Source organism: Streptococcus sp. oral taxon 431, assembly GCF_001553685.1.
Lineage (GTDB): Bacteria > Bacillota > Bacilli > Lactobacillales > Streptococcaceae > Streptococcus.
Genome location: NZ_CP014264.1, coordinates 2062672 through 2119562, shown reverse-complemented (window position 1 = coordinate 2119562; position 56891 = coordinate 2062672). Strand labels below are relative to the sequence as shown.

Here is a 56891-nt window from a genome sequence, read left to right as displayed (position 1 = left end):
AGCTGTTGCGATTGCTGGTAAGAAAAAATAATATAGGAGGTAAAAGTCTTGGCTAAACCAACACGTAAACGTCGTGTGAAAAAGAATATCGAATCTGGTATTGCTCATATTCACGCTACATTTAATAACACTATTGTTATGATTACTGATGTGCATGGTAATGCAATTGCTTGGTCATCAGCTGGTGCTCTTGGTTTCAAAGGTTCTCGTAAATCTACACCATTTGCTGCTCAAATGGCTTCTGAAGCTGCTGCTAAATCTGCACAAGAACACGGTCTTAAGTCAGTTGAAGTTACTGTTAAAGGTCCAGGTTCTGGTCGTGAGTCAGCTATTCGTGCTCTTGCTGCCGCTGGTCTTGAAGTAACAGCAATTCGTGATGTGACTCCAGTGCCACACAATGGTGCTCGTCCTCCAAAACGTCGCCGTGTATAATCATAACCTTACACTGCTTTTCGTTTAAGAGGGAGTAACTAAATGATCGAGTTTGAAAAACCAAATATAACAAAAATTGATGAAAATAAAGATTATGGCAAGTTTGTAATCGAACCGCTTGAACGTGGTTACGGTACAACACTTGGTAACTCTCTTCGTCGTGTACTTCTAGCTTCTCTTCCAGGGGCTGCTGTAACATCTATCAATATCGAAGGTGTATTGCATGAATTTGATACAGTTCCGGGTGTTCGCGAAGACGTGATGCAAATCATTCTGAACATCAAAGGTATTGCAGTAAAATCTTACGTTAAAGACGAAAAGATCATTGAACTAGATGTGCAAGGTCCTGCTGAAATTACAGCTGGAGATATCTTGACAGATAGCGACATTGAAATTGTAAATCCAGATCATTATCTCTTTACAATCGGTGAAGGTTCTTCTCTAAAAGCGACAATGACTGTTAACAGTGGTCGTGGATATGTACCTGCTGATGAAAATAAAAAAGATAATGCACCAGTTGGAACACTTGCTGTAGATTCTATTTATACACCAGTTACAAAAGTCAACTATCAAGTTGAACCTGCTCGTGTAGGTAGCAATGATGGTTTCGACAAATTAACCCTTGAAATCTTGACTAATGGAACAATTATTCCAGAAGATGCTTTAGGGCTTTCAGCACGTATCTTGACAGAGCACCTTGATTTGTTTACAAATCTTACAGAGATTGCTAAGTCAGCAGAAGTGATGAAAGAAGCTGATACTGAATCGGACGACCGTATCTTGGAACGTACGATTGAGGAACTTGACTTGTCTGTGCGTTCATACAACTGTTTGAAACGTGCCGGTATCAACACTGTGCATGATTTGACAGAAAAATCTGAAGCAGAGATGATGAAAGTAAGAAATCTTGGACGCAAGAGTTTGGAAGAAGTGAAAGTCAAACTCATTGATTTGGGTCTTGGATTAAAAGATAAATAAAGGAGGAATAAATGGCTTACCGTAAACTAGGACGCACTAGCTCACAACGTAAAGCAATGCTTCGCGATTTGACAACTGACCTTTTGATCAACGAATCAATCGTGACAACTGAAGCTCGTGCTAAAGAAATCCGTAAAACTGTTGAAAAAATGATTACTCTAGGTAAACGTGGTGATTTGCATGCACGTCGTCAAGCAGCTGCTTTCGTACGTAATGAAATCGCATCTGAAAACTATGATGAAGCAACTGATAAGTACACTTCTACTACAGCACTTCAAAAATTGTTCTCAGAAATCGCACCTCGTTATGCTGAGCGTAACGGTGGATACACTCGTATCCTTAAAACTGAACCACGTCGTGGTGATGCAGCGCCAATGGCAATCATCGAATTAGTATAAAATCATCAATTTTGTTGAGTGTTATGATGATGGAGTCTTGTGCTCTTAGTCTAGCTCTGGTCTACCGCTAGGACTTATGTCCTAGCGGGAACACTCATCATAAGATGATAAGGTAGACGCTTGTTTACGAAATTGTTTTTTACTAAAGAACAATTTCGTAAGCAGGCGTTTTTGAGTATTTTATTAAGAAATATGCTATACTATTTAAAACGAAAATCAACAATGTTCATTTTTTCAAAAATATTCTATAAAAAGGTTATGAGCTAATATACTATCAGTTTCAAGTTCTAAACTAGCGACTTGGTAAAAAATACTAGCCTGGTACAAGATCAACTAAGAGATTTTTTTAGGGTTTCAACTTGGATAATTGTTCACTATTAAGTGATTTAGTTACTCTATCCCTCTTTTTTATTTTGTTTTTGGCCGAAATGGATATCGTTCTGTGTTAGAAACGGAGTTTAATCATGAAAGCTATTATTACTGTTGTTGGTAAAGATAAATCTGGAATTGTTGCAGGTGTTGCGACAAAAATTGCTGAATTAGGCTTAAATATTGATGATATCTCACAAACAGTCCTGGATGAATTCTTTACAATGATGGCTGTGGTATCTAGTGATGAAAAACAAGATTTTACTCATCTTAGAAACGAATTTGAGGTTTTTGGTCAGACTTTGAATGTCAAAATCAATATTCAAAGTGCGGCTATTTTTGATGCTATGTACAATATCTAGGAGGTATTTATGGATATTAGACAAGTTACCGAAACAATCGCTATGATTGAGGAGCAAAACTTTGACATTAGAACCATTACCATGGGGATTTCCCTTTTGGACTGTATCGATCCAGATATCAATCGTGCTGCGGATAAAATATATGAAAAGATTACTACAAAAGCAGCTAATTTAGTGGCTGTTGGGGATGAAATTGCGGCTGAGCTGGGAATTCCCATCGTAAATAAACGGGTATCAGTTACTCCAATTTCCTTGATTGGTGCTGCTACCTATGCGACGGATTATGTAGTCTTAGCTAAAGCACTGGATAAAGCTGCGAAAGAAATTGGTGTTGACTTCATTGGTGGTTTTTCAGCCTTGGTACAAAAGGGTTATCAAAAAGGTGATGAAATCCTCATCAACTCTATTCCTCGTGCCTTAGCAGAAACAGATAAGGTTTGTTCATCAGTAAATATCGGTTCTACCAAATCGGGCATCAATATGACTGCAGTAGCGGATATGGGACGCATTATCAAGGAAACAGCTTCTTTATCTGATATGGGTGCGGCTAAATTGGTTGTATTTGCCAACGCGGTAGAGGACAATCCTTTTATGGCAGGCGCTTTTCATGGTGTAGGTGAAGCAGATGTCATCATCAATGTAGGTGTTTCAGGACCGGGTGTTGTCAAACGTGCCTTGGAAAAAGTTCGAGGTCAGAGCTTTGATGTTGTTGCTGAAACTGTTAAAAAAACAGCTTTCAAGATTACTCGTATTGGTCAATTGGTTGGTCAAATGGCTAGTGAGCGCCTCGGAGTTGATTTTGGGATTGTCGATTTGAGTTTAGCTCCAACTCCAGCAGTGGGTGATTCTGTAGCTCGTGTTCTTGAAGAAATGGGGTTAGAGACAGTTGGGACTCATGGAACGACTGCTGCCTTGGCTCTCTTGAACGACCAAGTTAAAAAAGGTGGAGTTATGGCTTGCAACCAAGTTGGTGGTTTGTCAGGTGCTTTTATTCCAGTTTCTGAAGACGAGGGGATGATTGCTGCAGTGCAAAACGGATCCCTTAATTTGGAAAAATTAGAAGCTATGACAGCTATCTGTTCAGTTGGTTTGGATATGATTGCCATTCCTGAGGATACACCTGCAGAAACGATTGCGGCAATGATTGCGGATGAAGCTGCTATCGGAGTCATCAACATGAAAACAACTGCTGTACGTATTATTCCAAAAGGAAAAGAAGGCGACATGATTGAGTTTGGTGGCCTTTTAGGAACAGCTCCAGTCATGAAAGTCAACGGTGCATCGTCTGTTGATTTCATTGCACGTGGAGGACAAATCCCAGCTCCAATCCATAGTTTTAAAAATTAAAAAGAAATTGAATCTGTTTAAGTTGGGTTTAAGGATAGACCTGTATACTACTATTATTAAATAAAGACCTCCTAACTTTATTTAATTAAAATCCTAACTTTTTCATAATAATCTCCTACAAAAGTCACTCCAAAGGGTGACTTTTGTTTTATCTCAAGAGAAAGTAGCATGTTCAAATTTGTAAATTTGTCAAAAAATAATATGATTTAAAGGATAAAACTAGTTTTTTCATTCTGTAAAATGGGCTAAAACCTTGCTATGATTGGCTTTTTGAAAAATTATGGTATAATAGTAGTAGTTTTAATAGATGGAGTTGAATTTTGAAAAAACGCTTTCGTGTAAAAAAAGAGAAAGATTTTAGTGCAATATTTAAAAAAGGGGAGAGTTTTGCTAATCGTAAATTTGTTATTTATCGATTAGAAAATAATGAGCAGCATTTTCGAGTTGGTCTGTCTGTCAGCAAAAAATTGGGAAACGCTGTCATGAGAAATCAGATCAAAAGAAGAATTCGACATATTCTGATTGAACATAAAAATCAGCTGGTTGAAAACGTAGATTTTGTTGTGATTGCTCGAAAAGGTGTTGAAATCTTGGACTACGCGGAAATGGGAAAAAATCTACTTCACGTATTAAAGTTATCAAAGATTTACCAGGAAGGAAATGGGAGTGAAAAAGAAATTACAGTTGACTAGCTTAATGGTGTTTGCTTTATTTGTGATGAGCGCCTGCACGGCTAGTGGTACGACGAGTGAGATTACAGCTGAATCAACAGGTTTTTGGAGTAAATTTGTTTATTTTTTTGCTGAAACTATTCGCTTTTTATCATTTGATACAAGTATTGGTCTGGGGATTATTTTATTTACCCTTTTAATCAGAACCATTCTTTTACCAGTCTTTCAGATACAGATGGTGGCATCTAGAAAGATGCAAGAAGTACAACCACTGGTTAAGGAGTTGCGAGAACGTTATCCGGGACGGGATATGGAGAGCCGTACCAAGCTGGATCAAGAAATGCGTCAGTTGTTCAAGCAACATGGTGTGAAGCAATCAGCTTCTCTTTGGCCAATCTTAATCCAAATGCCAGTCTTGTTGGCCTTGTTCCAAGCTTTGAGTAGGGTAGAATTTCTAAAAACGGGTCATTTCTTATGGATTAACCTTGGTGATGTTGATACGACTTTTGTTTTGCCTATTCTGGCAGCTATCTTTACTTTCCTTAGCACCTGGTTATCCAATAAGGCCATGGTTGAGAAAAATGGTGCTATGACAGGAATGATGTATGCAATGCCAGTCATGATTTTCTTCTTTGCCATGTATTCACCAAGTGGGGTTGCCTTATACTGGGCGGTATCCAATGCTTATCAGGTGCTCCAAACCTATCTGCTCAACAATCCATTTAAGATTATTGCAGAGCGTGAGGCGGGAGTACAGGCTAAGAAGGATTTAGAAATCAAGAAGAGAAAAGCTCTCAAGAAAGCACAGAAAAAGAAAAAGTAAGGAGGAATCTTGTAATGGTATTATTTACAGGTTCAACTGTTGAGGAAGCGATCCAAACGGGATTGAAGGAATTGGAGATTCCTAGAATGAAGGCGCATATCAAGGTTGTCTCAAGGGAGAAAAAAGGTTTCTTTGGCCTTTTTGGGAAGAAACCAGCGCAAGTTGATATCGAAGCAATTAGTGAGACAACTGTTGTGAAGGCAAATCAGCAAGCAGTTAAGGGAGTTCCAAAGGAAGTTAATGCTAAGAACGAACCCGTTAAGACTGTTAGTGAAGCAACAGTAGACTTAGGCCATGTTGTTGAAGCAATCAAAAAAATCGAGGAAGAAGGACAAGGCATCTCTGAAGAAGTTAAGGCCGAAATTCTTAAAAATGAGAAAGAAGCTAGTACAATTTTAGAGGAGACTGGTCATATTGCCATTCTAAAAGATTTACTGCCAGAAGAATCTAAAGAGCAGGAAGAAGTCGAGCAGAATGATGATTTAGAAAACCTAGGCTTGAAGATTGAGCCGACCTACGATATTGACCAGGTTGTTGAAGAAGTGACCAACTATGTTCAAGGTATTATTGATGATATGGATGTTGAGGGAGCAATCTCAAGCACTTCAAATCGCCGTTCTATCAATATGCAAATTGATACTAATGAACCAGGTCGTATTATCGGTTACCACGGGAAGGTCTTGAAATCTCTTCAGCTCTTAGCACAAAATTATCTTTATAACCGCTATTCAAGAACCTTCTATATTACTATCAATGTTAATGACTATGTAGAGCACCGTGCAGAAGTCTTGCAAAGCTATGCACAGAAGTTAGCTACACGTGTCCTAGAAGAGGGGCGAAGCCAGGTGACTGATCCAATGTCTAGTAGCGAACGTAAAATTATCCATCGTATCATCTCACGTATGGAAGGTGTCACTAGTTATTCAGAAGGTGATGAGCCAAATCGTTACGTTGTCGTGGATACAGAATAGTCAAAGCAAAATCAGGGTATCCCTGATTTTTTGCTAGCTAAGGGAGATTGAGCCTATGTTGAATACAATGAGAGACTACCTTGCATACTCTGGCTTACAGTATCAAAAACCAGAGAAGGCAGGACAAGATGCTGAGAAAATGCTATATTTGAGGAGTAAGGGACAGGAAGCTAGAAAGGCTTTTACAGAACTGGCTAAAGCTTTTCAAGCAAGGCATCCAGAATGGATACTGCAAAGATCGAGTCAGTGGATGAATCAAGCCCAACGTTTGCGACCACATTTCTGGGCTTATTTACAGCGTGAAGGGGAAGTGACGGAGCCTATGTTGGCCCTTCGTTTGTATGGAAGCCCTTCTGATTTTGGAGTTTCACTTGAAGTGAGTTTTATCGAACGTAAGAAGGATGAGCGAACATTAGACAAACAAGCCAAGGTCCTAGAAGTTCCAGTGGTAGAAGGGATTTACTATCTAGTCTACTCAGATGGAGAAAGTCAAAAGATGGAGGTTACTGAGGAAAATCGCCAAATTTTAAGAGAAAAACTATTCCATCAGGAAGTCCGAAAGGTTTTAGTGAAGGTAGATGTTCCAGTGACTGCAAATTCATCTGAAGAAGAAATCGTAAAAGCTCTACTGAAATCTTATGACAAAATTCTTCCATTTTATCTAGCTACAAGAAAATAAGATAATCATTAAAATATCATAAATCATACAGTCCAAGAGTGAACAGTCCGCTGTGTAATTCTTGGTCTTTTTGTTTCCGTTTTCACATTATATAATAAACTTACAAAAACAATTCAAAAGGAGAACAATTATGGAAGTCATTTCAAGTGTTCTAAATTGGTTTTCTAGCAATATTTTGCAGAATCCCGCATTTTTCGTAGGTTTATTGGTGCTAATAGGATACGCACTGTTGAAAAAACCTGCTCATGACGTTTTCTCAGGTTTCGTTAAAGCAACAGTAGGATATATGTTGCTCAACGTGGGTGCTGGTGGTTTGGTTACAACCTTCCGTCCAATCTTGGCAGCCCTTAACTATAAATTCCAAATCGGTGCGGCGGTTATCGACCCTTACTTTGGACTTGCTGCAGCAAACAACAAAATTGCAGCAGAGTTTCCAGATTTCGTTGGAACTGCAACTACAGCTCTATTGATCGGTTTTGGAGTAAATATCTTGCTTGTAGCTCTACGCAAGATTACGAAAGTAAGAACCCTCTTTATTACTGGTCACATCATGGTACAACAAGCTGCGACTGTATCTCTTATGGTTCTATTCTTAGTCCCACAATTGCGCAATGCTTATGGTACAGCAGCTATCGGTATCATCTGTGGCCTTTACTGGGCAGTTAGTTCAAATATGACTGTTGAGGCAACTCAACGCTTGACTGGTGGTGGCGGATTTGCGATTGGTCACCAACAACAATTTGCAATCTGGTTTGTAGATAAAGTGGCAGGACGCTTTGGTAAGAAGGAAGAAAGTCTAGACAATCTTAAATTGCCTAAATTCCTCTCTATCTTCCACGATACAGTTGTTGCATCTGCTACCTTGATGCTCGTATTCTTCGGAGCCATTCTTTTAATCTTGGGTCCAGACATTATGTCTAATAAAGAAGTCATCACTTCAGGAACTCTATTCAATCCTGCAAAACAAGATTTCTTTATGTATATTATCCAAACAGCCTTCACCTTCTCAGTTTACTTGTTCGTTTTGATGCAAGGTGTCCGCATGTTCGTATCTGAGTTGACAAATGCCTTCCAAGGTATTTCAAACAAATTGTTGCCAGGTTCATTCCCAGCGGTTGACGTTGCAGCTTCTTATGGATTTGGTTCTCCAAACGCGGTCTTGTCAGGATTTGCCTTTGGTTTGATTGGTCAATTGATCACAATTGTCTTGCTCATCGTCTTTAAAAACCCTGTTCTTATTATTACAGGATTTGTACCAGTGTTCTTTGATAATGCAGCAATTGCAGTCTATGCTGATAAGCGTGGTGGATGGAAAGCAGCCGTTATCCTATCCTTCATTTCAGGTGTCCTACAAGTTGCTCTAGGAGCTCTCTGTGTAGCCCTTCTCGACTTAGCATCTTACGGTGGTTACCATGGAAATATCGACTTTGAATTCCCATGGCTTGGATTTGGCTATATCTTCAAATACCTTGGTATTGTTGGTTATGTACTTGTATGTCTCTTCTTGCTCGTTATTCCTCAACTTCAATTTGCCAAAGCAAAAGATAAAGAGAAATATTACAACGGTGAAGTTCAAGAAGAAGCTTAGTGTCTAGAAAAGGAGAAATAAAATGGTTAAAGTATTAGCAGCGTGCGGAAATGGAATGGGTTCATCTATGGTTATCAAGATGAAGGTTGAAAATGCCCTCCGTAAGCTTAATCAAACAGACTTTACAGTCAATTCATGCAGTGTCGGTGAAGCAAAAGGTTTAGCAGCAGGCTATGACATCGTAATCGCTTCTCTTCATTTGATTCAAGAATTGGAAGGTCGGACTAATGGGAAGTTAATCGGGCTTGACAACTTGATGGATGATAAAGAAATCACTGAAAAACTCAGTCAAGCACTACAGTAAAAGGTTGGAGGGGGCTGGACAGAAACTGAGAGTTATCGTTTCTGTCCTTCTCCCTCTTTAAATAAAGGAGGCAGATATGAATTTAAAACAAGCTTTAATTGAAAATGACTCAATCCGACTAGGTCTAGAAGCTAAAGACTGGAAGGAAGCAGTCAAGGTAGCAGTAGATCCCTTGATTGAAAGTGGGGCGATTGTGCCAGAGTATTACGATGCTATCATCGAATCGACAGAAGAGTATGGTCCTTACTATATCTTGATGCCAGGTATGGCTATGCCCCATGCTAGACCTGAAGCTGGAGTGCAAAGAGATGCCTTTTCATTGATTACCTTGCAAAATCCTGTTGTATTTTCAGATGGGAAAGAGGTCTCTGTTTTGTTGGCACTAGCTGCAACAAGCTCAAAAATTCACACAAGTGTAGCCATTCCACAAATCATTGCCTTATTTGAATTAGAAGATTCTATTGCACGTTTACAGGCTTGCCAGACTAAAGAAGATGTCTTGGCCATGATTGAAGAATCTAAGGATAGCCCTTATCTCGAGGGATTGGATTTGGAAAGTTAGAAAGAGGAATAAAGAGATGACAAAAAGAATACCTAATTTACAAGTTGCATTAGACCATTCAGACTTGCAAGGAGCGATTAAAGCAGCTGTTTCTGTTGGTCATGAAGTAGATATTATTGAAGCTGGAACTGTTTGTTTGCTTCAAGTTGGAAGTGAGCTGGTTGAAGTCTTGCGAAGTCTTTTCCCAGATAAGATTATTGTGGCAGACACAAAATGTGCCGATGCTGGTGGAACAGTTGCCAAAAATAATGCCGTTCGTGGAGCAGATTGGATGACTTGTATCTGTTGTGCAACCATCCCTACTATGGAAGCAGCTCTAAAGGCTATCAAGGCTGAACGTGGAGAGCGAGGCGAAATCCAGATTGAACTTTATGGTGATTGGACTTTTGAACAAGCTCAGCTTTGGCTAGATGCTGGGATCTCACAAGCTATCTATCACCAATCTCGTGATGCCCTTCTTGCTGGTGAAACTTGGGGTGAAAAAGACCTTAATAAGGTTAAAAAACTCATTGACATGGGCTTCCGTGTTTCTGTAACAGGTGGTCTAGATGTAGATACTCTCAAACTTTTTGAAGGCGTTGATGTTTTTACCTTTATCGCAGGCCGTGGAATTACGGAGGCTGCGGGTCCAGCAGGAGCAGCGCGTGCCTTCAAGGATGAAATAAAACGAATTTGGGGGTAAACCATGGCACGTCCAATTGGAATTTATGAAAAGGCAACCCCGACACACTTTACTTGGCTAGAACGTTTAAATTTTGCTAAGGAGTTAGGCTTTGATTTTGTAGAGATGTCTATTGATGAACGTGATGAGCGTTTAGCAAGACTTGACTGGAGCAAGGAAGAGCGCTTGGAAGTTGTCAAAGCGATTTATGAAACTGGAGTTCGTATTCCTTCTATCTGTTTTTCAGGTCATCGTCGTTACCCATTGGGATCAAATGATCCAGTTCTAGAGGAAAAATCTCTGGAACTCATGAAAAAATGTATCGAATTAGCTCAGGATTTGGGAGTTCGTACGATTCAATTAGCTGGTTACGACGTTTACTATGAGGAAAAGTCACCCCAGACACGCCAACGTTTTATCAAAAATTTGAGAAAAGCTTGTGATTGGGCTGAAGAAGCTCAGGTGGTACTTGCTATTGAAATTATGGATGATCCTTTCATCAATAGCATCGAAAAATACTTGGCTGTAGAAAAAGAGATTGACTCTCCCTACCTCTTTGTTTACCCAGATATTGGGAATGTGTCTGCATGGCATAATGATGTCTACAGTGAATTTTATCTTGGTCATCATGCCATCGCGGCTCTCCATCTCAAGGATACTTATGCAGTGACAGAAAGTTCAAAGGGCCAATTCCGAGATGTACCTTTTGGGCAAGGTTGTGTCAAATGGGAAGAAGTTTTAGATATTTTAAAGCAAACCAATTATAATGGTCCTTTCCTAATCGAAATGTGGTCTGAAAATTGTGAAACTGTAGAAGAAACACGCGCAGCCATTCAAGAGGCCCAAGCCTTTCTCTACCCACTCATTAAGAAAGCAGGTTTGATGTAAGATGAATCAAGTAATCAATGCTATGCGTAAACGAGTCTGTGATGCCAATCAATCATTGCCAAAACATGGACTTGTTAAATTTACCTGGGGCAATGTATCGGAAGTCAATCGCGAACTCGGTGTCATTGTTATCAAACCATCAGGCGTAGATTATGACGAATTGACACCTGAAAACATGGTGGTGACTGACCTAGATGGCAAGGTTCTAGAAGGAGATTTAAGACCATCTTCGGACCTTCCAACTCATGTGCAGTTATATAAGGCTTGGCCAGAGATTGGTAGTGTGGTCCATACCCATTCGACAGAAGCTGTTGGTTGGGCTCAGGCAGGTCGTGATATTCCTTTCTATGGAACAACCCATGCGGATTATTTCTACGGTTCAATTCCTTGCGCCCGTAGTTTGACCAAGGATGAAGTAGAAGTAGCTTATGAAAAAGATACTGGCCTAGTTATCGTAGAAGAGTTTGAACGTCGTGGTCTAAACCCTGTTGAGGTACCAGGGATTGTCGTACGTAATCACGGTCCATTTACCTGGGGCAAAAATCCAGAGAATGCTGTCTATCACTCTGTTGTACTAGAGGAAGTGTCTAAGATGAATCGTTTCACAGAGCAAATCAATCCAAGAGTTGAACCTGCTCCCCAGTACATCCTAGAAAAGCACTACCAACGTAAACATGGACCAAATGCTTATTACGGTCAAAAGAAATAAGAAATTGAATTGAAAAGAGGCTAGGACCTTACGATCCAAGCCTCGCTTTTGTAGTTGTAAGTATCCACTGTTAAGAGTTTACAGCACATAATTGCAAAGTCTGTACGAATGTGATACCATTATAAAGTTGTTTTGGAAGCGATTGACAAATAGAGGAGTATGAATTATGGTTTTAGATAAGGCGAGCTGTGACTTGCTTCAATATTTGATGGATCAAGAAACGTCCAAAACGATTATGACGATTTCAAAAGATCTAGCTCAATCTCGAAGAAAAATCTACTATCACATTGATAAAATCAATGATGCTTTGGATGATGAGAATTTGCATATCATCAGTCTGCCTCGGATTGGTATTCACTTAACCGAGGAACAAAGAGAAGCTTGTCGTCAATTATTAGACGAAGTTGATTCTTATGATTACATCATGAGTGCCAATGAGCGGATGCAGCTGATGCTCCTTCTGATTGGTATTTCCAAAGAGAGAATCACGCTTGAAAAACTCATGGAATTAACAGAAGTCTCTCGAAATACAGTCCTTAATGACTTAAATAGCATTCGTTACCAACTAACCTTGGAGCAGTATCAAGTAACGCTTCAAGTTAGTAAATCTCGCGGTTACTACTTGAATGCACACCCTCTTAATAAAATCCAGTATCTTCAATCCCTTCTCTATCATATCTTTATAGAGGAGACCTCAGCTTTTGTAGCTATTTTAGAGGAGAAAATCAAGGAGCGATTAGAAGACGAGAAGCTTCTATCTGATGAAGTCAATCAATTCCTCAAAAAACAAGTTCCACTGGTTGAGCAGGATTTGGGGAAAAAAATAAACCATCACGAAGTCACCTTTATGTTACAGGTCCTTCCCTATCTTCTACTAGGGTGTGATACCGTTACTCGAAATCAAGATAAACATCAAGAAATTGATCAAGAATTTTCATTGATTCGAAAGAGGATAGAATACCAGGTATCTAAGAAACTAGGAGAACGCTTGTTTGAAACATTTGGCATCTCGTTTTCAGAATTAGATACATCTCTCTTGGCCATTCTTTTGTTATCCTATCGAAAAGATCGAGACATCCATGCAGAAAGTAAAGATTTTCAGCATTTGAGAATGGCTTTAGAAGAGTTTATTTGGTATTTTGAATCCCAAACCAGAATGGAGATTGAACAGAAAGAAGACTTGTTGAGGAATCTCGTGATTCATTGTAAGGCTCTACTATTTAGAAAAAATTATGGGATCTTCTCAAAAAATCCTTTAACTCGGCAGATTCGTTCCAAGTATAGTGAGCTTTTCGTAATTACAAAAAAATGTGCTGAAGTGCTAGAAGAAGCCTGGCAGATTCGATTGACGGATGATGAGATTGCCTATCTGACCATTCACGTTGGAGGATTTTTAAAGTATACTCCATCGATTCAAAACAATACCAAGAAGATTTATATTGTGTGTGATGAAGGAGTGGGCGTTTCTAAACTCTTACTTAAACAATGTCGCTTCTATCTTCCAAATGAACAGATTGGGGCAGTCTTTACCACTGAGCAGTTCAAAAGCGTGGAGGATATTACTCAGGTTGATTTACTTATTACAACAAACGATGAGCTTGAGAGTCGCTTCCCAGTGCTAAAGGTAAACCCTATACTTGAGGCAGAAGATATTTTACGCATAACAGACTTTATGAAAAACAAGGTCCTTCGAAAAGATGGTCGCACTTTTAAGGATAATCTCTCAACTATTATTGCTACCTATATAACTGATAAACACGCTGCAGCAAAATTACAAGAAGAAATTCAACTTTTAATCAACCAAGAATTAGTCATCCAAGCTTTTTTAGATGAATCATAAACATCACAGTCCAATGATGAACACAAGCCTGTGTTTTTCTTGGTCTTTTTTAATATATCGGTCGGTGTTATACTAAGTATGAAATAAATACTTGAACAAAATATGGAGGATTTCAAATGCCAAACGTAAAAGAAATTACAAGAGAATCATGGATTTTAGCTACTTTCCCAGAGTGGGGAACATGGTTGAACGAAGAAATCGAAGAAGAAGTCGTTCCTGAAGGTAACTTTGCCATGTGGTGGCTAGGCAACTGTGGTACTTGGATTAAAACACCAGGTGGTGCTAACGTTGTCATGGACCTTTGGTCAAACCGTGGAAAATCAACTAAAAAAGTGAAAGATATGGTTCGCGGACACCAAATGGCAAATATGGCAGGTGTTCGTAAATTGCAACCAAACTTACGTGTTCAGCCAATGGTTATCGATCCATTTGCTATCAATGAACTCGACTACTACTTGGTTTCACACTTCCATAGTGACCATATCGACCCATACACAGCTGCAGCAATTCTCAATAATCCTAAGTTAGAACATGTTAAGTTTATCGGCCCTTACCATTGTGGACGAATCTGGGAAGGATGGGGTGTTCCAAAAGAACGCATCATCGTTGTCAAACCAGGTGATACTATTGAACTAAAAGACATGAAGATTCATGCGGTAGAATCATTTGACCGTACTTGCTTGGTAACGCTACCAGTGAACGGTGCTGATGAGACAGGTGGCGAACTTGCTGGTTTAGCTGTTACAGATGAAGAAATGGCTCAAAAGGCTGTTAACTATGTCTTTGAAACACCAGGTGGAACCATCTATCATGGTGCTGATTCTCACTTCTCAAACTACTTTGCGAAACATGGCAAAGACTTCAAAATTGATGTTGCTTTGAATAACTATGGTGAAAACCCAGTAGGTATCCAAGATAAAATGACCTCTATCGACCTACTTCGCATGGCAGAAAATCTACGTGCTAAAGTCATTATCCCAGTTCACTATGATATCTGGTCTAACTTCATGGCTTCTACGAATGAAATCCTAGAACTTTGGAAGATGAGAAAAGATCGTTTGCAATACGATTTCCATCCATTTATCTGGGAAGTTGGTGGTAAATACACTTATCCTCAAGACCAACACTTAATAGAATATCATCACCCGCGTGGTTTTGATGACTGCTTCGAACAAGACTCAAATATCCAATTCAAAGCCTTGCTTTAATATAAAAATTTTTTCTGGAGGTTATCCGTATGTTGCACGATACGGATAATTTTCATATAATAGTACAAATAGAATATGTGATAGACCTATCACCTCAAAGAGAAAGGAAATTCTATGTCAAATCTATCTGTTAATGCGATTCGTTTTCTAGGTATTGACGCTATCAATAAAGCCAACTCAGGTCACCCAGGGGTGGTAATGGGTGCAGCACCGATGGCATACAGCCTTTTCACTAAAGAACTTCGTATCAATCCAGCTCAACCAAACTGGATTAACCGCGACCGTTTCATTCTTTCAGCTGGTCACGGATCAATGCTTCTTTATGCCCTTCTTCACCTTTCTGGTTTTGAAGATGTGAGCATGGATGAGGTAAAGAACTTCCGTCAATGGGGCTCTAAAACTCCAGGTCACCCAGAATTTGGTCATACAGCAGGGGTTGATGCAACAACAGGCCCTCTAGGACAAGGGATTGCGACTGCGACAGGTTTTGCACAAGCAGAACGTTTCCTTGCAGCTAAGTACAACCGTGAAGGTTATAACATCTTTGACCACTACACTTACGTTATCTGTGGAGATGGTGACTTGATGGAAGGTGTCTCAAGTGAAGCTGCTTCTTATGCAGGCTTGCAAAAGCTTGACAAGTTGGTTGTTCTTTATGATTCAAATGATATCAACTTGGATGGTGAGACAAAAGATTCTTTCACAGAAAGTGTCCGCGATCGTTACAATGCTTATGGTTGGCATACAGCCTTGGTAGAAGATGGAACAGACTTAGAAGCTATTCATGCTGCTATTGAAGAAGCTAAGGCTTCAGGAAAACCATCTTTGATCGAAGTGAAAACTGTTATTGGTTATGGTTCTCCAAATAAACAAGGGACTAATGCCGTACACGGTGCTCCTCTTGGAGCGGATGAAACTGCAGCAACTCGCCAGGCACTTGGTTGGAACTATGAACCGTTTGAAATCCCAGTAGAAGTTTATGATGATTTCAAAGAAAATGTTGCAGACCGTGGCGCATCAGCCTATGAAGCATGGACAAAACTAGTCGCAGATTATAAAGAAGCTCACCCAGAACTGGCTGCAGAAGTGGAAGCAATTATCGAAGGACGCGATCCAGTTGAGGTGACTCCAGAAGACTTCCCAGCTTTAGAAAATGGCTTCTCTCAAGCAACTCGTAACTCAAGTCAGGATGCTTTGAATGTAGTGGCTGCTAAATTGCCAACCTTCCTTGGTGGATCAGCAGACCTCGCTCATTCAAATATGACTTACATCAAAACTGATGGACTTCAAGATGATGCAAATCGCTTAAATCGTAACATCCAATTTGGTGTTCGTGAATTTGCAATGGGTACTGTCTTGAATGGAATGGCTCTTCACGGTGGACTTCGAGTTTATGGTGGAACTTTCTTCGTATTCTCAGACTACCTTAAAGCAGCAGTTCGTTTGTCAGCCTTACAAGGTCTTCCAGTGACTTATGTCTTCACTCACGATTCAATCGCAGTTGGTGAAGATGGACCAACTCATGAACCGATTGAGCACTTGGCAGGTCTTCGTGCGATTCCAAACCTTAATGTTTTCCGTCCTGCTGATGCACGTGAAACACAAGCAGCTTGGTATCAAGCAGTGAAGAGCGAGAAAACACCGACTGTTCTTGTCTTGACTCGTCAAAACTTGACTGTTGAGGAAGGAACAGACTTTGACAAGGTTGCGAAAGGTGCTTATGTCGTTTATGAAAATGCAGCAGACTTCGACACTATCTTGATTGCGACTGGTTCAGAGGTTAATCTGGCTGTTGCAGCCGCTAAAGAATTGGCAAGCCAAGGTGGAAAAGTTCGCGTAGTCAGCATGCCATCTACAGATGTCTTTGATGCACAAGATGCAGCATACAAAGAAGAGATTTTACCAAATGCAGTTCGTCGTCGTGTAGCAGTTGAAATGGGAGCAACTCAAAACTGGTATAAATACGTTGGTCTTGATGGAGCGGTTCTCGGTATTGATACCTTTGGAGCGTCTGCGCCAGCACCAAAAGTTTTAGCAGAGTATGGATTTACAGTTGAAAACTTAGTAGAACTTGTAAACAACTTGAAATAATATAGAGGCATATTGCTAAAAAAGTCGAGGTTGGGAATTTTTGTCCTAGCCTCTTTCTTGATATAAAAGCATGGCCTAATCTTGTAAAAACACTTAAAATTTGTTATAGTAGTTTTATCTAATTACAAAGGAGTAAAAATAATGGGTGGGAATTTAACATTTTTAATTATGCTTGTCTTGATGTTGGGCTTGATGTTCTTCATGCAACGTTCTCAAAAGAAACAAGCGGAAAAACGTATGGAGAGCCTCAATAAGCTTCAAAAAGGCTACGAAGTAATCACTATTGGTGGTCTCTACGGTACAGTCGATGAAGTAGACACAGAAAATAGAACAATTGTTCTTGATGTTGATGGCGTATACTTAACCTTCGAACTGGCAGCAATTCGAACTGTTTTGCCAGTCAAAGAAGCTGTGACACCTGAAGGAGCTGTTATTGAAGACAGCAGTGCTATTGAAGAATAAAACGGGGTGGATCACATTCCCGTTTTTCTATAAGTGAGAGGAAGAGTAATGAAAAAAATTGCCTTTGTCTGTCTTGGTAATATTTGTCGCAGTCCTATGGCGGAATTTGTGATGAAATCCTTGACCGATAAGTATGAGGTTCAAAGCCGAGCGACTTCTTCCTGGGAACATGGCAATTCGATCCACAAAGGGACACAAGAAATCTTTCGAAGCCATGGCGTTCCTTATGATACTTCGAAAACTTCCCAACAAATTTCTAAAAATGACTTTGAGTATTTTGACTATATCATTGGTATGGATGAGTCTAACCTTGCTGACTTATATCAGATGTGCCCGCAAGATCAACAAGATAAGGTCCAAGCGTTTGCATCTGAAAGCGTTCCAGACCCATGGTATACAGGTGATTTTGAAGAAACTTACGATCGGATTTCAACCGGTTGTCGAGCTTGGTTAAGTCGCTTAGAAAATGAGAGTGAAAATGGAAAATATAAAGAAACTCTATGAAAAATACAGTGTCTATTTGACACGCTCTAGACTAGAAATTGCGACAGTAATCGTCATTGTTGTCTGCGCAGGTTTAGTATTTCTGACAAATCTTCCCAAGCAAGGAGTTCTCAAACTGGATGGGGATACCATTGTTTACGATGGAAGCCTAGTTCGTGGTAAGATGAATGGTCAGGGAACTGTTACCTTTGCAAACGGTGATAGCTATACTGGAGAATTCAGTAACGGAGCCTTCAATGGTAAAGGCACCTACCAAGCCAAAGCAGGCTGGGTATATGAGGGTGATTTTGTAAATGGCCAAGCTGAGGGAAAAGGAAAATTGACTACTGAACAAGAAGTAGTTTATGAGGGAGACTTTAAGCAAGGTTTGTTCCAACAAGCACAGTAACCTCCTCCTAGAAGGAGGTCTTCTTTTAGAATATAAGAAAACGCTTACATGGAAACGAAAGGTATTTCCATCCCCTCTTTACAATTAAGTTTGTGAAAAATAAAACTTTTTTAAAAACATTCACAAACTAGTGCCTCAAAAGCATCTACAAAAGGGTGTTTGACATCATTTTCACAAACAAACAAAAAAAGTTTGTGAAATGCTCATGAAACTGTTTACAAATTTTAAAAAAAGAGTTATAATAAACTTGTGAAAAAATTAACAAAGGACTTACAATCCTTGAAAGCTATGGAGGAAAATATGGCTGATAAAAAAACTGTAACACCAGAAGAAAAGAAACTCGCTGCTGAAAAGCATGTCGATGGTTTGGTGCAAAAAGCTTTAGTTGCCCTTGAAGAAATGCGTAAACTCGACCAAGATCAAGTCGATTATATCGTAGCAAAAGCTTCAGTTGCAGCACTTGATGCTCACGGAGAATTGGCTTTACATGCCTTTGAAGAAACAGGACGTGGAGTATTTGAAGATAAAGCAACTAAAAACCTATTTGCTTGTGAGCACGTAGTAAACAACATGCGCCACACTAAAACAGTTGGTGTTATCGAAGAAGACGATGTAACAGGATTGACTCTTATCGCTGAACCAGTTGGTGTTGTTTGTGGTATCACTCCAACAACTAACCCAACTTCAACAGCAATCTTTAAAGCGTTGATTTCATTGAAGACTCGTAATCCTATTGTCTTTGCATTCCACCCATCAGCTCAAGAATCATCTGCTCACGCTGCTCAAATCGTGCGTGATGCAGCGATTAAAGCAGGTGCTCCTGAAAATTGTGTACAGTGGATTACTGAACCATCTATGGAAGCAACTAGCGCATTGATGAACCACGAAGGTATTGCAACAATCCTTGCAACAGGTGGGAATGCCATGGTTAAAGCCGCATACTCATGTGGTAAACCAGCTCTTGGGGTAGGTGCCGGTAACGTTCCAGCTTATGTTGAAAAATCAGCTAACATCCGCCAAGCTGCTCACGATATCGTAATGTCTAAATCATTTGACAACGGTATGGTCTGTGCATCTGAACAAGCGGTTATCATTGATAAAGAAATTTACGATGAATTTGTAGCAGAGTTCAAATCTTATCACACTTACTTTGTAAACAAAAAAGAAAAAGCTCTTCTTGAAGAGTTCTGCTTCGGCGTGAAAGCAAATAGCAAAAACTGTGCTGGTGCAAAATTGAACGCTGACATCGTTGGTAAACCAGCAACTTGGATTGCAGAACAAGCAGGATTTACTGTTCCAGAAGGAACAAACATTCTTGCTGCAGAATGTAAAGAAGTTGGTGAAAACGAGCCATTGACTCGTGAAAAATTGTCACCAGTTATCGCAGTTTTGAAATCTGAAAGCCGTGAAGATGGTATTGCTAAAGCTCGTCAAATGGTTGAATTTAACGGTCTTGGACACTCAGCTGCCATCCATACTGCTGATGAAGAATTGACTAAAGAATTTGGTAAAGCTGTTAAAGCTATTCGTGTTATCTGTAACTCACCTTCTACTTTCGGTGGTATCGGGGACGTTTACAATGCCTTCTTGCCATCATTGACACTCGGATGTGGTTCTTACGGACGTAACTCAGTTGGGGATAACGTTAGCGCCATTAACCTCTTGAATATCAAAAAAGTCGGAAGACGGAGAAATAACATGCAATGGATGAAACTTCCTTCAAAAACATACTTTGAACGTGATTCAATTCAATACCTTCAAAAATGTCGTGACGTTGAGCGTGTCATGATCGTTACTGACCACGCTATGGTAGAGCTTGGCTTCCTTGATCGTATCATCGAACAGCTTGACCTTCGTCGCAATAAGGTTGTTTACCAAATCTTTGCAGATGTAGAACCAGATCCAGATATCACTACAGTTGAACGTGGTACTGAGATCATGCGTGCCTTCAAACCAGATACAATCATCGCTCTTGGTGGTGGATCACCAATGGATGCTGCTAAAGTAATGTGGCTCTTCTATGAGCAACCAGAAGTGGACTTCCGTGACCTTGTACAAAAATTCATGGATATCCGTAAACGTGCTTTCAAATTCCCATTGCTTGGTAAGAAGACTAAATTCATCGCTATCCCAACTACATCTGGTACAGGATCTGAAGTAACTCCATTTGCCGTTATCTCTGATAAAGCAAACAACCGTAAATACCCAATCGCTGACTATTCATTGACACCAACTGTGGCAATCGTAGACCCTGCTTTGGTATTGACAGTTCCTGGATTTGTAGCTGCTGATACTGGTATGGACGTATTGACTCACGCAACTGAAGCATACGTATCACAAATGGCTAGCGACTACACTGACGGACTTGCGCTTCAAGCAATCAAACTTGTATTCGAAAACCTTGAAAGTTCAGTTAAGAATGCAGACTTCCACTCACGTGAGAAAATGCATAACGCTTCAACAATCGCTGGTATGGCCTTTGCGAATGCCTTCCTAGGTATTTCTCACTCAATGGCTCACAAGATTGGTGCGCAATTCCATACAGTTCACGGACGTACAAATGCAATCTTGCTTCCATACGTTATCCGTTACAATGGTACTCGCCCAGCTAAGACAGCTACATGGCCTAAGTACAACTACTACCGTGCAGACGAGAAATATCAAGATATCGCTCGTATGCTTGGACTTCCAGCTTCTACACCAGAAGAAGGGGTTGAATCTTTCGCAAAAGCTGTTTACGAACTCGGTGAGCGCGTAGGTATCGAAATGAACTTCAAAGCACAAGGTGTTGACGAAAAAGAATGGAAAGAACATTCACGTGAATTGGCCTTCCTTGCTTATGAAGACCAATGTTCACCTGCAAACCCACGTCTTCCAATGGTTGACCATATGCAAGAAATCATCGAAGATGCATACTATGGTTACAAAGAAAGACCAGGACGCCGTAAATAATTGATTATCAGCCAAAACCGAGGGTAAACCTCGGTTTTTTTATGCTTAGAGAATATGTTTTTATTAAGAAATGCATAGAATTGGAGTAGGCTGCAAGGCTAAGTAAAGAAATGAAAATATTGCCAAAGCTTATCAGAAAAACAAGGCCAGCGCTTGCAATTAAACTCAAATAGTTATATAATAGGTATGTTGAAAGGTGATTTGTAGTGATTCAAGTTACTCTTTTCACAATAAAATTTTCATGATTTTCATAAGGAGGAAATCACTAATGGTAGTTAAAGTTGGTATTAACGGTTTCGGACGTATCGGTCGTCTTGCTTTCCGCCGTATCCAAAACGTAGAAGGTGTTGAAGTTACTCGCATCAACGACCTTACAGATCCAGTTATGCTTGCACACTTGTTGAAATATGACACAACTCAAGGTCGTTTCGACGGAACTGTGGAAGTTAAAGAAGGTGGATTTGAAGTTAACGGTAAATTCATCCGTGTTTCTGCTGAACGTGATCCAGAGCAAATCGACTGGGCTAACGACGGTGTAGAAATCGTTCTTGAAGCTACTGGTTTCTTTGCTAAGAAAGCAGCTGCTGAAAAACACTTGCACCCAGGTGGAGCTAAGAAAGTTGTTATTACTGCTCCTGGTGGAAACGACGTTAAAACAGTTGTATTCAACACTAACCACGATGTTCTTGATGGTACTGAAACAGTTATCTCAGGTGCTTCATGTACTACAAACTGCTTGGCTCCAATGGCTAAAGCTCTTCAAGACAACTTTGGTGTTGTAGAAGGATTGATGACTACTATCCACGCTTACACTGGTGACCAAATGATCCTTGACGGACCACACCGTGGTGGTGACCTTCGTCGTGCTCGCGCTGGTGCAGCAAACATCGTTCCTAACTCAACTGGTGCTGCTAAAGCTATCGGTCTTGTAATCCCAGAATTGAACGGTAAACTTGACGGATCTGCACAACGCGTTCCAACTCCAACTGGATCAGTTACTGAATTGGTTGCTGTTCTTGAAAAGAACGTTACTGTTGATGAAGTGAACGCAGCTATGAAAGCAGCTTCAAACGAATCATACGGTTACACAGAAGATCCAATCGTATCTTCAGATATCGTAGGTATGTCTTACGGATCATTGTTTGACGCAACTCAAACTAAAGTTCTTGACGTTGACGGTAAACAATTGGTTAAAGTTGTTTCATGGTACGACAACGAAATGTCATACACTGCACAACTTGTACGTACTCTTGAATACTTCGCTAAAATCGCTAAATAATTCTTGAGTTGATAAAAGCAAGGTCAATAGGCCTTGCTTTTTCTTATATGGAAAAATAGATGACGCAATCATCCATTCTTTTTTAATTCTTTTTCAAAAGTATCTGAGAGGACAGTGAAGCTTAATTTCTCTAGAGTAAGCGGATGTGTGAAGGAAAGTTTATAGGCGTGGAGCATGAGTCTACTTGTTTTTGAATTTGGATTGTAGAGGGGGTCGCCGAGAATGGGGTGATTGTGGTGGGAAAGATGGACCCGAATTTGATGCGTCCGTCCGGTTTTTAGCTGACAACGAACCAATGAAGTACTATCTTTGAACTCTTTTAATCGAGTCACATGGGTTTCGGCATACTGACCGTTTTTAGGATCAACAAGACGTTTTCGACGATCGTGACGATCGCGACCTATTTTATCTCGGAAGATAAGCTCTTTAGAACCTACTTTTCCTTCAACCAGAGCCCAGTACTCGCGGGAAATCTCTTTTTTCTCCAGTAATCGATTGAGGATGGGCAGTATAAATGGATTTTTAGCAAAGAGGATGAGACCGCTCGTTTCCTTATCTAGCCGATGGACAACATAGCAAGTCTGGCCTACATAGGCGCTGACATGATTGAGAAGTGCAATTTCTTCTGGTTGATTCCCGTGAGTTTTCATACCTTCGGGTTTGTTCACGATGATCAAATGTTGGTCTTGGTAGACTTCTTGGACAAGATTAGGATTTCCCCAAACAATTTCTTTTGTAGGATAATCCTCCTCATCGAAAATCAGTTGACATTCATCTCCGGATTTGACAGTTTGATGCCAGTGGACTTCTTCTTGATTGATGAGAATGTGCTTTTTAATTCTCAAGAAATGCCGTATTTTTCTCGGAATGAGTAGTTGCTCCTCCAAGAAGACTTTGACAGTCATTTCAGGAAGAGAATCAGGGATAACAAAGGTAAATTTCATACAGATATTGTAACAAAAAATAGATTATTTGGATAGGGAAACTAGCTAAATTCTTGTCTTCCTAAGGGGAAGATGATAAAATAAACGCATGAAATTAGATACATTATTTGAAAAGTTTCTTTCTTTATTTAAAAAAGAAGAATCTGAAATGGCAGAAATAGAAATCGATGAAGTTAATAATGAAGAAAATACCTCGACTAATTTAAGAAGGTCAAGAGGTGGGCGAAAGAAAGCTGGGCAAGTCGGACCTATTCGAAAATTTTGGCGTCGCTATCATCTGACCAAAATCTTTCTAATTCTTGGACTAAGTGCAAGCTTGTTTGTTGGGGTTTATCTATTTGCCTTGGCTAAATCGACAAATGTTACAGACTTGCAGAATGCTTTGAAAACACGAACGGTGATTTTTGATAGAGAAGAGAATGAGGCTGGTGCCTTGTCAGGCCAAAAAGGAACTTACGTTGAGCTCTCGGAAATTAGTGAAGATTTGCAGAATGCTGTTATTGCGACAGAAGATAGAAGCTTCTATAAAAATAGTGGCATTAACTATGGTCGTTTTTTCCTAGCTATCCTAACAGCTGGTCGCTCGGGTGGTGGATCTACAATTACCCAACAGTTGGCGAAAAATGCTTATCTTTCACAAGATCAAACTGTACAGAGAAAGGCCAAAGAATTCTTTCTTGCTTTAGAATTAACCAAAAAATACAGTAAAAAAGAAATTCTAACCATGTATTTGAACAATGCCTACTTCGGTAATGGAGTTTGGGGTGTTGAAGATGCTAGTAAAAAGTACTTTGGTGTTTTGGCATCGGAATTAACTCTTGATGAAGCCGCCACTTTAGCAGGTATGCTTAAAGGCCCAGAATTGTACAATCCTCTGAATTCTATTGAGCATTCAACTAATCGAAGAGATACTGTCTTGCAAAATATGGTGGTTGCCGGCTATCTTGATAAAAATAAGGAAGCAGAAGCAGCAAGTGTTGATATGGCTTCTCAGTTGAAAGATAGTTATGAAGGGAAAATATCAGACTACCGTTATCCTTCCTATTTTGATGCAGTTGTTAATGAAGCTATTGAAAAGTATAATCTAACAGAGGAAGAAATCGTTAATAACGGTTATCGAATTTATACGGAGCTAGATCAAAATTACCAAGCAAATATGCAGGTTATCTACCAAAATACTTCTCTCTTTCCGACAGCTGAAGATGGAACACATGCAGAGTCTGGTAGTGTCGCATTAGAACCAAAAACAGGTGGAGTTCGAGGAGTTGTTGGTCGAGTGGCCGGGGATGATAAAGCAGGTTTCAGAAATTTTAACTATGCAACCCAATCCAAAAGAAGTCCAGGGTCTACTATTAAACCCTTGATAGTATACACACCAGCGGTTGAGGCAGGCTGGTCTCTTAATAAGGAGTTGGATAATCATACCATGCAATATGGTGATTATAAAGTAGACAACTACGCAGGAATCAAGACGTCACGAGAAGTACCCATGTATCAAGCTTTGGCAAAATCTTTAAATTTACCTGCAGTAGCTACTGTTAAAGAGCTTGGAATAGATAAAGCCTTTGAAGCGGGTGAAAAGTTTGGTCTAAACATGAGCGATGTAGATCATGTGCTTGGAGTGGCTTTAGGTGGTGGCGTAGAAACGAACCCTCTTCAGATGGCCCAAGCCTACGCAGTGTTTGCAAATGAAGGACTCATGCCAGACGCTCACTTTATCACTCGTATTGAAAATGCTAGTGGTCAAGTGATTGCTACTCATAAAAACACTCAAAAACGAGTAGTTGACAAATCGGTAGCTGATAAAATGACAAGTATGATGCTCGGAACCTTTACAAATGGTACAGGGATAAGTTCGTCTCCAGATGATTACGTTATGGCTGGAAAAACCGGAACGACAGAGGCTGCCTTCAATCCAGAATATACGAGTGATCAATGGGTGATTGGATATACACCTGATCTAGTCATTAGCCACTGGCTTGGTTTCCCTACTACTGATGAAAATCACTATTTAGCAGGTTCGACTTCGAATGGAGCTGCTCACATTTTTAGAAGTATGGCAGAAACAATTCTTCCTTATACACCAGGAAGTACTTTTACAGTTGAAAATGCTTATAAAATGAATGGCATTGCACCAGAAAACGCACCTAAACAAACTACAAGTGACACTAGTGCACAGTCTGATGATATACTATCAGATATTCGTGGACGGGCGCAAAATCTGGTCGATGAAGCAGGAAGAGCATTTTCGGATGCTAAAATTAAAGAAAAAGCTCAGACTGTCTGGGATACCATTGTAGATTTGTTTCGCTAAAACGTTTAAAAGATAAAAGACAAGGATTCGAATCTTTGTCTTTTTTTATTCTCACTTGTCAGTATGCATATTTCCTGATACACCTTGGACTTGAAAAAACACAAGACAGAAATCAAAGCCCTTCTTTCCCTCTTTCTCTGCTATACTACAAGCAGAGAAAAGGGGGAAAGTAAATGCTTGAAAAGTATTATGAGAAAGTAAAAGGAATTGTCCATAGATGCCGAAAAGATTATTATCTCCACCTGTGGGAAAAAGAGGATTGGGATCAAGAAGGACTGATCTGTCTCTATGAACTCCTCGAGGCTCATCCAGAATTAGTGGAAGAGGAAAAGAAGCTCTACGTCTACTTCAAAACAAAATTTCGCAATCGAATCCTAGATAGCGTCAGAAAACAAGAGAGTCAAAAACGTCGCCTGGACCGTATGGCCTATGAAGAAGTAGGCGAGATTAGCCATCGCCTACCAGAAGGAGGATTGTGGCTGGATGATTACTACGCCCTTCATGAATTGTTGGATAGTTATAGAAGAAAGTTACCACAAGATAAGCAAGAAGCCTATGAACGCCTCTGGGCAGATGAGCGTTTCAAGGGACGCAAAGCCATGCTGAAAGAGTTACAGGAAGTAATTCAGTAGAATTGAAAAAAAAGTTAAAAAAGGTGTTGACAAAGTTAGAAAAGTCGGTATAATAGTAAGAGTTGAAAATAACAACTCTGGTCCGTTGGTCAAGGGGTTAAGACACCGCCTTTTCACGGCGGTAACACGGGTTCGAATCCCGTACGGACTATAGTATGTTACAGATGAAACACTAGATGAAAAAAATTAAAAAAAGTTTCAAAAAAGTGTTGACAAGCGAAAGCGGCTGTGATATACTAATATAGTTGTCGCTTGAGAGAAGTGAGTGACAAAGACCTTTGAAAACTGAACAAGACGAACCAATGTGCAGGGCACTACAACTGAAGTTGTAGTACTGAACAATGAAAAAAACAATAAATCTGTCAGTGACAGAAATGAGTGAGAACTCAAACTTTTAATGAGAGTTTGATCCTGGCTCAGGACGAACGCTGGCGGCGTGCCTAATACATGCAAGTAGAACGCTGAAGGAGGAGCTTGCTTCTCCGGATGAGTTGCGAACGGGTGAGTAACGCGTAGGTAACCTGCCTGGTAGCGGGGGATAACTATTGGAAACGATAGCTAATACCGCATAACAGTAGATATTGCATGATATCTGCTTAAAAGGTGCAATTGCATCACTACCAGATGGACCTGCGTTGTATTAGCTAGTTGGTGAGGTAACGGCTCACCAAGGCGACGATACATAGCCGACCTGAGAGGGTGATCGGCCACACTGGGACTGAGACACGGCCCAGACTCCTACGGGAGGCAGCAGTAGGGAATCTTCGGCAATGGACGGAAGTCTGACCGAGCAACGCCGCGTGAGTGAAGAAGGTTTTCGGATCGTAAAGCTCTGTTGTAAGAGAAGAACGAGTGTGAGAGTGGAAAGTTCACACTGTGACGGTATCTTACCAGAAAGGGACGGCTAACTACGTGCCAGCAGCCGCGGTAATACGTAGGTCCCGAGCGTTGTCCGGATTTATTGGGCGTAAAGCGAGCGCAGGCGGTTAGATAAGTCTGAAGTTAAAGGCTGTGGCTTAACCATAGTACGCTTTGGAAACTGTTTAACTTGAGTGCAAGAGGGGAGAGTGGAATTCCATGTGTAGCGGTGAAATGCGTAGATATATGGAGGAACACCGGTGGCGAAAGCGGCTCTCTGGCTTGTAACTGACGCTGAGGCTCGAAAGCGTGGGGAGCAAACAGGATTAGATACCCTGGTAGTCCACGCCGTAAACGATGAGTGCTAGGTGTTAGACCCTTTCCGGGGTTTAGTGCCGTAGCTAACGCATTAAGCACTCCGCCTGGGGAGTACGACCGCAAGGTTGAAACTCAAAGGAATTGACGGGGGCCCGCACAAGCGGTGGAGCATGTGGTTTAATTCGAAGCAACGCGAAGAACCTTACCAGGTCTTGACATCCCTCTGACCGCTCTAGAGATAGAGTTTTCCTTCGGGACAGAGGTGACAGGTGGTGCATGGTTGTCGTCAGCTCGTGTCGTGAGATGTTGGGTTAAGTCCCGCAACGAGCGCAACCCCTATTGTTAGTTGCCATCATTTAGTTGGGCACTCTAGCGAGACTGCCGGTAATAAACCGGAGGAAGGTGGGGATGACGTCAAATCATCATGCCCCTTATGACCTGGGCTACACACGTGCTACAATGGCTGGTACAACGAGTCGCAAGTCGGTGACGGCAAGCTAATCTCTTAAAGCCAGTCTCAGTTCGGATTGTAGGCTGCAACTCGCCTACATGAAGTCGGAATCGCTAGTAATCGCGGATCAGCACGCCGCGGTGAATACGTTCCCGGGCCTTGTACACACCGCCCGTCACACCACGAGAGTTTGTAACACCCGAAGTCGGTGAGGTAACCTTTTAGGAGCCAGCCGCCTAAGGTGGGATAGATGATTGGGGTGAAGTCGTAACAAGGTAGCCGTATCGGAAGGTGCGGCTGGATCACCTCCTTTCTAAGGATAAGGAAAGCACATTGGTCTTGTTTAGTCTTGAGAGGTCTTGTGGGGCCTTAGCTCAGCTGGGAGAGCGCCTGCTTTGCACGCAGGAGGTCAGCGGTTCGATCCCGCTAGGCTCCATTGGTGAGAGATCACCAAGTAATGCACATTGAAAATTGAATATCTATATCAAATAGTAACAAGAAAATAAACCGAAAACGCTGTAGTATTAATAAGAGTTTATGACTGAAAGGTCAGAAAATAAGGTTAAGTTAATAAGGGCGCACGGTGGATGCCTTGGCACTAGGAGCCGAAGAAGGACGTGACAAACGACGATATGCCTTGGGTAGCTGTAAGTAAGCGATGATCCAGGGATTTCCGAATGGGGGAACCCAACAGGTACTACCTGTTACCCATATCTGTTAAGGATATGAGGAGGAAGACGCAGTGAACTGAAACATCTAAGTAGCTGCAGGAAGAGAAAGCAAAAGCGATTGCCTTAGTAGCGGCGAGCGAAACGGCAGGAGGGCAAACCGAAGAGTTTACTCTTCGGGGTTGTAGGACTGCAATGTGGACTCAAAGACTATAGAAGAATGGTTTGGGAAAATCAGCCAAAGAGAGTGATAGCCTCGTATTTAAAATAGTCTTTGTACCTAGCAGTATCCTGAGTACGGCGGGACACGTGAAATCCCGTCGGAATCTGGGAGGACCATCTCCCAACCCTAAATACTCCCTAGTGACCGATAGTGAACCAGTACCGTGAGGGAAAGGTGAAAAGCACCCCGGGAGGGGAGTGAAATAGAACCTGAAACCGTGTGCCTACAACAAGTTCGAGCCCGTTAATGGGTGAGAGCGTGCCTTTTGTAGAATGAACCGGCGAGTTACGATATGATGCGAGGTTAAGTTGAAGAGACGGAGCCGTAGGGAAACCGAGTCTGAAAAGGGCGCTTTAGTATTATGTCGTAGACCCGAAACCATGTGACCTACCCATGAGCAGGTTGAAGGTGCGGTAAGACGCACTGGAGGACCGAACCAGGGCACGTTGAAAAGTGCTTGGATGACTTGTGGGTAGCGGAGAAATTCCAAACGAACTTGGAGATAGCTGGTTCTCTCCGAAATAGCTTTAGGGCTAGCGTCGACATTAGAGATTCTTGGAGGTAGAGCACTGTTTGGGTGAGGGGTCCATCCCGGATTACCAATCTCAGATAAACTCCGAATGCCAATGAATTATGGTCGGCAGTCAGACTGCGAGTGCTAAGATCCGTAGTCGAAAGGGAAACAGCCCAGACCACCAGCTAAGGTCCCAAAATAATTGTTAAGTGGAAAAGGATGTGGGGTTGCACAGACAACTAGGATGTTAGCTTAGAAGCAGCTATTCATTCAAAGAGTGCGTAATAGCTCACTAGTCGAGTGACCCTGCGCCGAAAATGTACCGGGGCTAAAACAATTTACCGAAGCTGTGGATACCTTTATAGGTATGGTAGGAGAGCGTTCTATGTGTGAAGAAGGTGTACCGTGAGGAGTGCTGGAACGCATAGAAGTGAGAATGCCGGTATGAGTAGCGAAAGACAGGTGAGAATCCTGTCCACCGTAAGACTAAGGTTTCCAGGGGAAGGCTCGTCCGCCCTGGGTTAGTCGGGACCTAAGGAGAGACCGAAAGGTGTATCCGATGGACAACAGGTTGAGATTCCTGTACTAGAGTATGTAGTGATGGAGGGACGCAGTAGGCTAACTAAAGCAGACGATTGGAAGTGTCTGTCTAAGCAGTGAGGTGTGAATTGAGTTAAATGCTTAGTTCTATAACATTGAGCTGTGATGGGGAGCGAAGTTTAGTAGCGAAGTTAGTGACGTCACACTGCCAAGAAAAGCTTCTAGCGTTTAAACATACTCTACCCGTACCGCAAACCGACACAGGTAGTCGAGGCGAGTAGCCTCAGGTGAGCGAGAGAACTCTCGTTAAGGAACTCGGCAAAATGACCCCGTAACTTCGGGAGAAGGGGTGCTGACTTTAAGTCAGCCGCAGTGAATAGGCCCAAGCAACTGTTTATCAAAAACACAGCTCTCTGCTAAATCGTAAGATGATGTATAGGGGGTGACGCCTGCCCGGTGCTGGAAGGTTAAGAGGAGTGCTTAGCGGTAACGCGAAGGTATGAATTGAAGCCCCAGTAAACGGCGGCCGTAACTATAACGGTCCTAAGGTAGCGAAATTCCTTGTCGGGTAAGTTCCGACCCGCACGAAAGGCGTAATGATTTGGGCACTGTCTCAACGAGAGACTCGGTGAAATTTTAGTACCTGTGAAGATGCAGGTTACCCGCGACAGGACGGAAAGACCCCATGGAGCTTTACTGCAGTTTGATATTGAGTGTCTGTACCACATGTACAGGATAGGTAGGAGTCTAAGAGATCGGGACGCCAGTTTCGAAGGAGACGCTGTTGGGATACTACCCTTGTGTTATGGCCACTCTAACCCAGATAGGTGATCCCTATCGGAGACAGTGTCTGACGGGCAGTTTGACTGGGGCGGTCGCCTCCTAAAAGGTAACGGAGGCGCCCAAAGGTTCCCTCAGAATGGTTGGAAATCATTCGCAGAGTGTAAAGGTATAAGGGAGCTTGACTGCGAGAGCTACAACTCGAGCAGGGACGAAAGTCGGGCTTAGTGATCCGGTGGTTCCGTATGGAAGGGCCATCGCTCAACGGATAAAAGCTACCCTGGGGATAACAGGCTTATCTCCCCCAAGAGTTCACATCGACGGGGAGGTTTGGCACCTCGATGTCGGCTCGTCGCATCCTGGGGCTGTAGTCGGTCCCAAGGGTTGGGCTGTTCGCCCATTAAAGCGGCACGCGAGCTGGGTTCAGAACGTCGTGAGACAGTTCGGTCCCTATCCGTCGCGGGCGTAGGAAATTTGAGAGGATCTGCTCCTAGTACGAGAGGACCAGAGTGGACTTACCGCTGGTGTACCAGTTGTCTTGCCAAAGGCATCGCTGGGTAGCTATGTAGGGAAGGGATAAACGCTGAAAGCATCTAAGTGTGAAACCCACCTCAAGATGAGATTTCCCATGATTTTATATCAGTAAGAGCCCTGAGAGATGATCAGGTAGATAGGTTAGAAGTGGAAGTGTGGCGACACATGTAGCGGACTAATACTAATAGCTCGAGGACTTATCCAAAGTAACTGAGAATACGAAAGCGAAGGTTTTCTTGAAATTTGATAGATATTCAATTTTGAGTAGGTATTACTCAAAGTTAAGTGACGATAGCCTAGGAGATACACCTGTACCCATGCCGAACACAGAAGTTAAGCCCTAGAACGCCGGAAGTAGTTGGGGGTTGCCCCCTGTGAGATAAGGAAGTCGCTTAGCTAAAGGGAGTTTAGCTCAGCTGGGAGAGCATCTGCCTTACAAGCAGAGGGTCAGCGGTTCGATCCCGTTAACTCCCATAGGTCCCGTAGTGTAGCGGTTATCACGTCGCCCTGTCACGGCGAAGATCGCGGGTTCGATTCCCGTCGGGACCGTTTAAGATAACGAAAGTTATTTTAGACTCGTTAGCTCAGTTGGTAGAGCAATTGACTTTTAATCAATGGGTCACTGGTTCGAGCCCAGTACGGGTCATCATTGCGGGTTTGGCGGAATTGGCAGACGCACCAGATTTAGGATCTGGCGCTTAACGGCGTGGGGGTTCAAGTCCCTTAACCCGCATAATAGAAATAAGCCGGCTTAGCTCAGTTGGTAGAGCATCTGATTTGTAATCAGAGGGTCGCGTGTTCAAGTCATGTAGCCGGCATTTTTTAATATAACCAAGAGGTCGATGCGAACGTAGTTCAGTGGTAGAACACCACCTTGCCAAGGTGGGGGTCGCGGGTTCGAATCCCGTCGTTCGCTTAGAGAGGCCGGGGTGGCGGAACTGGCAGACGCACAGGACTTAAAATCCTGCGATTGGTAACGATCGTACCGGTTCGATCCCGGTCCTCGGCATATAAAGAGCACCCTTAGCTCAACTGGATAGAGTACCTGACTACGAATCAGGCGGTTAGAGGTTCGACTCCTCTAGGGTGCATTTTTCTATTTAACTCGGGAAGTAGCTCAGCTTGGTAGAGTACTTGGTTTGGGACCAAGGTGTCGCAGGTTCGAATCCTGTCTTCCCGATAAATGTTACATGAGTAAGAACACTAGTTGTTCTTTTTTTACTTGTTATGAATCTTTTTTTCACTGTGTCAACTGCTGTAGAATGATGAATGAATTTCAATTTGAAAGGAGTCCATCGGGGCCTCTCATTTTTGATATTTTAGCAAGGGATAAAACAACTTTTTGAATTATGGACTCTATTTTTGTCGTATTATTAACCCTGGAATAGTCCTTAACTGTATTAGGAACATAAAATTTTAGTAAGAAATAAAATATATCACCGATTCAATCATAATGGGTTGAATCGGTGATTTTTATATAAGGAAAAAATATGTATCTTGTTAAATACTCGTTTTAGTATGAAAGGAATTATATACTTTAGTTTTAATTATAGTCTTACCAAAGAATCTCGCATAAATGTTTTGTCTCAATTGTTGACTTTGGGAATTGTTCAATCAAGAGAGGAAGCACAAAACCTCATTCGACAATCAGAATTACTGAAAAGTTATGCAGTAGAAGATTTGGATAACGTCGAAACTAGTCAACAGTTTTTCAAGTCATTAGTAGAGAAGGGGGAGTAAATGTTAAAGAATATTCCTAAAATTATTATCCCAGAGCTAGTTAAGTATCTAATGGAGATGGAACATGGAGATGAGCTAGTGATAGCTGATGCAAATTTCCCAGCTCACATGATCGGACAACGCGTTGTTCGTTGTGATGGTCATGGAGTTCCTGTGATTTTGGATGCTATTTTGCAACTACTACCTCTCGATACATACAGTGACTATCAAGCAGGCCTTATGCAGGTTGTATCAGGAGATCCAACGATTCCAGATATTTAGGATGAATATAAAACCTTACTAGGCAAGTATCATACAGGTGCATCTATCAAAGAGTTTGAACGTTTTGAATTTTACGATCAGGCAGAGAAAGCTTATTTAGTGATTCAAACTGGAGAAAGTGCTCTTTATGGAAATATTATCCTGAAAAAGGCGTTTTGTAAAAAAATAAGGAGGATGTGGGGCTTCCCACTCCCTTCCTTTGCGACTTATTTGTTAAAAAAATCACAAATATTTGAAAATATAGGAAATATATTATATAATTAACCTAAATATGAAGCGTGAAAAACGCAAGGAGGAAAAAATATGGCAACATTTTACGTTCCAGCAGTCAACCTTATTGGTAAAGGTGTGGTAAATGAAGTTGGTCCTTATGTTAAGGAGTTGGGTTATACTAAAGCTCTTTTGGTGACGGATAAGTATATCGAATCAAGTGATATCTTGCCAAAAATTTTAAAACCTTTAGATGATGAAGGAATTGCTTATGTTATTTTTAGTGATGTTGAACCTAACCCTACTTGTAAAAATGTCATGGATGGGGTCGCTGCTTTGAAAGAGCATAACTGTGACTTTATCATCTCTGTCGGTGGTGGCTCTCCACAGGATGCAGCTAGCTGTATTTCTGTAATCGCTACTAATGGCGGTAAGCCACAGGATTATGAAGGTTTGCATAAGTCTGCTCAAAAAGGCCTTCCTGTTGTAGCTATCAATACTACTGCAGGTACATCAGCAGAAATTACTATCAACTACGTTATCACTGATGAAGAACGTAAGGTTAAAATGGTAATGGTTGATAAGAACAGTCTTGCTCTTATCTCTGTTAATGACCCTGAATTGATGGTTTCAAAACCTCAAGCTTTGACTGCTGCTACGGGTATGGATGCTCTTACTCACGCTGTTGAAGCTTTGGTAACACCAGGTGCTTATGATGTGACTAAGAAACTCTCTATCGGAGCTATCGAGCTGATCAAAGAATATCTTCCACGTGCAGTAGAAAACGGACACGATATTGAAGCTCGTGAAGGTATGGTTAATGCTATCTTCCTTGGAGGAATGAGCTTTAACAATGCTGGACTCGGCTATGTTCACTCAATGGCTCACCAATTGGGTGCTGTCTATAACTTGCCTCATGGCGTTTGCTGTGCTATGCTTTTGCCAGTCGTTGAGCGTGAAAATGCCAAACGTGTACCTGTAGCCTTCCGTAATGTTGCTAAGGCCTTGGGTATGCAAATCGAAGGAAAATCAGATGAGGAATGTGCGGCTTATGCTATTTCTGAAATTGAAAAACTTTCTGAAACTGTCGGTATTCCTAAGAAATTGACAGAACTTGGTATCGAAGAAAAAGACTTTGACTTTGAATACCTTTCTAAGAATGCCTTGATTGATGCTTGTGCACCAGGTAATCCATTCATGCCAACTTTGGAAGAAACCATTGCTTTCTATAAGGAATTATTCTAAGCAAAGCTACTTTAGAATTTTTTAGGGATAGTAAATTTAAGATTCTTACATTACGAATTCCTCCCGAATATTCAAATAATGTATTAGGAAATCAAACACTATTCCTATAATTTAAAACCAATAATATTTAAGAAGAACTATCCTCGTGATAGTTCTTTTTTGGAAAATTTGATATGCTAGGATTATGAAGAAAATCAAAATCGATGTTGTGATTGTTCCTTTAAGTGGACATTTGTATCCAACTATGAATTTATTACTACCTCTATTAGACAATCCTCAGTATGAGATACGTTTATTTACAGGTCCCCAGAAAAAAGCTGTTGCAGAGGCTGCAGGTTTTAATGTAGTTACCATACTTGAAGATCATATTGAAGAGTTTGAAAGTGCAGCCAATAACTCTGAGCAATTAGGAATTTTTTCAGCCTATCGGCAGTTGTCTGCTAGTCTTGATTTGATAAACCTAGTTTCGGACCAATTAATCCAAGAATGGACAAATCATCGTCCGGATATTGTTATAGTGGACTTTATCACACTATCTGGTGGCCTTGTAGCTGAGCAGATGGGGATTCCGTGGATAACAACTATGGCGACCCAGTTTGCGATTGAAACGACAGATGGACCTCCTTGTTTCTTTGGAGGAATGGAGACTCCCCGGAATAGCTGGCAGGTTTTAGAACAGTTTCTTGCAAGAAAAATAACTCATTTGGGGAAGCGGATAGTAACTTTTTTATTACGAGACCGCTTAAGGCGTTATCATTTTAAACTTTACAATCAGAAAGGCCAAGAAACTATTTATTCTCCCTATTCTATCTTAGGTATTGGTATGAAAGAAGTAGAATTAAAAAAGGGATTTCCAAAACACTACAAGTGGGTTGGTCCTTCTGGTGCTTCAGTTGAGGCAGGAGAGGATTATCCTTTAGATTTGTCTCTTTTTATGGAGCGAAAGAAAGTTTTGATGACTTGTGGGACACAACTAGCTTGGGCAAAAGAAAATCTTATTTATCAAGCTAAGCAACTTGCAAAAGCTCATCCTGATTGTCACTTTTTTGTAACTCGTGGTGTAGGTGGAGAGGCCTTCCAATGTGAAAATCTGATGGAGAATCTGTCCCTTGTTTCTTATCTTCCTTACAAGGAATACATTCCTCTGATGGACTATGTCATTCATCATGGTGGAGCAGGTATCTTTTATCAGTGCATTATTTATGGTAAACCAGCTTTGATATTACCTCATGATTATGATCAATTTGATTATGCCGTTCGTGGGGTTGAAGCCGGTGTTGCTTTCTCAGCTAAAAGAGATAATAGCAAGGAGATTGGGCAGGCCTTTGAGGAGCTGTTAACTAAAGAAAATTGGCCAGAATTAGAGACTTTGCGCCAAGCAGCACAGTCTTATCATCCGACGGAAATGTTAGAGAGCGAAATCCATCGTCTGCTAGCGGATAAGGAGAAAGAAAAATGAAAACAGTTTTAGTAACTGGAGCGACAGGTTTCTTGGGTAAATATGTCGTTGAAGAATTAGTCGAGCATGGCTATCAGGTTCGAGCTTTTGGTAGAAACAGTAAGGTTGGTTGCTCTTTAGAGAATTCTTCGGTTAGTTTTTTTCAGGGTGATTTGACCAAAGCTGATGATGTGCTAGAGGCTTGCAAGGGGATGGATCTGGTCGTTCATGCGGGAGCCCTGTCAACAGTTTGGGGTCCTTGGGAAGATTTTTATCAGGCCAATGTTTTAGGAACTAAATATGTTCTCGAAGCTTGTCGCCAAGCTGGGATTCAGCGTTTAGTCTATGTATCCTCACCTAGTATCTATGCTGCACCCAAAGATCAACTTGGTATTAAAGAAAGTGATGCTCCAGAGGAAAATAATCTCAATAACTATATCCGTAGTAAATTGGCTTCGGAGAAACTCTTTAAAGATTATTCAGATGTTCCTAGTATCATCCTGAGACCTCGTGGGCTTTTTGGGATTGGGGATACCAGTATTTTGCCACGAGTAATTAATCTGAGTCAAAAAATAGGAATTCCTTTGATTGGGGATGGGCGTCAGCTCATGGACATGACTTGTGTGGAAAATGTTGCTCTGGCAATCCGTTTGGCCATAGAAGCTCCAGAAGCTAAAGGTGAGGTTTATAACATTACTAATGGTGAACCGAGGGCTTTTAGAGATTTGCTAGAGGAAAGTTTGACAGGTCTGGGTTATCCAATCAAATATAGAAAAATTCCAGCATCTCTCTTATCAGGAATTACAAGTAGTTTAGAATTTATATACAAGACCTTGAACCTTAAAGGGGAGCCACCTCTAACTCGATATACCTATTATCTGCTTCGCTATAGTCAAACGCTGGATATTAGAAAGGCTGAGAGGGATTTGGGTTATCATCCGAAAATTAGTATTTCAGAAGGAATTGAACAATATGTCCAAGATTATCGAAAGCATTGAGTATTTCCCAGCCGGATATTGTACGAGTTATGCCGGTTTGCTTTTTAAGGGTGTCAAGAATAGAAAGATGACTTTTCCAGCGGGTGTCTTTTTAATTAAGCATAGAGAAAAGGGTTATCTGCTTTATGATACTGGCTATCACTATGATATTAAGAGGAAACTTCGTTATGGCTTGTACCGTCTAGGGACGCCAGTTCAAATGACGGAGAAAGATCAGATTTCGCACTTGCTAAAAGATAAAGGGATCAAGTCAGAAGAAATCAACTATGTCTTGTTATCTCATCTACATCCAGATCATCTGGGAGGGGCTAGCTTCTTTCCGAATGCAAACTTTATCCTGACCCAGGAAGTCTATGATGTTTATAAAAAACCAAAACTAAAAGATTTAATTTTTAAAGAATTTTTGCCGACTACTTTTGAGGAAAGGTTGACTGTTATTAAGGCGGATCAGCAAAATGCTAACTTTAAGTATCGCCCTACCATCGATCTTTTTGGAGACGGCAGCATCCTTGTAGCTTCTATTGATGGGCATGCTAAGGGGCAAGCCTGTCTCTTTATGCCAGACTATCATCTCTTCATCGCAGCAGATCTTTGTTGGGGAATTGACCTTTTACCCTATACGAAACAGATGCATCTGATTCCTTCCTTGGTGCAAGATAGTAAGGCTGACTATATCAAAGGAACAGAGCTCTTGGAAGAGGTTTTAAAAGATGGTATAGAAGTGCTAGTTAGCCATGACCCTGTAGAAAGGATTGAGCGGATTTTATATGAAAAAAATAACCTTTCTTAAAACTTTTTTCCAAACTCGTTGGCTTCATAATTTTAAGTCTCGAGAAGCTTTAGAAAACTATCAGAAAAAGCAACTGGCTGCCTATATGGACTTTCTCAAACGTGAGTCACCTTATTTTAAAAATGGTGTACCTAGTGACTTTGACCATATGGATAAGGCTTTTATGATGAGTCATTTCAATGAGCTCAACACCCAAGGAGTGGATCGAGACGAGGCCTTGGCTTTGGCTATCGAAAGTGAAAAGACTCGAAATTTTACAGAGCTTAAAGGGGAAATAGCTGTTGGGCTGTCTTCTGGAACATCTGGACACCGGGGACTTTTTATCACAACTGAAAAAGAGAGAAGTATGTGGGCAGCAGCTATCTTGGCAAAGATGTTGCCCAAGGGCCAACTTTTTGGGCACCGCATAGCCTTTTTCCTCAGAGCGGATAATGAACTCTATCAGACCATCAATACGGCACTTATTCGTTTAGAGTACTTTGATATTTTCAAGAATACAGATGAGCATATAGAGCGTCTCAATAGTTATCAACCGACTATTGTAGTGGCACCTGCTTCTATGTTGATTGAATTGAGCAAGCGTCTAAAAGATGGGGAGTTAGTCATTCACCCACAAAAAATCGTTTCGGTGGCTGAAATCTTAGAAGATAGTGATAAAGAGCGAATTTTGAGCGCTTTTGAGTTGCCGATTATTGACCAAGTATATCAAGCAACCGAAGGTTTCCTAGCTTGTACTTGCTCTGCTGGGAATCTTCATCTCAATGAAGACATCATTTTTGTGGAAAAACACTACTTGGATGACCGACGTTTTTATCCAGTCATTACTGATTTTAAGCGAAGCAGTCAGCCTGTTTATCGCTACCAGCTCAATGATATTTTAGTTGAAAATCCTAATCCTTGCCCATGTGGCTCCCATTACACAAGGATTGACAAGGTCGAAGGTCGTTCTGATGATATCTTCTACTTTGAAGGACATGACGGAGGTCAGGTAACGATTTATCCTGATTTTATCAGACGTTGCATTCTCTTTGTGGAGAATGTTGGAGATTATCAAGTCAAGCAACACTCTGAGAAGCTAGTGGAAGTTTGTTTGAGTCGAAGAGATGAGCAAGTAGAAACAGCAATCACAGAGCAGTTCCGACTTTTGGCGCAACAAAAAGAGTTTAAAGAACCTGAAATACAATTTTCTGATTATCACTGGGATACAAGTCGTAAGCTCAAACGTATCCAACGTTTATGAAAGGACAAAAGATTATGACAGAAGTAAAAAGACATCTAGAAATCGCAGGCTATGGAGTATGCCTTCCAAAAAATACGGTGAAATTTAAAGACCAGACCCGTTATCGTGTGGTTGAAAATGAAGAAACCCAGCTAGATCTAGCAGAAGTAGCGATTCAGCGTGCCCTTGAAAAGGCAAATTTAAAAATCGAAGATATTGATTGCCTTGTATCAGCTAGTGCGGTAGGTGTTCAGCCGATTCCTTGTACGGCAGCCTTGATCCATGAGCGCGTGGCAAAAGGGCTCTCTATCCCAGCTATGGATATCAATACGACTTGTACAAGTTTTATCTCTGCTTTATCAACCATGTCACATTTGATTGAAGCTGGGGAATACCGTCGTGTTTTGATTGTATCCAGTGAAGTTGGTAGCCTGGGTCTTAATCCAAAGCAAAAAGAAAGTTATGAACTCTTTAGTGATGGAGCGGCTGCCTTTATTTTCCAATCAAGTGATAAGGATAAGGGAGTAATTGCGAGTCTTCAACGTACTTGGTCAGAGGGAGCTCACGATACGGAGATCCGTGGAGGTCTGACTTCATATCAACCAAAAGAATACTCTGAAGAGACCAAGACAAATTTTATGTTTGATATGAAGGGCAAGAAAATTTTACTTTTGTCAGCTCGTAAAATCCCAGGTATGTTTGAAGAGTTTCAAGAGAAAACACAGTTGGCTCTAGCGGATGTAGACTACATCATTCCCCACCAAGCTAGTCGTGCTCTTCCTCTGGTTATGGAAAAACTAGGTGTTGATGAAGAACAATACCTTAACCTTGTTAGTGATTATGGAAATATGGTTTCAGTTTCTGTGCCTTTTGGTTTGGCTTATGCACTCGATCATGGCTATTTAAAAGAAGGAGATACCATCTTCTTGATGGGAACTGCAGCTGGTATGACGGTCAATATGTTGGCATTAAAATTGTAATATAAGAGCAGGCATGTATGTGGCCTGCTTTTTATTGTTCACCTCAGTTGGAGAACTATCGGCCTAAACAGAAAAGACTTGCTAAGTTCTTCTAAACTAAGTATACTAGAAGGTAACAAGCGTTTTCAGACGTTAAATTAGGGAGTAGACTTAGAAATTGAGGGGGAGTTATGGGAACTAGAAAATTGCGACTATTGATGTCCAAGTATGGTTTTAGCATTGCGATAATTCTGATAGAATTATTTGTAGTTTTTGCAGTCATTCTTTACATGAGTCAGATTGCTCCATTTGTTTGGGTTACTCTTGTATTTCTTGTCAGTGTGGCAACTGTTTTAGCCATTGTTAATCGTTCCATGTCTCCTGAGAGCAAGGTGACTTGGTTGATTGTCACTTTTGTCCCTGTTTTTGGTCCCTTACTTTATATCATGTTTGGTGAGCGTCGGTTATCAAAAAAGGAATTCAAACAACTGCAGGAACTTCGTTCCATTGCATCTCATGAAAAGCGAGAGCATAGTCTTCATCAGATCCTACAAGAAACTGATAAATCTGCCTACGGTATTATCAATGCCTTGTTACATATGGATAGTAATGCAGAGGTTTATGACCATACAGACTCACAATTCTTTGCTAATGGAGAAGAAATGTGGCAACAGATGCTCGAGGATTTGAAGAGGGCTGAAAAATTTATTTTTCTAGAATACTACATTGTTGACGAAGGTTTGATGTGGGATAGTATGCTTGAAATTCTTGAAGAAAAAGCTGCTCAGGGAGTCGAGGTCAAGATGCTCTACGATGATATTGGTTGTATGGTGACCTTGCCTGGGGATTATACCGTTCATTTGCGTTCTAAAGGGATTGATGCTCATAAGTTTAATAAGGTGATTCCTCGTATGACAGTGGCCTACAATAACCGTGACCACCGTAAGATTTTGGTTATTGATGGGCAGATTGCCTATACTGGCGGGATTAATCTTGCAGACGAATATATCAATCAGATTGAACGTTTTGGACACTGGAAAGATAGTGGGATTCGGATAGATGGTCCGGCGACTCAAGCCTTTACCAGACTATTTCTCATGAACTGGTACATCAACCGTGGAGAAATTAGTGATTTTGATCAATATCATTTGGAAAATCAGACACGACCAGGTGGTGGTCTTTGTATCCCATATGGAAGTGGCCCTAAGCCTATCTATAAAATGAAGGTGGGTAAAATCGTCTATCAAAATCTGATTAATCAAGCGGAAGATTTTGTCTATATCACCACGCCTTATCTCATTATTGATTATGATTTGACAGAGGATATAAAAAATGCAGCCATGCGAGGTGTAGATGTGAGAATTATAACTCCATTTATCCCAGATAAAAAGCTCATCCAGTTAGTAACTCGAGGGTCTTATCCTGATCTTTTGTCTGCTGGTGTACGTATCTATGAGTATACTCCTGGTTTTATCCATAGTAAGCAAATGATTGTTGATGATCGATTTGCGGTTGTTGGAACCATAAACCTTGATTATCGCAGCTTGGTTCACCACTATGAAAATGCAGTTTTATTGTATGAAACACCATCCATTGCAACTATTCGCAATGATTTTGAAGACATTTTTGAAGAGTCGCAAGAAATTTTTCCTGGAACAATCAAGCCTACTTGGTATCAAACATTAATCAAAGAAGTAGCTCAGTTATTCGCCCCTATGCTTTAATTGAAAGAGCTAGTTCATCTGTATAATTAGAGAAAGAGACGGTTTGCCGTCTCTTTTTCTGTAAGCAGTTTCCTTGACATCTTGTTTGTTTTGCGTTATCATATGTCCATATAATATATGGGAGTCTGTGTACAGTCTGAGAGGAAGTGTTAAACTTCGACCGCACCTGATCTGGGTAATGCCAGCGTAGGAACGATACTTAGCCTAATTCTGCACCTTTTTCATATATGAAAGAGGTTTTTCTTTTTTCATAAAGAAAAACTGTAAATTAAAAGGAGGTTTGAATGAAAGCAAGCATTGCTTTACAAGTTCTGCCCCTGTCACAGGGGATTGACCGCATAGCTGTAATTGATAAGGTCATTGCTTATCTGCAAGCTCAAGAAGTGACCATGGTGGTGACACCCTTTGAAACAGTTTTAGAGGGAGAGTTTGATGAGCTTATGCGCATTCTCAAAGAAGCGTTAGAAGTGGCGGGGCAAGGAGCAGACAATGTTTTTGCCAATGTGAAAATAAATGTAGGAGAGATTTTAAGCATCGATGAGAAACTTGAAAAGTATAATGAGACGGCATATTAGTCTGCTAGGTTTTTTGGGCATCTTATCCGTTTGGCAGGTGGCGGGATTCTTAAAACTCTTACCAAAGTTTATCCTGCCGACACCACTTGAAATCCTCCAGTCTTTTGTTCGTGACAGAGAATTTCTCTGGTACCATAGTTGGGCAACCTTGAGAGTAGCCATATTAGGCTTGGTCTTGGGTGTCTTGATAGCCTGTATTATGGCCGTCCTTATGGATAGTTTGGGCTGGCTCAATGACCTGATTTACCCCATGATGGTGGTTGTCCAGACCATACCGACCATTGCCATAGCCCCTATCCTAGTTTTATGGTTGGGTTATGGAATTTTGCCCAAGATTGTCTTGATTATCTTGACGACAACCTTCCCTATCATCGTCAGTATTTTAGATGGTTTTAGGCATTGTGACAAGGATATGCTGACCTTGTTTAGTCTGATGCGAGCCAATCCTTGGCAAATCCTGTGGCATTTTAAAATCCCTGTCAGCCTGCCTTACTTTTATGCAGGGCTGAGGGTCAGTGTCTCCTATGCCTTTATCACAACAGTTGTGTCTGAGTGGTTGGGAGGCTTTGAAGGACTAGGTGTCTACATGATTCAGTCCAAAAAACTGTTTCAGTATGATACCATGTTTGCGATTATTATTCTGGTATCGCTGATCAGTCTTCTGGGTATGAAGCTAGTCGATATCAGTGAAAAATATGTGATTAAATGGAAACGTACTTAAAATAGAGTGTTTTAGAAAAAGAAAAGAGGAAATAAAAATGAAGAAAACATGGAAAGTGTTTTTAACGCTTGTAACAGCTCTTCTAGCTGTCGTGCTTGTGGCTTGTGGCCAAGGAACTGCTTCTAAGGACAACAAAGAAGCAGAACTCAAAAAAATTGACTTTATCCTAGACTGGACACCCAATACCAACCACACAGGGCTTTATGTTGCTAAGGAAAAAGGTTATTTCAAGGAAGCTGGAGTGGATGTTGATTTGAAATTGCCACCAGAAGAAAGTTCGTCAGACTTGGTTATCAATGGTAAGGCACCATTTGCAGTCTATTTCCAAGATTACATGGCTAAGAAATTGGAAAAAGGGGCAGGAATTACTGCCGTTGCAGCAATCGTTGAGCACAATACATCAGGAATTATCTCTCGTAAGTCTGACAATATCAATAGTCCTAAAGACTTGGTTGGCAAGAAATACGGAACTTGGAATGACCCAACTGAGCTTGCGATGCTGAAAACCTTGGTAGAATCTCAAGGTGGAGACTTTGACAAGGTTGAAAAAGTACCAAACAACGATTCAAACTCGATCACTCCGATTGCCAATGGCGTTTTTGATGCTGCCTGGATTTACTACGGTTGGGATGGACTTCTTGCCAAATCTCAAGGTGTGGATGCCAACTTTATGTATTTGAAAGACTATGTCAAAGAGTTTGACTACTACTCACCAGTTATCATCGCAAACAACGACTATCTGAAAGACAACAAAGAAGAAGCTCGTAAAGTCATCCAAGCTATCAAAAAAGGTTACCAATACGCTATGGATCACCCAGAAGAAGCGGCTGATATCCTAATCAAGAATGCCCCAGAACTCAAAGATAAACGTGACTTTGTCATCGAATCTCAAAAATACTTGTCAAAAGAATATGCAAGTGACAAGGAAAAATGGGGACAATTTGATGCGGATCGCTGGAATGCCTTCTACAAATGGGATAAAGAAAATGGAATCCTCAAGGAAGACTTGACAGATAAAGGATTTACCAACGAATTTGTAAAATAATGACAGAAATTAGACTAGAACACGTAAGCTACGCCTACGATGATGAAAAGATTGTAGAGGATATTAACCTACAAGTGACTTCAGGTGAAGTGGTCTCTATCCTAGGCCCTAGTGGTGTAGGAAAGACCACACTCTTTAACCTGATTGCAGGCATTTTAGAAGTCCAGTCAGGTAGAATTGTGCTTGATGGGGAGGAAAATCCCAAGGGGCGTGTGAGTTATATGCTCCAAAAGGATCTGCTCTTGGAACACAAGACGGTACTTGGCAATATCATTTTGCCCCTTTTGATTCAAAAAGTGGATAAGGCAGAAGCTGTTGCGAAAGCAGATGAAATCCTTGCTACCTTTCAGTTGACGGCTGTAAAGGATAAGTACCCTCATGAACTTAGTGGTGGGATGCGCCAGCGTGTTGCTTTGCTCCGTACCTACCTTTTCGGGCACAAGCTCTTTCTTCTAGACGAGGCCTTTAGCGCTTTGGATGAGATGACTAAGATGGAACTTCATGCCTGGTATTTGGAGATTCATAAACAGCTAGGCCTGACGGCACTCATCATTACGCATAGTATCGAGGAGGCCCTTAATCTTAGTGACCGTATCTATATCTTGAAAAATCGCCCTGGTCAGATTGTTTCTGAAGTCAAACTCGACTGGTCTGAAACCGAAGACAAGGAAGTTCAAAAAATTGCCTATAAACGACAAATATTGGCGGAATTGGGATTAAATAATTAGAAAGACAGGGAGTTGGTGAGGATTGTTCATTACCAGCCCCTTTTTCTTTTAAAAAATCGAAAAATTCGGTATAATAGTCAATTATACCGAAATCATTCTATAATCGTTGATACATAAGAGTTTTATGTATCGCTTTTTTCATTTTGTGGACTTTTTTAAGAACTTTTTATTTTTTCGAGGGCAGTTTCAAAGAATGAGACTGCTCTTTTTTGGTTCTCTTTTGATAAATGGCTGTAAGTGTCCATAGTTACAGATATTTTTGCATGGCCAAGCCGTGTCTGTATTTCCTTGTATGGCAGGCCAGCATTAAGCAAGATACTAGCGGTGTCGGAAAGCATGAAAACCTAAATCAGTACAGTTAGCGTTTTTTAAGTGCTTATGTAGGCGATAATCAACCTTTCGAGTATTGACATAGTTGTCAAAGCTATCAGAGAATACTTTCTCATAGGTTAAGCCAATGTTTCTACCGTTTTCTGCTTGTCTTGCTCGGTAGAGACGAAGCATGAGCACTGTTTTATGATCGATATCTAAAACTCTATAGCTTGATTTTGTCTTAGGACTGTTTACCTGGTTTAAGATGTTGAGTGTTTTATTAACATCAATAGTTCCGTTCTGCAGGTCAATATCAGACCATTCTAAGGCTAAACATTCACGAATACGCAAACCAGTAGCTAGGAGCGTTTTATAAAGCACAGTATCATAGAAATTGATAAAGGTATTTCCCAGGTTATCGAGATAGGAGAGGAAGTTTTTAAGTTCCTGATCTTGAAAGTATTTAATTTCTTGCTTATCTCTTGTTATCTTTCTAGGAATGACAATATCTCGAGCAGGGTTATTGTCCAATGCTTGGATAGAAACTCCGTACTGTAGAATACGTTTATTTAAGGCATGAAGATGATTGTATTCTTTATATCCCGTTCCGTCCTGATTGTACTCATCCGCCCATTTATTTACCTTAGTTTGGATAATAACAGGAGTAAGTTTATCTAGTTTGTAAGTACCAAATGAGGGCAAGAGGTAATTATTTAAGCAACCTTTTATCTTTATCTGTGTATTAGTCTTTATGGTATGCTGGTAGGTTTGCCAAAATAAGTCCACAAGTTCTCTATAGGTTGTTATATGTGAGCGTTGTTTCCGTGTCGAGCCGTTTTTCTCAAATTCTACCTTAGCCTGGGTGGCCTTGTTTTTGAGTTCTTTCTTTGTTCGTGCTGATATGGTAGTCTTGACCTTCTTACCAGTTACAGAATCGATACCAAGATAGATACTAGAGCGGTATACTGCTGATCCGTCTTTTTTCGTGTGTTGTGTAATCTTCATGGTTTACTCCTTTTCCATCAGCAGGCAAGCAATTAGAAAAGGTTTTGAGTTTATACCATGCGAGGAGCTACGAGAATTTTTAACTTAACTTGTCATTTGTAAATATATAGTGTTAACTATTTTGCACTATAATCAAAGAATTCTTCAACTATTGCATGTTTTAATGGGCGCTTCGCAACTTTAATTAATATTTTACTTTTTTCTAAATCTTTTATAGTTTGTTTTAGACTTCTCTGAGAATATTCAGTATGTTGTAAAAGATTCAAAAGTTCATTGTCGTTAATGCTTGCTTCAAAATCTGACACAAATAATTGAGACTGGATAAGTAAAAATAATATCGTTGCTTCGATATCAGTGAAACTACTATCTTGCAATTTTTGATGATAATAGTATAGCATTTCTTGTTTTTCTGCTAGTGTATTTATTATTTCATATTGCCCCTTAATAATAAAACGTAAGATTGTATGTACAAATTGAGTACCATCTGCTTTGTTTAGGATGTTTCCGGTATCTGAGAATGCTTTATAGTATTTGTTTTTATCTTCATTTATTTTTTTACTAATAATGAGACCAGAAAATTTATCTAATTTTCTTGAAAGATACTTAGATAGAATATAACGGCCAGTTCTTCCATTGCCATCATAAAACGGATGAATGTTTTCAAAAAAATAATGTGCTAGACTAGCTTTTATAAGGAAAGGAACATTTTCTGTATTGATGAAATGAAGCCAGCTAAGTAGCATTTCCTTAATTGTCTCTTCTTTACCTGGCGCAATATGCTCTATCTTTCCATTTTGATTATTAACAATAGAAACATAGCTTCTCCTAAACAGTTCACCATCAAGTTCATCATCATCTTCAATTTCTCCGCTAGTTAAAGCATTATATATTTCTCTAATATGAGTTAGTTCTGTTATATTTAGATAATCTTCTGAAAGTATATCTAGGTACATTCGGACAGTAGATTTGTGTTTCAGCTTTTCTTTTTTATCTTTGTTAAGAGCTTCAATTGCAGCTGCTACATCTTTTCTTGTAGTTCCAATACCTTCAATTTCATTTGTGGAAATAATGGCATTGAATAGTTGTTCATTATAAAATTGTTGGTGAGCAACGTCTGGTAGATCATTAGCTAAATCTGTAATAGTAGAAGATAATTCAATGATTTTTTGGGAAAGAAGTTGGATTTCCATAATTGGTACCACAAATAGTGGATATTCATTTGTTGCGAACTCCTCTTTCTTCATCAGATATGGAAACATTGTAGTTTTTGTGGTGCCGTATCCATTTATTCTTTGTAAGTATTCTTGTTCATAAATACTACGTTCACTGTAATAAATTTTTTTTAGACTTTTATACTCCATACTCTAAATTTAATTAATGACAAAAATGTAAGTTTGTCATTAATAGCTCCTTTTAATTTTTTAATTATTGTCAAAAACGCTATTTTGTCAATAATAGTTCCTTTTAATTTTTTAATTATTGTCAAAAACGCTATTTTGTCAATAATTATTTTCTATTTTTCACTTTCCCTTGTTTTTGCACAATAGACCTTAGAAATAGGGGCACTATTGGCGAATATGGGGGATTTTTATAGAATCTTCTCAAAAACCATAGTGGCTTGAATACGGTCACCACCGCCTAAACCTTTGCTTCCACCATTGGCGGTTGTGATGGTATGCAGGCGATAACCTTTTGAAGCTTGTTTATTGATAACATCTTCTAATTCTGTAAGGTTTCCTGATCCAGTGCCGAAAAACTTTTCTTTCAAAGTTACCTGGAGGACAACGTAGTGTAGTCCATTTACCCCAGAAGCAGTAGAAAAACTACCTTCTTGTTTTACAGTGTCAAAAAATCCCATGTTAGTTACTCCTTGTTAGTCATTATCTTTTTCTGATAAAGATTTAGTTTTATATTGTGGTAATTTGTTAATGAGTTCTAGTATTAGATGTTTACTATCGTTATCTAAAATGAGGTACTTATAAAGTAAGTCGGAAATTTCCGTTTCTTTTAGTTCATCAAAATCTAGTAAAGCATCAAATAATCGTATAAAAAAGTCGTTTTCACCAATACCTGCTACAAGAGCATCGTAGGCAGGAATTCCGTGAGAATTAGTTCCGTATTTTTGATTTATACGTTGTTTTATAAGTTCAATTTTTTCAATATTTTTTTTATCAAGTTTATACTGTTCAGTTGATTTACCCAGTTTCTTTTCAAGTCTTTCCTTAGTATTTATACGTTTGATAAAATTGTTACGATATTCTTCAAACTCTGCTCCACTATTGAAAGTCATGAGTTCATCACCGTAACCTAGTAAGGAAGAAACACTAATTCCAAAAAAATCAGCTAAAATCTGAGCTTTTTCTGGTTTGATAGTATGTTTATTATTTTCCCAGTTAGATATCACCATTTTGGATATCGGTTTCTCATTTTCCTTTAGTCGTTTATTTATAACTTCGGCTAATTGATCTTGAGTTATTCCTTTCTCAGTTCTTAAAACTTTTAACCTATTTTTTATTGTTGACATTTTATCACCTCAGTTAAATTATAACCACTAAAAAAACTTTTGTAAAGTTTTTTTTTATTTTCTCTTGACAAGTAAAGAAAAACATTATATACTTAACTCGAGTAAAGAAAAACTTTACAAAAAAGAAAGGAGGAAAACTGTATTGCTTATCACCTCAACACAAGCAAAAGCAATTCGCCGAAAGCAAGCGGACAAGAATTTGACAGCTAAAAAAGCCAGCGAGGAAATTGGAGTCAACCCAATCACTTACAAGAAAATCCGTGACGGTGGCGAAGTAAAGCCGAGCATTTACCAAAAAGCCATGCAGTGGCTTGCAGAAGACTATTAGAAAGGAGTCAACCAATCACGATTTTAGTTTATATTTACAGATTTTTTGTATGGTGCTTTAGCACTGGAGATTGATTTATCAGACTAGCTAGTTTTTGCTAGATTAAGATGCTTGCTACCTATGGCAGTATCAAGGATTTATAACGGTTTTGTCTCCTATCTCAATTAGTAAATTCAATGGTACTGTCTTAAGTGGCAAGCATGAGCAAAAAAGAAGAAAGGAAATTTATTATTTAAGTGTAGAAATTTTAAGAATGGACAATAAAGTAGAATTTGAAACAATTACTAATAGCAAGGGTTTTCCGATTCCCAAGTATTTCAAGGATTTTAAAAAGTTAGTTGAGAAAGACAGACAACTAGCCGAATATCTTTGCATGAACTACGAGAACTTGGACAGTGAAGATCTGGGCGCATTTCTTGAAACGGTGGAGCAGGGATTCAGCTGGATTCTGGATCTTATCGAAAGTAAAGACTTGCTTTATAAACCCAAGTCAGGGAAAAAAGCATGAAACAAGATAACAAAAAAAGTCACTTGCTCAAATTTTGGTCGAGGAGAGCAAGCGACAATACATTGGTATAGATATTTTTTCTATACCTTGATTATAGCATAGAAAGACAAGGTACACAATGAGAAAACAACATCAAGCAGTAAAATTCAAGGATATTGCTGAAAAATTGCCTGAACTTGAGGGCAAAAACTTAGAAGAAATCGCAGGAGTGTTAGGCTATCGTAACCTAGATAGTTGCAAGGTTAATCTTTACAATCTCAGACAAAACAAGCGACTAGGTTTCAAAGTAGAAAAAGGAGTTTACACTAAGTTTGAACTCTTGGACGATACTGTAAAAGAAGAACTAGAAGACAAGGAACTTGGGGAACGTGGTCGCTATTTGAAGAGTGTAGACCGATACAAGGCTATGTTAAATGCCTTTTCTATCGCCTTTGATAGCACGGTTAAGGCAGAAACTAGACAAAAAGCAGAACATGACGGACTGAAAGCCTTGGATAGGATTCCAGATAAATACTATGCCCTACTTTATGACATGATGGAGAGCTAGGGATGGAAGAAAAGACACATTTTGCTAGATTCATGCGTAGAGCGATGGAGTTAGCAAGGCAATTACATAGCAAAGAAATCCAACGTGATGATTTTGATAGAGCCTGGAAAAGATTAGGCGATCAAATCGAAAACGAAACAAAGACAAACTAAGAAAACCGAAGAGCAGGCAAGCAATTAGAAAAGGTTTTGAAAAACGAGTGCTGACACGGCGACTCTAAGCACTTGTTTAGCGAAAATGTGGGTATTTACCCACGAAACATCACTACAAGCGTTCGCCAACTAGGGGCAATCGCCCAGCGTTTGGAGTGGTGATAATTCAGTATAGGAAACAACAATTAAAAGGCACAGGAAAACACTATGACAGACACAACATACGATATTATCGCTAAAAGCTTGGATAGAATTAGTATGGAATTACACCAAGCAGATGAAAACAATGATTTTTTGAGAATAGGGCTCTTATCAGGACAATTAAAAGCTATCAAAGAAAACTTACATCGTTTACTTTGGATTGAACTTCCTGAATTGAATGAAAGTCATAAAATCGAGTCAGTCTCTAAAAGTACTACTGGAATGTTTTTCCACCCTGGTGTTTTTGAAATGGACGCTATGCGACAAGCGTTCTTTAAACGTCAAGCTAAGCACTTTTTTGATAACGAAGCAGAGCAACAGGCGTATATAGAACATGCTGAAAAGGAGTATTTAGAGGCTACTATAACCTTAAAAGATATTCTTTTTAACTCTAAAGATGGTACTCGAAAAGTAAGTAAAGACTGTCTTATAGAGCAGTTTGAGGAGGCAATGAAATGACACTAGGCTTAAATAACATGGCACAAGTAGAGTTTGATAACTTGATGGCTGAAATCAAGGCAAAAAATCCAAACCTATTCCAGTTTATCGCTGATTTTGTAAACAGAAAAGTAAGCACCGAAGAGGTGGACGATTTCCTGAAGATGGAACGAAGCGACCAAGTGGACTACATCAAGAATTACAAAGCGAGGGCATAGCATGAATGAACTAGATTTAACCAATACACAGGCGCTTATCTTTTCCGTGGTACTGATTGGTTTACTACTTTACCTAAACCACCGAGACCGCCCAAAAAGCGCCCAAATAGAGCGAGAAAGCAAACAGACGATAGAAACACCTAGCGAGGATTTAAACCCCGATTATGGGCGTTATATTCAACTTGCAGGGGCGAAACCGTGGGGGTGCTAGTATGTTTGAAAAAATGATTGAAGATCTAAAGTCGAATATTCTGGAATCAGTGGAACGGTATCTAAAGAACCATGAAAAAATTCCTCCAAAGAAGTTGAATTTGATTAGTAAAACGGAACTTAAGGAAGAGTTAAACATAGGGGATAAAACCCTGAGTAGTTGGGAACATGCAGGCTTACGACAATATATCCCACCAATCGAGGATACTAGAAAGGCTTATTATAAAATTTCCGAAGTTCTCAAGTTCTTGGGGGTGGAAGAATGCGAGTGATCGAGTTGATTTTATCAGCTGACAAATTAGCATTATTTGCCTTTCTCAAGTCTACACCAACTCAAGTTTGGAAGAATGGAAACTACTATAAGTTTGTGTACTACGAGCCAATAGGTGAGGGACTGACGGATTTTCGTTACAAAGGCTTATATGTAGCTATCCGAGACGAAAAGAGTGATAGGGAGGGCTGGGAACTAGCCAGAGCATTAGAAATTACCTTGGCTAGTCCTGAATTGCTAATGATCCTGAAGGATTTAGAAGTAAACAAGTTGACTGAGCAACGGCAGGGGCTTGGCGTGGAGTTAAAAGGCTGGGTTTTTGACCTGATTTGTAATGGCATTTATACCAGGTATGAGACTTCACTTTTTGTCCGATTGCTATTTGTGAATGGTTACAGTTTTAGTCAGTTAGTAGATTTGTTTTCTACTATCGTCAAACGGAAAGAATTGGCCAGTTATTTCCTTGAAGTAGCAACAAAATTCTATAAGGAGGTGGCTTTTGAATAGTGAAGAAATTGTAACTAAAATTATCGAGGAGAATCAGCGACAAATACCGTCTACTGTGGTGAACTTGACCCAAGCAAGGGAGACCAGCGAGGAATACAATAGCCTGAATCTAACACCGAAAACCAAAGGGAAAGGCTTTGCGGTTACCTTGGACAATCTCAAGAAGATTTTAAGTGGAGATAGCAAGCTGAAGGGGGCGATACAGTACAACACCTTTACATATGAAATTGATGTCACAAAACCAACGAAATTAAACGGTAGAACCTTAAGCGGAACCATTGACGACTTAATTATTAGAGAGATTAGGGCGTATATTGCTACAAAGTACAAGATAGATTATAAAAAAGGGGATATCGCTGATATTTTGGAAGTAGTGGCTGGAGAGCATAGCTACAACCCTTTAAAAGACTATCTGGAATCATGTGAAAGCGAATATAGAGAGTTAGTGAATCAGCGTGATCCCTTTGCTATTTTAAGGCATTATCTCAACATCAAAGATGATGAATATAACCGTATTATCATGGATTTGTTTTTCCGTGGGGCAGTTGCTAAGGTATTTGACCCCTCTATTAAGTTTGACTTTGTGCTGGACTTGACTGGACGGCAGGGAGTAGGAAAGACCCAATTTTTTGAGGGACTATTCACTCACAAGTATTTTACAACCGTTGAGACATTCACAGACAAAGACGATAAGGCTAGAATGGTTAGAAATTGGTGTGTATTTGATGATGAAATGGTGGCCAGTAAAAAGGCTAGTTTTTCAGAGTTGAAGAAGTTCATCACCGAAACCAAACTAGAATATAGACCGCCTTATGCTTCCAGTGATAGACGACTACCAAAGAGTTTTATCATCGTGAGGGCAACTAATGATCATGATTATTTGAACGACTTAACAGGGGAAAGGCGCTTTCTTGTTGCTGAAGTACACAAAGACACCGCCTATAAGGGCAGGAAGTGGACAGAGAAAGACCGTAGACACTTTTGGGGTGCTATGGTGATAGCTTGGAGGGCTAACCAAGTGTTGAACCTGACGGACAAGCAGGAAAAGCTAGTAAACGATGTTAGAAGCCGTTACAAGTTTGTAGATGAAACCCTTGAGGATTTGGAGCGTTATTTAGCTTTACCTTTTCCTAAAAATATGTACCATTACCCAGTTACAGACAGAACCAGGTATTACTATATCTATGACATGATGAACGAGGGTTATTTTAGAAATAGCAAAGGTGAAACTGTTGAACTTGATACAGATAAATATGGCGAACTAGTAGAACGTGACAAGATGACTATAAACCTATTCTTTCAAGAAGTCTATCTAACTGACAAAGCACCACCAAAGGATAAAGCAAAGGTTAAAAAGTATATGCAAAATAAAGAGGGATGGGAACACAAACGATCTTTAAAATTTGGAAAAAGCGTTAAACCTGGTTACTCAAAAGCTAAAAGGTAGTTAGGGTAGTCACTAACATAAAAAATGACTACCTTTAAGAGAGTGGCTAGAACCTTTAAACAAAAAGATTTAAAAACAAGGGTAGTTTTTAATGTTTTACTGACTACCCCCTAAATCCTTGATATGATTGACTTTTATATTAAAAAGTAGTTATTTTAGATTATTTATAAAGTATATAGAGTAAATAGAGCTAAGGTGTTTATTATTATTTTTTTGTGAGCAAGGTGACTACCTGACTACGCTTTTTGTCAACCCTTGGGACTGTAAGGCGGAGGTGGTAGTCACTAGATACCCAAAAATGACTACTTTTTTTGAAATTGTGAGTATGATAGTTAAACAGAATTGACAATCATGTCATAAATTAGCAAAAATTTATGCTTAAATACTCTTCTAATTTAACACATTAAAAAAATGTAAATTAAAAAACGCAAAATAGACCTATCCCCTTGATACAAAAGGGATTGAGGGAATCCTTTGAATTTAACAGAATAGAAGATATGTTAAATATAACAGTTGTGAAATGAGGTAAAAATGTTAGAAAAACCAAGGATAAGAAATGATACAGATAAACAGATAAAATTAACGACGTATACAAAAAATATTTAACAAAGAATTGGAGAAGAAAATGAATGTAATTGAAAAAAATAAAAAGAAACTAGAAGAAGTACGGAACAAACAAGCGAAAGAATTAGCTGAAATCAGTGATCATTTACCAATAATCGAATCTGAAATTAGTTCACAGTATGAAGAATTGGCTGCTGCTGAAGCCACCCTGGATGCTGAATCTTACACCAAAATTGAAGAAAAGATTTCCGTATTAAATAAAAAACGAGAAATGTACAAAAATCGTCTTAGTAGCATTGAAAATAAGAATTATATTTCTAAAGAACAGACGCAAAGTATTGAGGATGAAATCCGTGACTTACAAACAAACTTTACCACTAAAGGCACTACAGGATTTAATTTTTATTCCTACGAAATCAAAGGCGACAATCTTCGTGATGCAATGAATTGCTTCAAGGAGTTTGAAGCGTATAAATTGATTTTAAACTACAATAAAAAATAATAAAATCTTCAATAGAAATATAAATGTATAAGAAACTCACAGCTGAGAGTAGGGGGGCTACCCCCCTCCCCCTCGGTGCTCCCGGACTTCACGCCATCACTGTACGTATTTTCTCGCGAGCGAGAAAGAAAAAAAAGGAGTAAATAGGATTGAATGAAACCACTTTAACTAGAAAATGCTCCAAGTGTCATGATATCAAAGAATTATCTAGTGAAAACTTTTATAGAAAGCATTCAGACAAGAAAGGTTTCTCAAAAGTTTGTAAGGTATGTAATAAAAAGAAAGACGCAGAGCGTTACCAAAAGAAAAAAGACAAGATATTGACCCAAAAGAAACGATACTATAGGCGGCAGAAAGAGCGCCAAAATGAAAAAGGCAGTTTACTGGAAGGAGGTGAAAAGTAATGGGAGATATATTCCCAAGTCTACTCCAGAAAATCAAGGCAGAATTTGACAAAGCTAGACTTGATAGTGAGATTCTGGAAGAGTTACTAGATAAGCTAGAAGATAATAAAGCTAATTATCTGGATGCCAATCAATATGCAATAGAAGTTGGTGAAATACTCTCAAAAGTTTTAGGAGCTTACTTAAGTAATGAAAGCCTACCAGATGGTAAGATGTACTATAATATTGCTAAACGATTGCTAGAAGATGTTTTAGATCGAAACTATGACCTTGTAAGCGAATATACTGAAAAAGTTCAAGAAGATTTAAACTTTAGGGCTAACCTTCGCATTCCTTCTCAAGTTCCTGAGTTGAACCAAGCTAGGATTGACGGCTTAGTAAATCGTTTAGCTAGTGAAGATGATTTTGAAGCTGTAAAATGGTTGGTGGGTGAAACAATTGTTAATTTTACGCAAAGTATTGTAGATGATACGATTCAAAAAAATGTGGTATTTCAGTATAAAGCAGGACTTAGCCCTAAAATTACTAGGCGAACAGCTGGAAAGTGTTGTAAGTGGTGTCAAGAATTGGAAGGCAGTTATAAATATCCTTCCGTTCCTCATGATATTTATAGACGTCATAGTAATTGTAGGTGTACCGTTGAATATTATCCGCAAGATGGTAGACGGCAGAATGTACATACCAGAAAATGGAGTAATATCAATCAAGAAGAAGTGGAACGTCGGAAACAGATAGGTATAGAGTCCGCTGAGGAACGTAAAAGAAAACGAGATGAAAGGATTGCAAAGTTTGGGAATCCTAGAAGAAGATTAAGATAGGCATGAGTTATAGGAGTAGAAAGGTTGTCGTTGAAAATGGAGCTGGATAAGTTTAAAACGATGATGAACGTCAGAAAGCGGATGACTAACTTTCTAAGATTCCAGAGGATGGCAGGGAGTGAAAACCAAGTTACAATAGATGAAGAGGCTTGGAAACTTGTCTTACCTGATCAGTGGAATTTGACTAGTAAGCATGAAAAAGCAATTAGAGAAAGTCTAGAAACATTTGCCCATGATATCAATAAGATAGAGAACGAACGTGCTAGAAAGTGTTTTATCATTCATTATTGTTACATGAGGAAGAAAACAGTAAGTGAATGTTTAGAAATTGCTGGGACAAAATCCACTAATTATCACAGATACAAACAGATAGCTGTCTTAAACTTTGCGAAAATCCACCAGAACGGAGAGTTAGAAGCGTATAAGTAGACAATTGTAGGCAAAGGCTTCATGTTTGCCCCCTATTTTGTTCTGTTTCATACTGGACAACTAAAACACTATGGATAAACTAGAAGCCCTTAGAAATGAATCTAAGGGTTTTTAGATTTTCAAATATATAGGTTGCTGATAGTATGGTATAATGGTATCAGGTAATAAAAAAAGCACGTTTGACCGTGCTAGTTTCTTGCCTGCTGAACTCGTCAATATATACGCCCTTTTTAGGGCTCTTTTTTGTGGACTTTTTTAGGGACTTTCAAGAAAAACTAAGGCGATTTAATGCCTAAATGTTTTTAAAGAAAGTCAGTATTTTCAAGGGCTGAGCCCTAAAAATTTGACTTATAGAGTGTTAAATGATAGTATAGTCAAAGATAGTCAAGGTTTAAAGAGAGGTGGGTTTGTTATGAGACTTAAAAATACATCAGATCATATTGAGGCCTACATCAAGGCAATTTTAGATCAATCTGGTATTGTGGAGTTGCAACGGAGTCAGTTGGCAGATACTTTCCAGGTTGTTCCTAGTCAGATTAACTATGTGATTAAGACTCGTTTTACAGAAAGCAGGGGATACTTGGTTGAAAGTAAGCGTGGTGGTGGTGGCT

General features: G+C 39.9%; 57 protein-coding genes, 11 tRNA genes, 3 rRNA genes and 2 pseudogenes (2 of these 73 only partly in view). 68 read left to right on the top strand and 5 right to left on the bottom strand.

Going from position 1 to position 56891, the window contains the following annotated elements:
* From rpsM to gap, 24 genes are all read left to right on the top strand, one after another.
* Positions 1 to 31: the 3' portion of a 30S ribosomal protein S13 gene (gene rpsM / locus AXE83_RS09995; protein WP_000090783.1), read on the top strand. Its footprint begins 335 nt before the window's first position; only the last 31 of its 366 coding nucleotides appear in the window; the start codon falls outside the window, past its left edge; its stop codon occupies positions 29 to 31.
* Positions 32 to 48: 17 nt separating this feature from the next.
* A complete protein-coding gene (gene rpsK, locus AXE83_RS09990) occupies positions 49 to 432 on the top strand; it encodes a 30S ribosomal protein S11 (RefSeq protein ID WP_001118385.1) in 384 nt (127 codons plus the stop codon).
* Between the two features lie 42 nt (positions 433 to 474).
* The gene (locus AXE83_RS09985; RefSeq protein WP_000568996.1) at positions 475 to 1410 is read left to right on the top strand and encodes a DNA-directed RNA polymerase subunit alpha; all 936 of its coding nucleotides are present in this window, start codon (positions 475 to 477) and stop codon (positions 1408 to 1410) included.
* Between the two features lie 11 nt (positions 1411 to 1421).
* Entirely contained in the window at positions 1422 to 1808 is a 387-nt protein-coding gene (gene rplQ / locus AXE83_RS09980) for a 50S ribosomal protein L17 (RefSeq protein ID WP_000331493.1), read from the top strand.
* 464 nt (positions 1809 to 2272) lie between these two features.
* Positions 2273 to 2539, top strand: a complete 267-nt coding sequence (locus AXE83_RS09975; protein ID WP_000644115.1) for an ACT domain-containing protein — start codon at positions 2273 to 2275, stop codon at positions 2537 to 2539.
* 9 nt (positions 2540 to 2548) lie between these two features.
* Positions 2549 to 3886 carry a PFL family protein gene (locus AXE83_RS09970; protein ID WP_060956305.1) on the top strand — a complete coding sequence of 446 codons (1338 nt, stop codon included), beginning with the start codon at positions 2549 to 2551 and terminating at the stop codon, positions 3884 to 3886.
* A gap of 320 nt (positions 3887 to 4206) precedes the next feature.
* Complete coding sequence (gene rnpA / locus AXE83_RS09965; protein WP_060956304.1) at positions 4207 to 4578, top strand: ribonuclease P protein component; 372 nt, start codon at positions 4207 to 4209, stop codon at positions 4576 to 4578.
* Complete coding sequence (locus tag AXE83_RS09960; protein WP_190279313.1) at positions 4553 to 5380, top strand: YidC/Oxa1 family membrane protein insertase; 828 nt, start codon at positions 4553 to 4555, stop codon at positions 5378 to 5380. The genes rnpA and AXE83_RS09960 overlap by 26 nt, the downstream gene beginning before the upstream one ends.
* Positions 5381 to 5394: 14 nt before the next feature.
* Positions 5395 to 6351: an RNA-binding cell elongation regulator Jag/EloR gene (jag, locus tag AXE83_RS09955; protein WP_049526514.1), complete on the top strand. Its 957-nt coding sequence runs from the start codon at positions 5395 to 5397 to the stop codon at positions 6349 to 6351.
* Positions 6352 to 6406: 55 nt separating this feature from the next.
* Positions 6407 to 7030 carry a hypothetical protein gene (locus AXE83_RS09950; RefSeq protein WP_060956302.1) on the top strand — a complete coding sequence of 208 codons (624 nt, stop codon included), beginning with the start codon at positions 6407 to 6409 and terminating at the stop codon, positions 7028 to 7030.
* A gap of 130 nt (positions 7031 to 7160) precedes the next feature.
* On the top strand, positions 7161 to 8618 hold the full coding sequence (locus AXE83_RS09945; RefSeq protein ID WP_060956301.1) for a PTS ascorbate transporter subunit IIC: 1458 nt from the start codon (positions 7161 to 7163) through the stop codon (positions 8616 to 8618).
* A 22-nt stretch (positions 8619 to 8640) separates the two neighbouring features.
* Positions 8641 to 8922 carry a PTS sugar transporter subunit IIB gene (locus AXE83_RS09940; protein ID WP_000241466.1) on the top strand — a complete coding sequence of 94 codons (282 nt, stop codon included), beginning with the start codon at positions 8641 to 8643 and terminating at the stop codon, positions 8920 to 8922.
* A gap of 76 nt (positions 8923 to 8998) precedes the next feature.
* On the top strand, positions 8999 to 9484 hold the full coding sequence (locus AXE83_RS09935) for a PTS sugar transporter subunit IIA (protein WP_060956300.1): 486 nt from the start codon (positions 8999 to 9001) through the stop codon (positions 9482 to 9484).
* A 16-nt stretch (positions 9485 to 9500) separates the two neighbouring features.
* Positions 9501 to 10166, top strand: a complete 666-nt coding sequence (locus tag AXE83_RS09930) for a 3-keto-L-gulonate-6-phosphate decarboxylase UlaD (protein ID WP_060956299.1) — start codon at positions 9501 to 9503, stop codon at positions 10164 to 10166.
* 3 nt (positions 10167 to 10169) lie between these two features.
* Entirely contained in the window at positions 10170 to 11033 is an 864-nt protein-coding gene (locus tag AXE83_RS09925; protein WP_060956298.1) for an L-ribulose-5-phosphate 3-epimerase, read from the top strand.
* A 1-nt stretch (position 11034) separates the two neighbouring features.
* The gene (locus tag AXE83_RS09920; protein ID WP_060956297.1) at positions 11035 to 11742 is read left to right on the top strand and encodes an L-ribulose-5-phosphate 4-epimerase; all 708 of its coding nucleotides are present in this window, start codon (positions 11035 to 11037) and stop codon (positions 11740 to 11742) included.
* A 166-nt stretch (positions 11743 to 11908) separates the two neighbouring features.
* Positions 11909 to 13582 (top strand): BglG family transcription antiterminator, encoded by a 1674-nt coding sequence (locus AXE83_RS09915; RefSeq protein WP_060956296.1) that lies wholly within the window; start codon positions 11909 to 11911, stop codon positions 13580 to 13582.
* A 116-nt stretch (positions 13583 to 13698) separates the two neighbouring features.
* On the top strand, positions 13699 to 14790 hold the full coding sequence (gene ulaG, locus AXE83_RS09910) for an L-ascorbate 6-phosphate lactonase (RefSeq protein WP_006153413.1): 1092 nt from the start codon (positions 13699 to 13701) through the stop codon (positions 14788 to 14790).
* A gap of 114 nt (positions 14791 to 14904) precedes the next feature.
* Positions 14905 to 16881: a transketolase gene (tkt, locus tag AXE83_RS09905; RefSeq protein WP_060956295.1), complete on the top strand. Its 1977-nt coding sequence runs from the start codon at positions 14905 to 14907 to the stop codon at positions 16879 to 16881.
* 141 nt (positions 16882 to 17022) lie between these two features.
* Positions 17023 to 17343: a preprotein translocase subunit YajC gene (gene yajC / locus AXE83_RS09900; protein ID WP_049548835.1), complete on the top strand. Its 321-nt coding sequence runs from the start codon at positions 17023 to 17025 to the stop codon at positions 17341 to 17343.
* A 48-nt stretch (positions 17344 to 17391) separates the two neighbouring features.
* Positions 17392 to 17847 carry a low molecular weight protein-tyrosine-phosphatase gene (locus AXE83_RS09895; RefSeq protein ID WP_060956294.1) on the top strand — a complete coding sequence of 152 codons (456 nt, stop codon included), beginning with the start codon at positions 17392 to 17394 and terminating at the stop codon, positions 17845 to 17847.
* The gene (locus tag AXE83_RS09890; RefSeq protein ID WP_060956293.1) at positions 17822 to 18235 is read left to right on the top strand and encodes an MORN repeat-containing protein; all 414 of its coding nucleotides are present in this window, start codon (positions 17822 to 17824) and stop codon (positions 18233 to 18235) included. Before AXE83_RS09895 ends, AXE83_RS09890 begins: the two co-directional genes overlap by 26 nt.
* Before the next feature lie 300 nt (positions 18236 to 18535).
* Positions 18536 to 21187 (top strand): bifunctional acetaldehyde-CoA/alcohol dehydrogenase, encoded by a 2652-nt coding sequence (gene adhE / locus AXE83_RS09885; protein WP_060956407.1) that lies wholly within the window; start codon positions 18536 to 18538, stop codon positions 21185 to 21187.
* Between the two features lie 268 nt (positions 21188 to 21455).
* Positions 21456 to 22466 (top strand): type I glyceraldehyde-3-phosphate dehydrogenase, encoded by a 1011-nt coding sequence (gene gap, locus AXE83_RS09880; RefSeq protein ID WP_000260668.1) that lies wholly within the window; start codon positions 21456 to 21458, stop codon positions 22464 to 22466.
* A gap of 68 nt (positions 22467 to 22534) precedes the next feature.
* Here gap and AXE83_RS09875 read toward each other — a convergent pair whose 3' ends face one another.
* The gene (locus AXE83_RS09875) at positions 22535 to 23410 is read right to left on the bottom strand and encodes an RluA family pseudouridine synthase (RefSeq protein ID WP_150114549.1); all 876 of its coding nucleotides are present in this window, start codon (positions 23408 to 23410) and stop codon (positions 22535 to 22537) included.
* Positions 23411 to 23498: 88 nt separating this feature from the next.
* Between AXE83_RS09875 and pbp2a the strand changes: the two genes are divergently transcribed.
* From pbp2a to AXE83_RS09730, 29 genes and pseudogenes are all read left to right on the top strand, one after another.
* Positions 23499 to 25724, top strand: coding sequence for a penicillin-binding protein PBP2A (pbp2a, locus tag AXE83_RS09870; protein ID WP_060956292.1), 2226 nt, complete (start codon positions 23499 to 23501; stop codon positions 25722 to 25724).
* A 173-nt stretch (positions 25725 to 25897) separates the two neighbouring features.
* Positions 25898 to 26356: a sigma-70 family RNA polymerase sigma factor gene (locus tag AXE83_RS09865; RefSeq protein ID WP_060956244.1), complete on the top strand. Its 459-nt coding sequence runs from the start codon at positions 25898 to 25900 to the stop codon at positions 26354 to 26356.
* A 79-nt stretch (positions 26357 to 26435) separates the two neighbouring features.
* A tRNA-Glu gene (locus AXE83_RS09860) sits at positions 26436 to 26507 on the top strand.
* A 242-nt stretch (positions 26508 to 26749) separates the two neighbouring features.
* Positions 26750 to 28296, top strand: a 16S ribosomal RNA gene (locus tag AXE83_RS09855).
* Between the two features lie 50 nt (positions 28297 to 28346).
* A tRNA-Ala gene (locus AXE83_RS09850) sits at positions 28347 to 28419 on the top strand.
* Positions 28420 to 28543: 124 nt separating this feature from the next.
* A 23S ribosomal RNA gene (locus AXE83_RS09845) occupies positions 28544 to 31447 on the top strand.
* Between the two features lie 76 nt (positions 31448 to 31523).
* Positions 31524 to 31639 (top strand): 5S ribosomal RNA (gene rrf / locus AXE83_RS09840).
* The 16S, 23S and 5S rRNA genes sit together here with 11 tRNA genes alongside, the layout of an rRNA operon.
* 4 nt (positions 31640 to 31643) lie before the next feature.
* A tRNA-Val gene (locus tag AXE83_RS09835) sits at positions 31644 to 31716 on the top strand.
* Positions 31717 to 31718: 2 nt separating this feature from the next.
* Positions 31719 to 31791 (top strand) — tRNA-Asp (locus AXE83_RS09830).
* Positions 31792 to 31815: 24 nt separating this feature from the next.
* A tRNA-Lys gene (locus AXE83_RS09825) sits at positions 31816 to 31888 on the top strand.
* 5 nt (positions 31889 to 31893) lie between these two features.
* A tRNA-Leu gene (locus AXE83_RS09820) sits at positions 31894 to 31975 on the top strand.
* 12 nt (positions 31976 to 31987) lie between these two features.
* Positions 31988 to 32060, top strand: a tRNA-Thr gene (locus AXE83_RS09815).
* Positions 32061 to 32086: 26 nt separating this feature from the next.
* Positions 32087 to 32158 (top strand) — tRNA-Gly (locus tag AXE83_RS09810).
* Positions 32159 to 32165: 7 nt separating this feature from the next.
* A tRNA-Leu gene (locus AXE83_RS09805) sits at positions 32166 to 32251 on the top strand.
* A gap of 8 nt (positions 32252 to 32259) precedes the next feature.
* Positions 32260 to 32333: transfer RNA gene (locus AXE83_RS09800), tRNA-Arg, on the top strand.
* Between the two features lie 15 nt (positions 32334 to 32348).
* Positions 32349 to 32422, top strand: a tRNA-Pro gene (locus tag AXE83_RS09795).
* Positions 32423 to 32760: 338 nt separating this feature from the next.
* On the top strand, positions 32761 to 32982 hold the full coding sequence (locus tag AXE83_RS09790; protein ID WP_049503858.1) for a hypothetical protein: 222 nt from the start codon (positions 32761 to 32763) through the stop codon (positions 32980 to 32982).
* Positions 32983 to 33393 (top strand): annotated as a pseudogene (locus AXE83_RS09785) (RbsD/FucU family protein); the annotation flags it as partial.
* A gap of 153 nt (positions 33394 to 33546) precedes the next feature.
* On the top strand, positions 33547 to 34698 hold the full coding sequence (locus AXE83_RS09780; protein ID WP_049503855.1) for an iron-containing alcohol dehydrogenase: 1152 nt from the start codon (positions 33547 to 33549) through the stop codon (positions 34696 to 34698).
* 184 nt (positions 34699 to 34882) lie between these two features.
* Positions 34883 to 36157, top strand: a complete 1275-nt coding sequence (locus tag AXE83_RS09775; RefSeq protein WP_060956291.1) for a nucleotide disphospho-sugar-binding domain-containing protein — start codon at positions 34883 to 34885, stop codon at positions 36155 to 36157.
* Entirely contained in the window at positions 36154 to 37134 is a 981-nt protein-coding gene (locus AXE83_RS09770; protein WP_060956290.1) for an NAD-dependent epimerase/dehydratase family protein, read from the top strand. Before AXE83_RS09775 ends, AXE83_RS09770 begins: the two co-directional genes overlap by 4 nt.
* Positions 37109 to 37924 (top strand): MBL fold metallo-hydrolase, encoded by an 816-nt coding sequence (locus AXE83_RS09765; protein WP_060956289.1) that lies wholly within the window; start codon positions 37109 to 37111, stop codon positions 37922 to 37924. The genes AXE83_RS09770 and AXE83_RS09765 overlap by 26 nt, the downstream gene beginning before the upstream one ends.
* Positions 37902 to 39164, top strand: coding sequence for a F390 synthetase-related protein (locus AXE83_RS09760; RefSeq protein ID WP_060956288.1), 1263 nt, complete (start codon positions 37902 to 37904; stop codon positions 39162 to 39164). The genes AXE83_RS09765 and AXE83_RS09760 overlap by 23 nt, the downstream gene beginning before the upstream one ends.
* Before the next feature lie 14 nt (positions 39165 to 39178).
* Positions 39179 to 40123 (top strand): 3-oxoacyl-[acyl-carrier-protein] synthase III C-terminal domain-containing protein, encoded by a 945-nt coding sequence (locus tag AXE83_RS09755; RefSeq protein WP_060956287.1) that lies wholly within the window; start codon positions 39179 to 39181, stop codon positions 40121 to 40123.
* Between the two features lie 170 nt (positions 40124 to 40293).
* Positions 40294 to 41826, top strand: a complete 1533-nt coding sequence (cls, locus tag AXE83_RS09750) for a cardiolipin synthase (RefSeq protein ID WP_060956286.1) — start codon at positions 40294 to 40296, stop codon at positions 41824 to 41826.
* A 284-nt stretch (positions 41827 to 42110) separates the two neighbouring features.
* Positions 42111 to 42401 (top strand): thiamine-binding protein, encoded by a 291-nt coding sequence (locus AXE83_RS09745; protein WP_000647682.1) that lies wholly within the window; start codon positions 42111 to 42113, stop codon positions 42399 to 42401.
* A complete protein-coding gene (locus AXE83_RS09740) occupies positions 42364 to 43122 on the top strand; it encodes an ABC transporter permease (RefSeq protein WP_060956285.1) in 759 nt (252 codons plus the stop codon). Before AXE83_RS09745 ends, AXE83_RS09740 begins: the two co-directional genes overlap by 38 nt.
* Positions 43123 to 43159: 37 nt before the next feature.
* Positions 43160 to 44167, top strand: coding sequence for an ABC transporter substrate-binding protein (locus AXE83_RS09735; protein WP_060956284.1), 1008 nt, complete (start codon positions 43160 to 43162; stop codon positions 44165 to 44167).
* Positions 44167 to 44895 carry an ABC transporter ATP-binding protein gene (locus AXE83_RS09730; protein WP_060956283.1) on the top strand — a complete coding sequence of 243 codons (729 nt, stop codon included), beginning with the start codon at positions 44167 to 44169 and terminating at the stop codon, positions 44893 to 44895. The genes AXE83_RS09735 and AXE83_RS09730 overlap by 1 nt, the downstream gene beginning before the upstream one ends.
* Before the next feature lie 155 nt (positions 44896 to 45050).
* Here AXE83_RS09730 and AXE83_RS09725 read toward each other — a convergent pair.
* The 4 genes and pseudogenes from AXE83_RS09725 to AXE83_RS11470 all read right to left on the bottom strand — a co-directional run bounded on the left by AXE83_RS09725 (position 45051) and on the right by AXE83_RS11470 (position 48736).
* A pseudogene (locus AXE83_RS09725) lies at positions 45051 to 46212 on the bottom strand (tyrosine-type recombinase/integrase).
* A 116-nt stretch (positions 46213 to 46328) separates the two neighbouring features.
* On the bottom strand, positions 46329 to 47471 hold the full coding sequence (locus tag AXE83_RS09720; protein ID WP_060956405.1) for a Fic family protein: 1143 nt from the start codon (positions 47469 to 47471) through the stop codon (positions 46329 to 46331).
* Between the two features lie 329 nt (positions 47472 to 47800).
* Positions 47801 to 48070: a DUF4177 domain-containing protein gene (locus AXE83_RS09715; protein ID WP_000505375.1), complete on the bottom strand. Its 270-nt coding sequence runs from the start codon at positions 48068 to 48070 to the stop codon at positions 47801 to 47803.
* Positions 48071 to 48085: 15 nt separating this feature from the next.
* Complete coding sequence (locus AXE83_RS11470) at positions 48086 to 48736, bottom strand: helix-turn-helix transcriptional regulator (RefSeq protein ID WP_083501016.1); 651 nt, start codon at positions 48734 to 48736, stop codon at positions 48086 to 48088.
* Between the two features lie 142 nt (positions 48737 to 48878).
* Between AXE83_RS11470 and AXE83_RS09705 the strand changes: the two genes are divergently transcribed.
* From AXE83_RS09705 to AXE83_RS09640, 15 genes are all read left to right on the top strand, one after another.
* Complete coding sequence (locus AXE83_RS09705; RefSeq protein ID WP_060956282.1) at positions 48879 to 49064, top strand: hypothetical protein; 186 nt, start codon at positions 48879 to 48881, stop codon at positions 49062 to 49064.
* A 253-nt stretch (positions 49065 to 49317) separates the two neighbouring features.
* Entirely contained in the window at positions 49318 to 49572 is a 255-nt protein-coding gene (locus tag AXE83_RS09700) for a hypothetical protein (RefSeq protein WP_060956281.1), read from the top strand.
* 118 nt (positions 49573 to 49690) lie between these two features.
* Positions 49691 to 50119 (top strand): hypothetical protein, encoded by a 429-nt coding sequence (locus AXE83_RS09695; RefSeq protein WP_033630516.1) that lies wholly within the window; start codon positions 49691 to 49693, stop codon positions 50117 to 50119.
* Positions 50120 to 50121: 2 nt separating this feature from the next.
* Positions 50122 to 50271 carry a hypothetical protein gene (locus AXE83_RS11305; protein ID WP_000391636.1) on the top strand — a complete coding sequence of 50 codons (150 nt, stop codon included), beginning with the start codon at positions 50122 to 50124 and terminating at the stop codon, positions 50269 to 50271.
* Between the two features lie 207 nt (positions 50272 to 50478).
* Positions 50479 to 50931, top strand: coding sequence for a hypothetical protein (locus AXE83_RS09690; protein ID WP_060956280.1), 453 nt, complete (start codon positions 50479 to 50481; stop codon positions 50929 to 50931).
* Complete coding sequence (locus AXE83_RS09685; RefSeq protein WP_060956279.1) at positions 50928 to 51128, top strand: hypothetical protein; 201 nt, start codon at positions 50928 to 50930, stop codon at positions 51126 to 51128. The genes AXE83_RS09690 and AXE83_RS09685 overlap by 4 nt, the downstream gene beginning before the upstream one ends.
* Position 51129: 1 nt before the next feature.
* Positions 51130 to 51339 carry a hypothetical protein gene (locus tag AXE83_RS09680; RefSeq protein WP_060956278.1) on the top strand — a complete coding sequence of 70 codons (210 nt, stop codon included), beginning with the start codon at positions 51130 to 51132 and terminating at the stop codon, positions 51337 to 51339.
* Between the two features lies 1 nt (position 51340).
* Positions 51341 to 51610 carry a hypothetical protein gene (locus AXE83_RS09675; RefSeq protein ID WP_060956277.1) on the top strand — a complete coding sequence of 90 codons (270 nt, stop codon included), beginning with the start codon at positions 51341 to 51343 and terminating at the stop codon, positions 51608 to 51610.
* Complete coding sequence (locus tag AXE83_RS09670; protein WP_060956276.1) at positions 51601 to 52116, top strand: hypothetical protein; 516 nt, start codon at positions 51601 to 51603, stop codon at positions 52114 to 52116. Before AXE83_RS09675 ends, AXE83_RS09670 begins: the two co-directional genes overlap by 10 nt.
* On the top strand, positions 52109 to 53563 hold the full coding sequence (locus AXE83_RS09665; protein ID WP_060956275.1) for a virulence-associated E family protein: 1455 nt from the start codon (positions 52109 to 52111) through the stop codon (positions 53561 to 53563). Before AXE83_RS09670 ends, AXE83_RS09665 begins: the two co-directional genes overlap by 8 nt.
* 625 nt (positions 53564 to 54188) lie before the next feature.
* Positions 54189 to 54629 carry a hypothetical protein gene (locus AXE83_RS09660; protein ID WP_060956274.1) on the top strand — a complete coding sequence of 147 codons (441 nt, stop codon included), beginning with the start codon at positions 54189 to 54191 and terminating at the stop codon, positions 54627 to 54629.
* A gap of 149 nt (positions 54630 to 54778) precedes the next feature.
* Positions 54779 to 55033, top strand: a complete 255-nt coding sequence (locus AXE83_RS09655; RefSeq protein WP_060956273.1) for a hypothetical protein — start codon at positions 54779 to 54781, stop codon at positions 55031 to 55033.
* Positions 55033 to 55851 carry a hypothetical protein gene (locus AXE83_RS09650; RefSeq protein ID WP_083501014.1) on the top strand — a complete coding sequence of 273 codons (819 nt, stop codon included), beginning with the start codon at positions 55033 to 55035 and terminating at the stop codon, positions 55849 to 55851. Before AXE83_RS09655 ends, AXE83_RS09650 begins: the two co-directional genes overlap by 1 nt.
* A 36-nt stretch (positions 55852 to 55887) precedes the next feature.
* Positions 55888 to 56280 carry a hypothetical protein gene (locus AXE83_RS09645; RefSeq protein ID WP_060956272.1) on the top strand — a complete coding sequence of 131 codons (393 nt, stop codon included), beginning with the start codon at positions 55888 to 55890 and terminating at the stop codon, positions 56278 to 56280.
* A 412-nt stretch (positions 56281 to 56692) separates the two neighbouring features.
* On the top strand, positions 56693 to 56891 hold the 5' end (the start) of the coding sequence (locus tag AXE83_RS09640; protein ID WP_001237459.1) for a CtsR family transcriptional regulator. Its footprint extends 260 nt past the window's final position; only the first 199 of its 459 coding nucleotides appear in the window; it begins with the start codon at positions 56693 to 56695; the stop codon falls past the right edge of the window.

Excerpts from the sequence above, each read along its gene's own strand:
- AXE83_RS09770 (WP_060956290.1), top strand. The coding sequence starts at position 36,154 with ATGAAAACAGTTTTAGTAACTGGAGCGACAGGTTTCTTGGGTAAATAT.
- AXE83_RS09645 (WP_060956272.1), top strand. The coding sequence starts at position 55,888 with ATGGAGCTGGATAAGTTTAAAACGATGATGAACGTCAGAAAGCGGATG.
- AXE83_RS09780 (WP_049503855.1), top strand. The coding sequence starts at position 33,547 with ATGGCAACATTTTACGTTCCAGCAGTCAACCTTATTGGTAAAGGTGTG.
- AXE83_RS09865 (WP_060956244.1), top strand. The coding sequence starts at position 25,898 with ATGCTTGAAAAGTATTATGAGAAAGTAAAAGGAATTGTCCATAGATGC.
- ulaG (WP_006153413.1), top strand. The coding sequence starts at position 13,699 with ATGCCAAACGTAAAAGAAATTACAAGAGAATCATGGATTTTAGCTACT.
- AXE83_RS09660 (WP_060956274.1), top strand. The coding sequence starts at position 54,189 with ATGAATGTAATTGAAAAAAATAAAAAGAAACTAGAAGAAGTACGGAAC.
- AXE83_RS09745 (WP_000647682.1), top strand. The coding sequence starts at position 42,111 with ATGAAAGCAAGCATTGCTTTACAAGTTCTGCCCCTGTCACAGGGGATT.
- AXE83_RS09975 (WP_000644115.1), top strand. The coding sequence starts at position 2,273 with ATGAAAGCTATTATTACTGTTGTTGGTAAAGATAAATCTGGAATTGTT.
- AXE83_RS09695 (WP_033630516.1), top strand. The coding sequence starts at position 49,691 with ATGAGAAAACAACATCAAGCAGTAAAATTCAAGGATATTGCTGAAAAA.
- jag (WP_049526514.1), top strand. The coding sequence starts at position 5,395 with ATGGTATTATTTACAGGTTCAACTGTTGAGGAAGCGATCCAAACGGGA.
- AXE83_RS09890 (WP_060956293.1), top strand. The coding sequence starts at position 17,822 with ATGGAAAATATAAAGAAACTCTATGAAAAATACAGTGTCTATTTGACA.
- AXE83_RS09875 (WP_150114549.1), bottom strand. The coding sequence starts at position 23,410 with ATGAAATTTACCTTTGTTATCCCTGATTCTCTTCCTGAAATGACTGTC.
- AXE83_RS09740 (WP_060956285.1), top strand. The coding sequence starts at position 42,364 with ATGAGAAACTTGAAAAGTATAATGAGACGGCATATTAGTCTGCTAGGT.
- AXE83_RS09670 (WP_060956276.1), top strand. The coding sequence starts at position 51,601 with ATGCGAGTGATCGAGTTGATTTTATCAGCTGACAAATTAGCATTATTT.
- AXE83_RS09930 (WP_060956299.1), top strand. The coding sequence starts at position 9,501 with ATGACAAAAAGAATACCTAATTTACAAGTTGCATTAGACCATTCAGAC.
- rplQ (WP_000331493.1), top strand. The coding sequence starts at position 1,422 with ATGGCTTACCGTAAACTAGGACGCACTAGCTCACAACGTAAAGCAATG.
- AXE83_RS09700 (WP_060956281.1), top strand. The coding sequence starts at position 49,318 with ATGGACAATAAAGTAGAATTTGAAACAATTACTAATAGCAAGGGTTTT.
- AXE83_RS09940 (WP_000241466.1), top strand. The coding sequence starts at position 8,641 with ATGGTTAAAGTATTAGCAGCGTGCGGAAATGGAATGGGTTCATCTATG.
- AXE83_RS09755 (WP_060956287.1), top strand. The coding sequence starts at position 39,179 with ATGACAGAAGTAAAAAGACATCTAGAAATCGCAGGCTATGGAGTATGC.
- AXE83_RS09790 (WP_049503858.1), top strand. The coding sequence starts at position 32,761 with ATGAAAGGAATTATATACTTTAGTTTTAATTATAGTCTTACCAAAGAA.
- AXE83_RS09925 (WP_060956298.1), top strand. The coding sequence starts at position 10,170 with ATGGCACGTCCAATTGGAATTTATGAAAAGGCAACCCCGACACACTTT.
- AXE83_RS09920 (WP_060956297.1), top strand. The coding sequence starts at position 11,035 with ATGAATCAAGTAATCAATGCTATGCGTAAACGAGTCTGTGATGCCAAT.
- cls (WP_060956286.1), top strand. The coding sequence starts at position 40,294 with ATGGGAACTAGAAAATTGCGACTATTGATGTCCAAGTATGGTTTTAGC.
- AXE83_RS09690 (WP_060956280.1), top strand. The coding sequence starts at position 50,479 with ATGACAGACACAACATACGATATTATCGCTAAAAGCTTGGATAGAATT.
- AXE83_RS09720 (WP_060956405.1), bottom strand. The coding sequence starts at position 47,471 with ATGTTTCCATATCTGATGAAGAAAGAGGAGTTCGCAACAAATGAATAT.
- pbp2a (WP_060956292.1), top strand. The coding sequence starts at position 23,499 with ATGAAATTAGATACATTATTTGAAAAGTTTCTTTCTTTATTTAAAAAA.
- AXE83_RS09650 (WP_083501014.1), top strand. The coding sequence starts at position 55,033 with ATGGGAGATATATTCCCAAGTCTACTCCAGAAAATCAAGGCAGAATTT.
- AXE83_RS11470 (WP_083501016.1), bottom strand. The coding sequence starts at position 48,736 with ATGTCAACAATAAAAAATAGGTTAAAAGTTTTAAGAACTGAGAAAGGA.
- AXE83_RS09730 (WP_060956283.1), top strand. The coding sequence starts at position 44,167 with ATGACAGAAATTAGACTAGAACACGTAAGCTACGCCTACGATGATGAA.
- AXE83_RS09985 (WP_000568996.1), top strand. The coding sequence starts at position 475 with ATGATCGAGTTTGAAAAACCAAATATAACAAAAATTGATGAAAATAAA.
- gap (WP_000260668.1), top strand. The coding sequence starts at position 21,456 with ATGGTAGTTAAAGTTGGTATTAACGGTTTCGGACGTATCGGTCGTCTT.
- AXE83_RS09760 (WP_060956288.1), top strand. The coding sequence starts at position 37,902 with ATGAAAAAAATAACCTTTCTTAAAACTTTTTTCCAAACTCGTTGGCTT.
- AXE83_RS09685 (WP_060956279.1), top strand. The coding sequence starts at position 50,928 with ATGACACTAGGCTTAAATAACATGGCACAAGTAGAGTTTGATAACTTG.
- AXE83_RS09715 (WP_000505375.1), bottom strand. The coding sequence starts at position 48,070 with ATGGGATTTTTTGACACTGTAAAACAAGAAGGTAGTTTTTCTACTGCT.
- AXE83_RS09945 (WP_060956301.1), top strand. The coding sequence starts at position 7,161 with ATGGAAGTCATTTCAAGTGTTCTAAATTGGTTTTCTAGCAATATTTTG.
- AXE83_RS09935 (WP_060956300.1), top strand. The coding sequence starts at position 8,999 with ATGAATTTAAAACAAGCTTTAATTGAAAATGACTCAATCCGACTAGGT.
- AXE83_RS09970 (WP_060956305.1), top strand. The coding sequence starts at position 2,549 with ATGGATATTAGACAAGTTACCGAAACAATCGCTATGATTGAGGAGCAA.
- AXE83_RS11305 (WP_000391636.1), top strand. The coding sequence starts at position 50,122 with ATGGAAGAAAAGACACATTTTGCTAGATTCATGCGTAGAGCGATGGAG.
- AXE83_RS09775 (WP_060956291.1), top strand. The coding sequence starts at position 34,883 with ATGAAGAAAATCAAAATCGATGTTGTGATTGTTCCTTTAAGTGGACAT.
- yajC (WP_049548835.1), top strand. The coding sequence starts at position 17,023 with ATGGGTGGGAATTTAACATTTTTAATTATGCTTGTCTTGATGTTGGGC.
- AXE83_RS09735 (WP_060956284.1), top strand. The coding sequence starts at position 43,160 with ATGAAGAAAACATGGAAAGTGTTTTTAACGCTTGTAACAGCTCTTCTA.
- AXE83_RS09680 (WP_060956278.1), top strand. The coding sequence starts at position 51,130 with ATGAATGAACTAGATTTAACCAATACACAGGCGCTTATCTTTTCCGTG.
- AXE83_RS09765 (WP_060956289.1), top strand. The coding sequence starts at position 37,109 with ATGTCCAAGATTATCGAAAGCATTGAGTATTTCCCAGCCGGATATTGT.
- AXE83_RS09950 (WP_060956302.1), top strand. The coding sequence starts at position 6,407 with ATGTTGAATACAATGAGAGACTACCTTGCATACTCTGGCTTACAGTAT.
- adhE (WP_060956407.1), top strand. The coding sequence starts at position 18,536 with ATGGCTGATAAAAAAACTGTAACACCAGAAGAAAAGAAACTCGCTGCT.
- AXE83_RS09895 (WP_060956294.1), top strand. The coding sequence starts at position 17,392 with ATGAAAAAAATTGCCTTTGTCTGTCTTGGTAATATTTGTCGCAGTCCT.
- AXE83_RS09915 (WP_060956296.1), top strand. The coding sequence starts at position 11,909 with ATGGTTTTAGATAAGGCGAGCTGTGACTTGCTTCAATATTTGATGGAT.
- AXE83_RS09675 (WP_060956277.1), top strand. The coding sequence starts at position 51,341 with ATGTTTGAAAAAATGATTGAAGATCTAAAGTCGAATATTCTGGAATCA.
- tkt (WP_060956295.1), top strand. The coding sequence starts at position 14,905 with ATGTCAAATCTATCTGTTAATGCGATTCGTTTTCTAGGTATTGACGCT.